Below are 55,379 nucleotides of genomic sequence, written 5' to 3'. Positions count from 1 at the left end.
AAATGAACCGATGCGTTGAGACCTGTCTGTCCTGCTATAGGACCTGTCTCGCCACGGCCATGAACCATTGTCTCGTCACCGGCGGCAAGCACGTCGAGCCGGCACATTTCCGATTGATGATGGCCTGTGCGGAAATGTGCCGGACGGCGGCCCATTTCATGCTGATCAACACCCCGCATCACAAGCATACCTGCCGGGAATGCGCCGAGATCTGCGGTGAATGCGCCGAGGATTGCGATCGCGTCGGCGGCATGGACGAATGCGTGGCGATGTGCCGCGCGTGCGCGGAATCCTGCCGCAAGATGGCGGCCTGACGGCGCGGACTCGCCGTTCGGTCAATCGGAGCTGACGTAGTGGGCGCGCCAGAGCAGCGCCGTGACGATCAGGGCGATGACCCCGGCGGCAATCACGATCCACGGTACATAGTCGGCCATTGGCGCACCTGACGCTCCGCTTCGCGAGCCAGCGCGCGAAGCGGAGCCGTGTAAGTCTAGAGTTGCGCGTGCTGGGTGGTCGGGCGCGAGATCTGGCTGAGCGCCATGCCGGTGCCATCGCTGGCCTGGATCAGGGCGATATCGCCGAGAGCGATGATTCCGACCAGGCGCTTGTCCCGGGTCAGCACCGGCAGGCGCCGAACCTGGATCGCACCCATGTTCTGCGCGATGTCCTCGAGCTCCTGATCCTCGAAACAATACTTCACCTCGGCCGTCATGACGTCGCCGACCCGCGAGTCGGGGCCGCGACCCATTCCGATGCCGCGAAGCGCGATGTCGCGGTCCGTGATCATACCGACCAGGCGCTCGCCATCGGCAACCGGCAGCAGGCCGACACCGAGCGCTGCCATCGCTTCTGCGGCATCGCGCAGCGTATCGTCGGGGGTGCACAGCTGGACGTCCGGTGTCATCGCGTCGCAAACCTTCATGATAGCCTCTCCATATGGCTGGTTGCGTCAACGGCCTAACGATGCGGCCCGGAACGGCGTTCCTAACTTGGTCGCCGCGGCCAGGACGCAGGCGACCGCGGGAACGAAGCGCCAGCGCCGGCAGGCCGGGATGCTACCTTGCCGCTCTCGGTGGTCACCTCGAAGGCCCTGACGATGGATCGGGCGGTGGATCAGCCCTCGCTTTAAGGCTTGGTGATCCCGTTGCGCTCGGCAAGGTCGGCTTCCCAGCCGAACACCGAGCGGCCGTCGAGCGCAGGAGAACGGGCCCGCTCGTTCGCGACAAACGCCTCGAAGGAGGGGCCGGTGGCGGTTCGTTCCAGCCTGCGGGCCTGATCGTCGAGCCGCTTCAAGGCCTGCATCTCCTCGTCGCGGCCGAGACTTGCCTGCTGCACAGCCGATTTCAGCACGCGGATGGTCTCGTCATAGACCTTGATCGGCACCGGGAAGGGGTGACGGTCCTTGCCGCCATGGGCGAGCGAGAAGCGTGCCGGATCGCGGAAGCGGTAGGGCGTCCCGTGAACGACCTCGGCGACCATCGCGAGCGACTGCACCGTGCGGGCGCCGACGCCGGGCGTCAGCAGCAGCTCGGGAAAATCCAGCGGGCCGCGATCGGCAGCCGCGGCCAAGGTGCCGTGCAGGCGGCGGACGAACACGTCGCTCGAGCGCACGTCGTGATGCGCGGGCATGATCAGGTGCAGGAGGTCCGGCTGCGCGGTCGCGCTCTGCGTCAGCTCGGCATATTCGCGCGTGATGCCGTCCGGCCCAAGCGCGGCGAGCAGATCGAGCTGCGCCTGGCGTGAGCTTTCGGCGCGGTGATCGGTGAGATTGACGATCTCGCCCTGCGTCGGGCCGTCGATCGCGCTGTGCGGCTCGTCGACGAAGCTGCGCAGACCGTCGGAGTGCCAGTGATAGCGGCGGGCCTGCCGCTTGTCGCCGTTCATGCCTTGCTGGACGACGGTCCATTTGCCGTCGTCGGTGACGAAGAAGCCATGCAGGTAGAGCTCGAATCCGTCCTGCACCGCGGCGCTGTCGACCTTGGCCACCAGCCGGCTCGCGCGGGTCAGGGCGGCACCGTCGAATCCGACGCGGTCGCCAAGGGCGGACAGTTCATCGGGCGTGCGGCGCGAATGCTTGCCGCGGCCACCGCAGACGTGGATTCCGAGCTCGCCTTGCAGCGGCGCCAGACCTCGCTTCAGCGCACCGATGACGCTGGTGGTGATGCCGGACGAGTGCCAGTCCATGCCCATCACGGCGCCGAACGACTGGAACCAGAATGGATGCGACAGTCGCTGCAAAAAGGCATCGCGGCCGTGATGGTGGACGATGGCCTGGGCGATGATGCCGCCCAGCGTCGCCATGCGCGCCGCCAGCCATGGCGGCACGCGGCCGCCATGGAGCGGAAGATCGGCGCTGCCGGTGCGTCGGGCCATCGGGCTCCCGGATGCTGAATCGGCGTCCAATCTACCAGCAAATGCGAGCGTGTGTACAAAGCGGACGTCGCTTCATCGCGCGTCTCGTCAGGCGGCTTCGGCGTTGATGCCGCTGACGGCGAGCTTGGTGAGCGCTTCATCCGTCTTCTTTTCCTCAGCCAGGGTCTGGTCGATGAGCTTGACCGCATCCTTCATGCTGAGGCGGTTGGCCCACGCCTTCAACGTGCCGTAGCGGGCGATCTCGTAATGCTCGACCGCCTGGGCTGCCGAGAGCAGGCCCGCGTCGAGCGCCGGCGTGTCGGCATACTCCTCCATGATCTCCTTGCCCTCGTCGATGATCCCCTCGATGGCGTCGCACTTCTTGCCGCGCGCCGGCTTGCCCATCAGGTCGAAGATCAGCTCGAGCCGCTCGATTTGTCCTTCGGTCTCGTCATGATGCTTCTCGAAGGCCGCGCGCAGGTCGTCGGACTCGGCGGCCTTGGCCATCCGCGGCAACGCCTTCAGGATCTGCTTTTCCGCGTAGTAAATGTCCTTGAGGGTATCGAGGAAGAGGGCGCTGAGATCCTTGTCCGGCATTGGTCGCTCCGTGTGTTGGGTGAATAGTCCGGAGTGCCAACACGAGTGCGAAAAGCAAGTTCCTATCCTTGATCGATGCGCGGCAAAGCGCCTTCTCGGCTGTCACGCATTCAAGCGCGCTACGATGGAGCTTGGTCGGATTGCGCAGTTTGGATTGCGAAGTCTTGCCGCAACGTGGCTTCGGAACGAAGCCTCGGCCGGCCCGTTGGTCGGTCTCATCGTTCAAGGAGAACCGCAATGGATTGGAATCGTGTCGAAGGCAACTGGAAGCAGGTCAAGGGTAAGGTCAAGGAGCAGTGGGGCAAGCTCACCGATGACGATCTCGATGTGATCGCCGGCAAGCAGGATCAACTCGAGGGCCGTCTTCAGCAGCGCTACGGCTACGCCAAGGATCAAGCCGCCAAGGAAGTGAACGACTGGTATGGCCGCCAGAAATGGTGAACCGGACCACGTCAGGGGCCCCGCTTCGGCGGGGCCTTTTGCGGCCTGGGCGGCTGACCCTGCGTGTGACGGCATGCGGTCGGCGCGCGCAGGAGTGAGCGATGGGACAGCTTCTCAGCCCGCCGGGTCCGCGCGCGGCGCACCTTTGCATCGACATGCAGCGACTGTTCGAGCCGGGGGCGCCCTGGGCGACGCCCTGGATGAACCGCGTGCTGCCATGCATCGTCGAGCTGGCGCAGCATGCGCCTGAACGTACCGTATTCACCCGCTTTATCCCGCCGCGCTCGAAGCACGACGCGCGAGGGATTTGGCGGGCCTATTACGAGAAATGGGAATGCGTGACCCGTGAGCGGCTCGATCCGGAGTTGATCGAGCTCGTGCCGGCGCTCGCCGCCTGTGTGCCGCCAGCCGCCATCGTCGACCGGCCGATCTACAACGCGTTCGGCAACGGGCGCCTGCAAGCTCATCTGGACGCGCATGGGATCGATACGACCATCGTGTCGGGCGGCGAGACCGACGTGTGCGTGCTCGCCACCGTGCTGGCCGCGATCGATATCGGCTATCGGGTGATCGTGGCCGAGGACGCGCTGTGCAGCTCTTCCGATCAAAGTCATGACGCGCTGCTGCAGCTTTATGCCGAACGCTTCAGCATCCAGATCGAGGTGGCATCCACGGCCGATATCCTCCGGATGTGGACCCTCGACGACTGAAGCGACAACGCGCCGATGCGAGGTACTGCTCGGAGCAGGGGTGGCAATATCTGCTTCCTGGTGCCGAGCTGACGCTGGCGATGCGTAGCTGCGAGGCAGCCGGTCAGGGGTACCGCGGTCGGCAATTGCGCGCTTGGACGCAGCACGATCGCGGCTTGGTCCAGCTGCGACCCGCTGATGCCTCCGCGGACGGCCGACGCAATCATGGTGATGCCGAGCAAACCAAGCGCGCGCGCCAATCTTGCGAGCCCGGAGCGTGCCTGGCTGATACGGCTCATCGCTCGACGGCTGGAAGGTAGGACTTGGGCCGTCAATCTGCGAGACGGTAACAAGGTTCCTGATTCTGGGCCTTGCGGCGAAGGTGAGCGGAGCAATGGGATAGCTGCCGGTGATCGTAGCCACGCCCATATCCATAATTCGCATAAGGTATATTATGGAATATTTATATCTACAATTAGATCAGATATTTAGTGGGAAATCTTCGCACTGGTCCGCAAGTTGGCGTGTGTGCTGATGTACCCAAGCCGGTCGTCCGGCCCGTGCCGATGCCGCAGCGATCTACGCGCGCGCATCTCGTCTGAAAGCCGATATTGCCGCCGCGTACGGACGCTGCAATAAGCCCCAGCTGTGCAGAGATCGCTGGTGACCCCGCGGCATCAGGTCCGTATAGGATGGCATCTCAGAACAACAACAAGCCTCTTGAGGGAGCAACCAATGAGCTTTTCACGACGCACGCTGCTGAAGGTTTCCGCCGCTTCCGCCGTCCTTGGCGGGATTGGCGCGCCCTATGTCGCGCGCGCCCAGTCGGCCGAGTTCTCTTACAAGTTCGCCAACAACCTGCCGGAGTCGCATCCGTTCGTGGCGCGCGCCCGGGAGATGGCCGCGGCGATCAAGACCGAGACCAACGGCCGCTTTGACCTGCAGGTGTTTCCGAACAGCCAGCTCGGTTCCGATACCGACATGCTGAGCCAGGTGCGCTCCGGCGGCGTCGAATTCTTCACGCTGTCCGGCCTGATCCTCGCGACCCTGGTGCCGGCCGCCTCGATCAACGGCATCGGCTTCGCATTCCCGGACTATCCCACGGTCTGGAAGGCCATGGACGGCGAGCTCGGCGCCTATGTGCGCGGCGAGATCAACAAGGCCGGCCTCGAGGTCATGGAAAAGATCTGGGACAACGGCTTCCGCCAGACCACGTCGTCGACCAAGCCGATCACCGGTCCCGACGATCTCAAGGGCTTCAAGATCCGCGTGCCGGTGTCGCCGCTGTGGACCTCGATGTTCAAGGCGTTCGATGCGTCGCCCGCCTCGATCAATTTCAGCGAGGTCTATTCGGCGCTGCAGACCAAGATCGTCGAGGGCCAGGAAAACCCGCTGGCGCTGATCTCGGCGGCGAAGCTTTACGAGGTGCAGAAATACTGCTCGATGACCAACCACATGTGGGACGGCTTCTGGTTCCTGATGAACCGCAGAGCCTGGGCGGCGCTGCCGGACGATATCAAGACCATCGTCGCCAAGAACGTCAACGCGGCGGCCGTCAAGGAGCGTGAGGATACCGAGAAGCTGAATGCCACCGTGAAGCAGGAGCTCACGGGCAAGGGGCTCGTGTTCAACCAGCCCGAGGTCGGGCCGTTCCGTGATAAGCTCCGCACCGCCGGCTTCTACGCCGAGTGGAAGGGCAAGTACGGCGAAAAGGCCTGGGATCTGCTCGAGAAGTCCGTCGGCAAACTGTCCTGATCGATCAAGCAGGAGGCTTGCCATGGCTCATGTCGAGATGACGCCGGCCGTGGCCGGCGAGGCGGCGTCGCAGCCCCCTCGCCGCCGCTCCGTTCTCGGTTCCATCGACGCGGCGCTCGGGATGCTGGTCGAAATCCCCGCGGCGATCCTTGTCGTCGCCGAGGTCGTGATCCTGTTCGCCGGCGTGGTGTCGCGCTACGTGCTCCATGCGCCGCTGATCTGGTCCGACGAACTGGCGTCGATCCTGTTCCTGTGGCTCGCGATGCTGGGCTCGGCGGTGGCGTTCCGCCGCGGCGAGCATATGCGGATGACGGCGCTGGTCGCAAGCGCGGGACCACGGCTCTGGGCCTATCTCGACGTCGTCGCGACCTGCGCCGCGCTGGCGTTCCTGATCCTGATCGTGCGGCCGGCCTATGAATACGCCTACGAGGAAAGCTTCATCACGACGCCGGCGCTGCAGATATCCAACACCTGGCGCGCGGCGGCGCTGCCGGTCGGCACCTGCCTGATGGCGCTGTTCGCGCTGCTGCGGCTGGCCCGGGTCGGCGATTTCAGGACTTTCCTGCTGGCCGCGCTGACCGTGGCCGCGCTGATCGGCGCGTTCTGGCTGGCGCAGCCGATGCTGCGGCCGCTCGGCAATCTCAATCTGATCATCTTCTTCGTCGGCGTGGTCGGCTTCTGCGTGTTCGCCGGCGTGCCGATCGGCTTTGCCTTCGGCATGGCGATCTTCGGTTATCTGGCGCTGACCACCCGAACGCCGCTGATGGTGCTGGTCGGCCGGATGGACGAGGGCATGAGCCATCTGATCCTGCTGTCGGTGCCGCTGTTCGTCTTCCTCGGTCTTCTGATCGAGATGACCGGCATGGCGCGCGCCATGGTGGCGTTCCTGGCGAGCCTGCTCGGCCATGTCCGCGGCGGCCTGCATTACGTGCTGGTCGGCGCCATGTATCTGGTTTCCGGCATCTCCGGATCGAAGGCCGCCGACATGGCCGCCGTCGCGCCCGTGCTATTCCCGGAAATGAAGCAGCGCGGCGCCAAGCCGGGCGATCTCGTCGCCCTGCTCGCCGCCACCGGCGCGCAGACCGAGACCATTCCGCCGAGCCTCGTGCTGATCACGATCGGCTCGGTGACCGGCGTCTCGATCTCGGCGCTGTTCACCGGCGGCCTGCTGCCGGGCGTGGTGCTGGCGATCACGCTATCGGGGCTGGTGTGGTGGCGCTACCGCGGCGAAGACCGCAGCCACGTCCAGCGCGCCACCGGCAGCGAGATCGGCAAGGCGTTCGTGTTCGCCCTGCCCGCGTTGGCCCTGCCCTTCGTGATCCGCTACGCCGTGGTCGAAGGCATCGCCACCGCCACCGAAGTGTCGACCATCGGCATCGTCTACGCCTTCGTCATCGGCCTCTTGATCTACCGCAAGTTCAACTGGCGGCGGCTGTTACCGATGCTGATCGACACGGCGTGCCTGTCGGGGGCGATCCTGTTCATCATCGGCACCGCGACCGGCATGGCCTGGGGCCTGACCCAGTCCGGCTTCTCGCGGGCGCTGGCGGCGGCGATGACCGGGCTGCCCGGCGGGTCGGCGACCTTCATCGCGGTCTCGATCCTGGCCTTCGTGATCCTCGGCAGCGTGCTCGAGGGCATCCCGGCGATCGTGCTGTTCGGGCCGCTGCTGTTTCCGATCGCGCACCAGGTCGGCGTCCACGAGGTGCACTACGCCATGATCATCATCCTGGCGATGGGCATCGGGCTGTTCGCGCCACCGTTCGGAGTCGGCTATTATGCCGCCTGCGCCATCGGGCGCGTCGATCCGGCCGAGGGTATCCGGCCGATCTGGGGGTACATGCTGGCGCTGTTGATCGGCCTGATCATCGTCGCCATCTTCCCCTGGATATCGATCGGTTTCCTGTAAAGCACCTTGCGGATGGGATAGAGCCATGAGTGCAGCTCAAAACCAGTACTCGATCGGGTTGGACAAGACGCCGGCCAACTACGTGCCGCTCTCGCCGTTGAGCTTCCTGGCGCGCTCGGCCGCCGTCTATCCCGACCATATCAGCGCGGTCTATGAGGGCCGCAGCTTCACCTGGAAACAGACCTACGAACGCTGCAGGCGCTTTGCGTCCTATCTCGCGGGCCGTGGCATCGGCCATGGCGACACGGTCGCGGCGATGCTGCCTAACATCCCGGCGATGAACGAATTGCACTTCGCGGTGCCGATGACCGGCGCGGTGCTCAATGCGCTCAACATCCGCCTCGATGCGGCGTCGATTGCGTTCCAGCTCGATCATGGCGGCGCGAAGATCATCCTGGTCGATCCCGAATTCTCCGGCGTGATCGCGGAAGCCCTGACCCTGATGACGGGCGCAAAGCCGTTCGTGATCGACGTCGATGACGCGGCCTTCAGCGGCGGCAAGCGGATCGGCGAGATCGAGTATGAGGCGGCGGTCGCGGCAGGCGATCCCGGCTTCGTGGAACGGCGGCCGGCCGATGAATGGGACGCGATCGCGCTGAGCTATACGTCGGGCACGACGGGCAATCCCAAGGGCGTCGTGACCCATCACCGCGGCGCCTATCTCAACGCCGTCAGCAACATCCTCGCCGGCAATCTCGGCCAGCATCCGGTGTATCTCTGGACGCTGCCGATGTTTCATTGCAACGGCTGGTGCTTCCCCTGGACCATCGCGGCGTCCGCCGGCGTCAATGTCTGCCTGCGCAAGGTCGATCCGGCCAAGATCTTCGAACTGATCCCGAGGCACGGCGTCACCCACATGTGCGGTGCGCCGATCGTCTACAACACGCTGATCAACGCGCCCGATGCGCCGAAGGGCGGCAAGGCAAAGCCCGTCGTCGGCCTGATCGCCGGCGCGGCGCCGCCGGTTGCGGTGCTCGAGGGCGGCGAGCGCATCGGCATCAAGCTGACCCATGTCTACGGGCTGACCGAGGTCTATGGTCCCGCCTCGGTCTGCGCCGAGCAGCCGGGCTGGGACGAACTGTCGGCTGATGCGCGCGCGCAGCTGAAGCGGCGCCAGGGCGTGTCCTATCCGCTGCAGGAAGGCGTCACGGTGCTCGATCCCGAGACCATGCGCGAGGTGCCGCGCGACGGCGAGACCATCGGCGAGGTCATGTTCCGCGGCAACATCGTGATGAAGGGCTATCTGAAGAACGCGACGGCGACGCAGGAGGCCTTTGCCGGCGGCTGGTTTCACACCGGCGATCTCGGCGTGCTCGACGAGCACGGCTACGTCATCATCAAGGACCGCTCCAAGGACATCATCATCTCCGGCGGCGAGAACGTCTCTTCCGTCGAGGTCGAGGACATCCTCTACAAGCACCCGGCCGTGCTGTTTGCGGCCGTCGTGGCAAAGCCCGACCCGAAATGGGGTGAAGTGCCCTGCGCCTTCATCGAACTGAAGGACGGCGCCAAGGCGACCGAGGCCGAGATCATCGCCTATTGCCGCGAGCACATGTCGGGGTTCAAGACGCCGAAAGCCGTGGTGTTCGGCGTGATCCCGAAGACCTCGACCGGCAAGATCCAGAAATTCCTGCTGCGCAACCAGGTCGGATCGGCCAAGGCGATCTCGGCCTGAGCCGTCAGCCTGCCCGGTCGAGTGTCAGCCGCATGCCGTCATAGGCCGGGATGACGCCGGCCGGCAGGCTCTGCCGCAGCACCTCGTAGTCGAGATCGGAATGCATGTTGGTGATGACCGCGCGCTTCGGCTTGAAGCGCTCGATCCACGACAGCGCGTCCGCAACGCTGAAATGGCTGGGATGCTGCGCATAGCGCAAACCATCGACGATCCAGAGATCGAGACCTTCGAGCGCCGGCCAACTCTCCTGGGGGATGTCGTGCAGATCGGGCGTATAGGCGGCGCCGCCAACGCGGTAGCCGAGCGCCGGGATCTTGCCATGCTGCACCAGGAAGGCCCCAAGCTTCAGCGGGCCGCCCTTCCCCTGGACCGTATGGCTCTCGCCGGCCTCGATCGAATGCCGCGTCAGGATCGGCGGATAGTCGCTGCCTTCCGGCGCGATGAAGCAATAGGAGAACCGCGCCATCATGTCCTTGGCGGTCGACTGGTTGAAGTAGACCGGGATGCGGCGGCGCTGATGCAGCACGACCGAGCGCAAATCGTCGATGCCGTGGGTCTGGTCGGCATGCTCATGGGTCAGGAATACCGCGTCGATGTGCTCGACATTGCTGTCGATCAGCTGCTCACGCAGATCGGGCGAAGTGTCGATCACGACCCGCGTGGTGCCGTGCTCCATGGTGCGCTCGGCCATGATCGAGCAGCGGCGGCGACGGTTCTTGGGATTGCCGGGATCGCAGGCGCCCCAGCCGAGTGCCGGGCGCGGCACGCCGGCGGACGAGCCGCAGCCCAGAATGGTCAGTGTCAGCGTCATGCAGCAACCTTCGGCGCCGGCACCTTGGAGAACAGCCGGAAGAAGTTTTCGGTGGTCTGCCGCGAGATCTCCTCCAGGGAGACGCCGCGCGTTTCCGCGAGCACTTTGGCGACCTCGACGACATAGGACGGCTCGTTGCGCTTGCCGCGGAATTTGCCGGGCGCAAGGTACGGCGCGTCGGTCTCGACCATGATGCGGTCGGCTGGCAGTTCGGCCGCCAGCGCGCGCAGCGCGTCCGACTTCTTGAAGGTCAGGATGCCCGTGAACGAGATCGACAGCCCGAGCGCGATCGCCTTCATCGCGAGCTCGCGGCCGCCGGTGTAGCAGTGCAGGACGGCCTTGAACGGACCCTTCGCGACTTCATCCTCCAGGATGCGACCGCAATCCTCGTCGGCTTCCCGGGTGTGGATGACCAGCGGCAGGCCGGTTTCACGAGCCGCGGCGATGTGCGCGCGAAAGCCACGCTCCTGGGCTTCGCGCGAACCGTGCTCGTAGAAATAGTCGAGCCCCGCCTCGCCGAGCGCCACGACCTTCGGATGCTTGGTCAGCTCGATCAGTTCGCTGGCCGGGATGCCATCCTCTTCATCGGCATGATGCGGATGGGTGCCGACCGAGCAGTAGACGTCGGGGAAGCGCTCGGTGATCGCGAGCAGGCCGCCGAGCCGCCTCACCCGGGTCGAGATCGTGACCATGCGGCCGATGCCGGCCGCCTCGGCGCGCCCGACGATCCCGTCGAGATCGTCGGCAAAGTCGGGAAAATCCAGATGGCAATGACTGTCGACCAGCATGAATTTCGAACCGCTCACTCGGTCTTCGGTTCCACATAGCGCGGGAACACGCCAACAGGCGCCGGCAGGAGGGTCCCCGGCTTGATGCGCTCGGCGACCGCGGCAAAGCCGCGGGCGTCAGCAGCGATACCGAGGCTGTCGAGCATCTTGGCGCAGGACTCCGGCATCACGGCCTGCGCCATGATCGCGATCTGGCGCACGACCTCGGCGGTGACATACAGCACCGTCTTCTGGCGCGCGGGATCAGTCTTCGCCAGCGCCCACGGCGCCTCGCCGGCAAAGTAGCGGTTGGCCTCGGCGACCACGGCCCAGACCGTGTTGAGCCATTGATGTATCTGCTGCGTCGCCATCGCGGTGCGCGAGGTCTCCAGCATGGCGTCGGCCTGCGCCAGGATCGCCTTGTCGTTGTCGCTGAATTCGCCCGGCTCCGGCAGCACGCCGCCGAGTTGCTTGGCGATCATCGACAATGAACGCTGCGCCAGATTGCCGAAATCATTGGCGAGGTCGGCGTTGATACGCGCGACGATGGCCTCGTGATTGTAGTTGCCGTCCTGGCCGAACGGCACTTCGCGCAGGAAGAAGTAGCGCATCTGGTCGACGCCGTACTGCTCGGCGAGATTGAAGGGGTCGACCACGTTGCCGACCGACTTCGACATCTTCTCGCCCCTGTTGAACAGGAAGCCGTGCGCATAGACCCGCTTCTGCACGGGAATGCCTGCCGACATCAGGAAGGCCGGCCAGTACACGGCGTGGAAGCGGATGATGTCCTTGCCGATGATGTGCACGTCGGCCGGCCAGTAGCGCCAATGCCTGTCGTTCTCATCGGGATAGCCGACGCCGGTGATGTAGTTGGTCAGCGCGTCGACCCAGACATACATCACGTGCTCGGGATCCTCCGGGACCTTGACGCCCCAGTCGAACGTCGTGCGCGAGATCGAGAGGTCCTTGAGCCCGCCGCGCACGAAGCTCATCACCTCGTTGCGACGCGAATCCGGGCCGATGAAATCGGGCTGACTCTCATAGAGGTGCAACAGCTTGTCCTGGTAGGCCGACAGCTTGAAGAAATAGCTGTTTTCCTCGACCCACTCGACCGGCGTGCCCTGCGGGCCGCGGCGGACATTGTCCTCGCCGACGACGGTCTCCTCCTCGGCGTAGTAAGCCTCGTCGCGCACCGAATACCAGCCGGCATAGGTGTCGATATAGATGTCGCCATTGTCCTGCATACGGCGCCAGATCGCCTGCACCGACTCGTGATGCGCAGGCTCCGAGGTGCGGATGAAGCGGTCGAACGAGACGTTGAGCCGCTCGTCCATCTCTTTGAACCGCGCGGCATTGCGGGTCGCGAGATCGTAGGGCGTCATTCCCTCGCCGGCCGCGGTCTGGATCATCTTCTGTCCGTGCTCGTCGGTGCCGGTCAGAAAGAACACGTCCTTGCCGTCGAGACGCTGGAAGCGCGCCAATGCGTCGGTCGCGATCGCCTCATAGGCGTGGCCGATATGCGGCTGACCGTTCGGATAAGCGATTGCGGTCGTGATGTAGAACATGTTGCCGCGGTCCGCGGCGGGCACCGGGATGGATGCGGCCGCAGGAGCCGCCGCTGCGGGTTTGGGCTGCTTCGGCGCGCGAGGCTTTGCCGGTCTCGGCGCCTTCTCGGTAACGGGAGCCATCGGCAGAGCGGGCTTCGTTGCGGCCGGTGCGACGGCTGCTTTCTTCGGACGAGCCTTGGTGGCCTTCGCAGCAGTCTTCTTGGCCGTGCTCTTGGCCGTCTTCTTCGCGGCTTTCTTGACGGCCTTTTTCACGACCTTCTTCGCCGCCGATTTCCTGGCGCCCTTGGCTCCCGTTTTGGCCTTGGCGGACTTCTTCGCTTTCTTGGCGACGCGCCCAGCCTTCTTGGCGGCGCGCGATTTCGCCGTGGCCTTGCCGGTCGCGCGAGCGGGCGATGCCTTCTTCGTCTTCTTGGCCTTTTTCGACGATTTCTTCTTAGCGGTCGCCACCACGGAATCCTTTGCAGATCGAAACGAGATTGTCGGGAGTTTAGTCAGACAGATATGTGTTCAGGCAGATGCGTTTTCAGCCGGATTGTTTGCAGATTTGGCGTCTATCGAGTCGCGTCCGCGAGCATCGAAAACACCGAGAAAACCAGCGGCTTGCGCTCCAGATTGTAGGCTTCGGTATCGCGCGCGGCGCGGACGATCTTTTCCCATACCTCCGCCAGCCGTGCAAGGCGCGGCAGATTGGCATTGGCGTCGCCCGTGCGCATGCGCTCGCTCATCCAGCGATCGATGCCGTCGATGAAAGCGGCGAGCGCGACGCGGTCACTGGTGCCGAGCGCTTCGCCCAGCGCATGCAGCTCGCGCGGATCGACACTCGGAAGCGTCGCGAGCAACGCGGCCGTGCGTTGCTGCAGCTTGAGCGCATCGCCGCCGAGCAGCGACAGCGCCCGCCCGACGCTGCCTTCGGATGCTGCGGCGGCTTCCAGTAGCGCCGGATCGTCGGCTTCGATATCGGTTGCGGCCGCGGCCGCGCGCACCACATCGCTCGTCTCCAGCGGCCGCAGCAGCAACTTGCGGCAACGGGACAGGATGGTCGGCAGCACCCGTGACGGTGCGTGGCTGACCAGGAGGAACAGCGATTGCTGCGGCGGCTCCTCGAGGATCTTCAGCAGCGCGTTCGCGGCGTTCGGATTGAGCTCGTCGACGGTGTCGACGATGCAGACGCGCCAGCCGTCGACCGCAGCGGTCGAGCCGAAGAACGAGATGGTCTCGCGCGTCTCGTCGACGGTGATGACGGTCCGCATCACGCCGCGATCGTTGAGGCCGCGCTCCAGCACCAGCAGCCCGCCATGAGCGCCTGCCGCGACCTGCCGCGCCACCGGATCGGACGGATCGACCCGCAGCGTCGGCGCCGCCTGAACCTGGGACGATTTCGGATTGCGAAACGCCAGCACGAACCGCGCCATGCGGTAGGCCAGCGTCGCCTTGCCGACGCCCTGCGCGCCGCCGATCAGCCAGGCGTGCGGAATTCGCCCGCTGCGATAGGCATCGAGCAAGGCGGTCTCCGCCTCGCGATGTCCGAACAAATCCGGCGTTTCACGCGGATGGCGGGCGGCGCTCTCCTGTTCGACCTTGCGCGCGCTCATGCAGGATTGTCCGCCGTGAGCGCTGCGCGCAGATGCTCGCGCAGCGCGGCCCATATCCTGGCCGTGACCGTGTCCGGATCGGCCGTGGCGTCGATCAGCACGCAGCGCTCCGGATCTTCGGCCGCGATCCGGCGGTACGCGTCACGCAAATCCTGATGGAACTTGATACCTTCGGCTTCGAAGCGATCGGCGGTGGCGTTGCCGCGTCGCGCAGCGGCGCGCTGCAATCCGACCTCGACGGGCACATCGAGGATGAAGGTCAGATCGGGCTTGAGATCGCCGATGGTCACGCGCTGCATGGCGTTGACGAGTTCGGGCGACACCTGCCCGAGCTGACCCTGATAGGCCCGCGTGGAGTCGAAGAAGCGGTCGCACAGCACCCAGATGCCCTGATTGAGCGCCGGCAGGATCACGGTGCGAACATGGTCGTCGCGCGCAGCGGCAAACAGCAGCGTCTCGGCCTCCGGCCCCAGCAGCTTGCCCATCCCCGACAGCACGAGGTGACGGATGATCTCCGCCCCTGGCGAGCCGCCCGGCTCGCGGGTCACGATCGCGCGCAGCTTGGCGGCATCGAGCCGTTCGGCAAGCTTGCGGATCTGGGTCGATTTCCCCGACCCCTCGCCGCCCTCAAAGGTGATGAAGCGACCGCGCAAGCTCGGCCGTTGGACTGCTGCTTCCGCCATGTCAGAGCTTCTCGACCCCTGCGCGGAACATGCCGATGACCAGCTCCTGGGCGCCGTCGAGCGCACGGCGCATCGTCGATCCGGTGCCGACGGCGTCCGCCGCGAAAACCGGAGTTTCCATTGCGACATTGGCGCCGCGCCACACCCGCACCACGCCGATCTTCTGGCCGGCGGTGATCGGCGCCTTGACCGGGCCGCTATAGATGACGCGCGCCAGCAGCTTGTCGTTGCCGTTCTTCGACACCATCACCTTGATCGGATCGGGGCTGACGAGCTTGACCGAACGGCTCTCGCCGCCGAACACCCGCGCATAGCCGACCGGCTGATTGGCCGCGATCAGGGTCCGGGTCTCGAAACTGCGGAACCCCCATTCCAGCATCTTCTTGGCTTCGGTCGCGCGGTCCTCGGAATCCTCGAGGCCGTTGACCACGACGATCAGCCGCGTGTCGTTCTGAACGGCCGAGCCGACCATGCCGTAGCCGCCTTCCTTGGTGTAGCCGGTCTTCAGGCCGTCGGCACCGGGCAGAGCGTTCAGCAGCGGGTTGCGGTTCTGCTGGCGGATCTTGTTCCAGGTGAATTCCTTTTCGCCGAACAGCTTGTAGCGGTCCGGGTAAGTCAGGATGATGTGGCGCGCCAGCACCGCGAGTTCCCGTACCGTCATCTTGTTGGTCGGATCGGGCAGTCCGTTGGAATTGCCGAAGGTCGACTTGGTCATGCCGAGCTCGCGGGCGCGCTTGGTCATGAAGTCGGTCGCAAACGTATGCTCGTTGCCGGCGATGCCCTCGGCCAGCGCGATGCAGGCGTCGTTGCCGCTCGGGATGATCGCACCGTGCAGGAGATCGTCGACCGAGACCTTGCTGTTGATCGCCGCGAACATCGTCGAGGTTCCGGACGGCGCCCCGCCCCGCCGCCAGGCGTTCTCGCTGATCCGGTACTCGTCGGTCAGCTTGATGTCGCCCTTCTTGATCGCGTCGAACACCACCTCGGCCGTCATCAGCTTCATCATGCTGGAGGGCGCGCGCAGCTCGTCGGCGTTCTTCTCGAACAGCACGCTACCCGAGGAGGCCTCGACCAGGATCGCGGTCGGCGCATCGCCGTCGAACCCGCCCTCTTCCTTCTTGGCGCCCTGGACGCTGTTGTTGGCGGCATAGACCACCCCACCGCAGCCGATCGCCAGCGCGACCGCGGCCGCGACCAGGCCACGCCAGCAACGCCCGGCGCGAGCGAATGACGTGCGGGAAATTGCGGTCTGGGCTGCCATCGGCGACGATGTCCTGAAAGACTGCGTTCTAACAGCTGGAAGTATCGCAAACAACTGAGGTTTCTGCGCTTGTGCACGGCAAGCCGGATTGCCGCCTGCGTTGAACGTCCGTATCCTTGGAACGAGCTAACGTCAGCAGAACCGGCAAACAAGGCGGAAACGCGAATGTCATCCTCCCGCACCATTTCCGCCAACGGCATCGACATGTTCGTGCGCGAGGCCGGGCAAGGCCCGCTGGTCGTGCTCTGTCATGGCTGGCCGGAACTGTCTTATTCATGGCGGCACCAGATCACGGCGCTGGCTGCGGCAGGCTTTCGGGTCGTCGCGCCGGACATGCGCGGCTTCGGCCGCACCAGCGCGCCGGCCGAGGTCGGTGCCTACACGATCTTCGATACGGTCGGAGACATGGTGGCGTTGGTTGCCGCCCTCGGCGAGACCCGCGCGATGATCGTCGGCCATGACTGGGGCGCGCCGGTGGCCTGGCACGCGGCCTTGTTCCGTCCCGACATCTTCACGAAAGTCGCCGGCCTCAGCGTGCCGCCGCCGTTCCGCGGCCGTGGTCGCCCGCTCGAGACCCTGCGCGACAGCGGCATCACCAATTTCTACTGGCAGTACTTTCAGCCGCCCGGCGTGGCCGAGGCCGAGTTCGAGCGCGACATCGCCCACACCATGCGGCTGGTGCTGGGGCGTGGCGTCTCCGATCCAAGCTCGATGTTCGTCGACGAGGCCAAGGGCTTCCTCGGCAAGCTGCCGGCCGGAATGCCGTTGCCGGCCTGGCTGACCGAGGCCGACATTGCCGAATTCGCCGAAGGCTATAGGCACTCCGGCTTCCGCGGCGGCCTGAATTGGTACCGCAATCTCGACCGCAACTGGGAGCTGACCGCGCCCTGGCAGGACGCACAAATCCATCAGCCGTCGCTGTTCATCGCCGGCTCGAATGATTCGGTGATCACCGGGCTGATCGGCGCCAAGCGGGTCGCGGACATGGAGCGCGTGCTGCCGAACCTCAGGCAGAAGCTGATCATCGAAGGCGCCGGCCACTGGATCCAGCAGGAGCGCCCCGACGAGGTCAACAAGACGCTGATCGCGTTTCTGAAATGATCAGGCCAAGAGCCTGATCTGTAAGCGCATGGCTCTCAGTAGAGCCCGCGCCCGCTCAGGACTTCGGCCGGTCCCCGCGCGTCGATCGGGACATAGGCGGCCGCCGAGCTCGGGCTTGCGGCATAGCGCGCGTCACCCTCATAGGAGACTTCGCGCGGATTATTCAGGGCGCGCCGGTGCGACCGGCTCGAGGCCGACATTTCGGAGGTGGCGCTCACCGAGGCGTAGTCGGCCTGGGTGTTGCCGAGGCTGTAGGGCCGTCCCTCCGGCAACGGAACGTCGCCGCGAATCCGGCCCGAGGAGGACGACATCTCAGGCACGAACGGCCGTGCGGAGGCGACCCGGACCATCGACGGGGACGGCGCTGGAGTACCGGTGCGCAAGGTCGCCATCAGCTGGCGGTCGTCGGACCCTTCGAGCGGCGCCCGGCCGACATATTCGACGCGGACACGAGCCACGCCATTTCCTTTGAATTCAAGCAGTTCTGCGGCTTTGTTCGAGACGTCTATGAGGCGATTGCCGTGGTACGGGCCGCGGTCATTGACCCGAACGACGAGCGATCTGCCATTGCTCAGATTCGTGACGCGGGCGTAGCTCGGCATCGGCAGGGTCGGATGGGCGGCCGTGAGCGAACCCATGTCGAACACCTCGCCATTGGCGGTCAGGCGGCCATGGAAGTCGTCGCCGTACCAGGACGCCATGCCCTCGGCGCGGTAGTTCTCGTTCTCCTCCGGCACGTAGGTGCGGCCGGCGACAACATAAGGCTTGCCGATGCGATAGGTGCCGCCGCCTTTCGGCACGGGGTCACCCAGCGCCACCACGCGCGGACTCGACGATACCCCGTATTTGGGGTCGACCCGGCTGGCGAACTTGTTCGAGGAGGCACAATTGGCGAGGACGAGGCACGTCGCCACCGCAACGGCGCCGCGCGCCGTCCGGATCATCGAATCTGGCCGTCTAATCCCCATCTGCCCCAAGTACCATTCTGCCGGACCTGCGCCTACTCCGAGGCGTCGAAGTCCCTTGCCGTCGCTGTGCGGCCCACCTCCGCACCAGAGCGTGACGATATCGCAACCGGAACACGGCGGAAATGGGGAGAGCCGGCGGGCGGTGGCGTCTTGGTGAATGGTCTGTTGCGCCTCCTCCGTCGTTCTACTGACCTTCGTCTCCGCCAAACGGCCTCGCCTGTCCCGCGATCAGACACACTGTTGCAGCAAATCATCAGTCGGGGGGCATCTTGGATTCCAACAATTGAATCTTTTTGACTGTGCAAGGCTGCAATCGTTTTCTCGTCCGCGTGGGGCGCAAAGGAAGTTTGCGATGATCGAGACGGTTACAGCGGTGATGGGCCTGGTGAGTGCGGCGATCTTCTTGGCGCACGCCGTGGAAGGCTATCGATACCGGGCCTGACAGTCCGTTGAAGGTGGAAAGACGCGTCACCTCTTTCCAGGAGTGAATGTTCGGAAAGCTTTAATCAATTCGGATGAGCATCGATTGAAGGCAGGTGTGTCATGCGTAATCACGATTTGGTCTCCGACGGATTTCTGACCCTGACCGCAGCGAGCCTGGTGCTGCTGTGCTCGAGCCTGCTGGCGTTCGCGTTCGGCTGAACGTTTTTGAGACCTCGGGCGCCATCGGCGCCCGTGCGACAGGCATCGGTTACCCCCTATCTCATTCCCCGCCGATCGGGTTTCGGCAGGCGCGCGGTCTTCTCCCCGCCCCACTCGTGACGCATCCTCACCTTTTCCAGAAGAGGATGTCCGGATGACCGGCAGGGTCAGGGAGGGAACGTCCGCGCTTCTCGTCAGCACAGATGACCGGCTGCTGATGCAACTGCGCGACGACCTCCCACATGTTACCGATCGCGGAAAGGTCAGCCTGTTTGGCGGACGGCGGGAAGGCGCCGAGACCTTCCTCGAATGCGTGGTGCGCGAGATCCACGAGGAGATTGGCTACTACCTGCCGCCCGAGCGTTTCGAGTTGATCGGCCGCTATTCCGGTCCCGATCATGCAACGCCAAACGGCACGCTTCGCGGCGAGGTGTTCCTCGCGCGGGACGTGCCCATCGACCAATTGACGGTGACCGAAGGCCGCCTCGAGATCGTCGCCATCGACGACCTCGAACGCATCAGCGGCATGCTCGCGCGCCCGGCTATGTTTGCGCTGGAGATCTTCCTGAAGCGCGAACCGATGACCTGAGCGCTGAAACCAGCGCGCGGATGTGATCGTCGATCATGGCCAATGCGACTGACGGATGCGCAAAGTCGATATCGTCCACGTGCCAGTAAGTCACCCTGTCGGCGACCTCGGGGAACCGGCGCTCGATCAGCGGACGGTGCTCGGCCTCCTTGAGCGCAATCACGAGGTCGGCGTCGTCGAAGTCCGCCAATGAACAGGGCTGCGGAAAGCGCGCTGCGCCTTCCGGCACGATACCGCTGGCGCGAAGGCGATCATCGGTGAAGACTGACATGGGCCCGACATTGTCGGGCGATCCCCGCTCGGCCGCGCCTCTGGAGGACGCGCGCCACGCCAGTTGTTCGGCCCTAGCAAGATGATTGAACAGCTCCTCTGCGTATCGACTGCGATAATAGTTGCCGGTGCAGAGAAAGAGGACACGCTTCATGGGCGTCATGATGGCCAACGTCGGCCCTCGCGGTCAACGGCGTTGCGAGCATGAGCCTCTTTCAGCTCACCGACCGGGCGAATGACGGGCCGGCCCGGGGTCTCTTGAAACGACGGAACCGACCAGTCCTCAATCATCCCTGCCTGTCCCGTTGAGTTGGGTGCCAATTGCGGTGCCAATTTTGAGCAGCGGGCCGCAACGGAAAACGGCCCCAGCGTGGGTTGCTGAGGCCGTCATTCCGTCTGCTGGGGGCGCGGGCGCCAGTGAGCAGGCCGCCTCGGTTCAGCAGAGCGCCGGTACATCCGCGGCTGTCTGAATTGTACTCGATGTCGCAGCGTGCCTGGCGAGGTCTCAGGGGGTACCCCACAGGGCGCATCCGGAAATGAGACCCGTTAGCAAATCAGCAACGTGATCGGCGCAGGCTTCTCTGAGGGACGGGACCGTTGGGGACGCAGCACGGTCACGTTTCGGAGGAGCTGGCGCGCCGGCCCTGAGCGTCGGCTGCTCTTTTGGACCTTGTGTGAGTTAGGCAACAGCCGTCACTCCGGGTACCTGCTAAGCAAGTGACGTTGGGAATTTCAGGGCCCTAGCGCTGGGAATGACAGGGCGCCGCCGGGACAAACCATTTCGGGCCCGGCGGCGTAGTTTTGAGATTTGCCGCGCTGACGCATGAGAGGCGTCTCGAGATGTCCGGCGACAAGATTGCTACAAAGACCGTGCTGTTAGCGCTGGCCATAGGCATTGCGGTATGGGCAACTATGGGGGCGCCCGAGCCAGGCACAAATTCGCCGATGCACGTCGCCAGCAGGCGATGAGGCCCTGCCGGCACGACCCATGCAGTTAAATTGACGCTGGGGATTTCAGTGTCCCAGTTCAGGAAGGAAACGCCGCCGGGCGTGTATTTTTGAGACCGGCGGCGTCTTTTCCTCGCACAGCAAGCTGGCGCGATTGCCCTGCCTGCCCGTCTGCGGTTTAGTCTCCTCCTTGGGAGATTGGGCGCTGTCGCCTTAGGTCGGCGTCATTCGAGCGGTAGAGAAAGCGCGGGCAGCGGCCTGTTGCCCTGCTCGCAACCTGTTCGCCCCTTGAGCGGTAGAACCGGCGTTAAGGCATCCGGGGCAGTCCGGCCCATGAAATGGGTCAGATTAACGCCCGACGACCACTCCACATAACCAACAGCCGAATAGGCAGCCGCTCCCACGATGACAATACTGAGCACTGAAGCGGCGGCTGCCGACGGCAAGCTTTGGCTGCTGAAAAACGGCATCACGATTCTCCGACACCGAGCTGCCACCCGCTCATGCGTTAGGCCAACTCGCGATGATCGAGTGTGAACCGCCTCACATTTCACGGGCAGTTGATGCCGAGGCCGGGCCCGCCGACGCCGGTTCACGGCCGGCGGGCCATTTTTGCCAATTCAGATCCAGGCCGCTGCCCAGCCAGGCTGATCCGTTCTTTGATCTTCGGCCGCAATTGAAGCGTTTCCGGCCGCCTCAATTGGCGGCCTCTTTCAACCCGCAATTCATCGAATGGCGCTCAATTGCCTGGCGTTTTCGAACCTTGCTTGGGCCTCTGAGAGGGCACTGTCGATGGCGAGTCCCAGTCAATCATTTTCAGGCAAACGAGGAGTTCGACATAGCTTTGTACTTGCCCTGACCCCGCCAAGAGTTCGCAACTTTCACGCGGTCCTGCCGGGACAGTTAGCCAGATCGAGTTTAGCTGCTGCCGCGCAACCGTCTCGTCACTCACGCACTTACTCGCGTCCTTGGGAAGTCCCGACGCTCTATCGTCAACGGAAACGTCCGCGCAAAGCGCCTTGATGTCGAAGTTGGGAACACTGTCTGAAATTTGTACGGGCGGCTGACCAACGAGCGACAATGCCAAGAGCGCTGCCTTCATGAGATCTCCCTCCCCGTCCGGTGCGCCCAGATGGAAGGCGGATTGAGCTGGGACTGACACGGCTTCGGAGGCTGTAGCGGCCACCCTCCGCCCACGACGTTACATTGCGCCTTTTTCCCAATTTCCATCCACCACGAACCGCAATGCTGCGGCGCGCTACTACTTTTGCGCACGCGATTTGCCTGCCAGTCTGTTGGTTAGGACTAGTTCGGAATGGCAATTGCCGCGGCTGCCCCGCGGGTTTCGAAGCATGTTCAGCAGACGCGATCGACAATAATAGTGCGGTCCAGATCACCCCGACAGTAACAGCGGGGTTGGCGGTGTATCCGCAAATCCAGGGTTCGCCACCTTAACGTTAAGCCGAAAACCGATGCCCGCACCGACGTGGCGTCGTGTAGTGTCTGAGATATTTCATTTTTTCTTCGTCAAGGCCAATTGCCAAAGTTCAGCGATTTAAATCAATGATCGTGGAGTTCGGTATCGCGAGCACGATCGTGGGATCGGTGCTCGCCGTTTATGCAAGGCGGCATCGTTCAGTCATCTTGGAAGCGTGCGCAGGCGCGCTGCTGATTGTCGGCCTCGCCTGCATTGGCGCGGGGCTGCCGCATGTGTGACCTGCCCCTTCAGCAGGGACCGGGCGAATGACCGGCCGGCCCGGGTTTCGCTGCCAAGTTCGCGTTGCGTTCGGCGCTGCCCTACGCTAAGGGCCTGATCCTTGATCCGGAAGGGTGGCCGAGTGGTTTAAGGCACCGGTCTTGAAAACCGGCGTGCCCGCAAGGGTACCGTGGGTTCGAATCCCACCCCTTCCGCCACAAAATCAATGACTTAGCTCGTCTATCTCCCCTTAGATCTGTGATCGCAGAAGAGCACGAAACGCTCTCAAACGGCACGAAGGGGCACGATGACTCCCCACACTACTCCCCACACTCGAGAAGACGCGCGTTTCTCCACCCGAGAAGGCGCGAGAAAATCGAGCACCGAGCTGAAACTTTTGCGCCTCGAGTCGACCTATCAATTACGAAGGTCACGCGCTGGAGAAGACGCGAATGTACGTGAGGGCCGCGCATCATGTTGGTTCTGGGTTCAATGGTGTTAGATTAAAGTAATTTTGACCTTGGCCGTGAGGATCTGGAGAGGCTGCGGTCAGCGCGTGACATCGGCGCCAGCGTGAGCCCCTCGTTCAGCACCAACGGACCCTTCATTGCAGTCGCGGTGGCATCAACGATGCGGCACCTGAGGTCCTACACGCCGCCAGTTCTCGTGCAGGCGGCGACCGCTGTGCAATGACGGAAGAGGCTCTTGTCGTTGAAGGACGACACGCCAACCGAGAAGGCGATCGTGTCCGTCCCCTCCTCGGCGTCGGGAGATGTTAAGAAGTGAATCCTCGCAATTTCTCCCCACATCGCTTTTTCTCGCAGTGGCGCTCCGCTTCAGCGGCATCTTCGTAGTTGTGAAGTCGGGCGGGGTCTCGCAGCCGGCGTACGTGCCGTCGGCAGAAATATCATCCCGTACAATCAAGAAAGGCTCCGAGCATGGTCGATAAACCCCAAAATGGCATCAAGCGTCGCGATCTGATCAAGGCATCCATTGCTACGGTCGGGGTGGCAACGGCGCTTGCCGCCAATGCCATCCCAGCGGCTGCGCAAACCTCGTCCTCCACCGACGCCGCGACTGGAAAGGGAACAGTTTATACCGGAGAAACAATCCAGGGAAAGAAAGTCGTCAGCGCACTCGACGTCAACGACCTGGAGCCCGGCCAGAGGCACCATCTGTTCTTTCAGGGCGTGCAGATGCGTACCGGAGAGCACTGGTACGTGTCCGTAATCGTCGCCAGAGGCGCAAAGCCAGGTAAACGCGTCGTTCTGACCAGCGGCGTACACGGCGACGAGATGAGTTCGGTGCATACGGTCATGACCGTGATGAACCAACTCGATCCGGCACAGATGTCGGGGACGGTGATGGCGGTCACGGACATAGCGCGCCCGGCCATGTTGGCCATCCAGCGCAAATGGCCCAACTCGAGCAGGAGCATCGACCTGATCGATATGAACAGGGTATGGCCGGGGAACGAGAACGGCACCGCGCCCGACCGGCATGCCGCGCTGGTGTTCAAGCGGCTACTGCGGCCGAACGCGGACGCCGCGATCGACTTCCATACCGGGACGACCGGCTTCGAGGTCAGCGCATTCAATATTGCCAGCATGGATGTGCCGGAGGTCAAGGCGATGGCCGATCTCTATCCGGTCGGCCAGATCCTCGACATGCCGCAACATGCCTTTCCCACAACGCTGCATAATGCGCTTCTCGCTGCAGGCGTCCCAGCGATCTGTCCGGAGGTCGGCGCCGCGCGCGTCTTGGACCTCCCGATGATCGCGCAGTTCGTAGAGGGTACAATGAACGTGCTCAAGCAGCACGGGATCCTCGTCGGCCCGATGGGGCGTACCGGCAAGGATGTGCGTGTCTTTGTCGGCCGTGGCGCAATCCCGATTGCCGCAACCCAGGGAGGGTTCGTCGAGCATCTGGTTAAGCTCAACGACAAGGTCGAAGCCGGGCAGAAGATCGCCATCCAGCGCAACAGCTTTGGTGAAGTGGTCGCGGAGTATGCGAGCAGCGTGACCGGCGAGATGTCGGGCCTGCGCACCGATGTGATCTCCGAACCCGGAGACAACCTGGCGTTTATTCTGTTCGAGAAGCCGGTCCCGGACGGCAAGGAGGCCTATCAGGAGTAGTTGGTGCCTACAGGCAAGAACCCACAAGCCGCTATGATTTCAGCGGCTTGCGGCGCGCCGGACCCTGGCTTCTCTTGCCAACGCCCCAATTTGGAGTTCTAAGATGTTGAGAAATCTATCGATCGCGGCGATTGGCGCCCTGTTGCTTGCAAGCTCCGGGCATGCCGAGTCCGGCACGTCGATTGGCGCGGGCAACCCTAACCCCGTCAGCGACTACACATGCCAGGACGGTACGCATTTGGCAGTGCGTCTGTTCGGCGACCGCCCTTCGGTATCCGTCAACGGCGCGCCCGCGGTTGATCTGCCGGCCATGGGACAGAAGGAACGACCTATTCGAACGGCCGGTGGACGCTGACCATCGTGCAGGGACGACTGTCGTCGGGGCGTCGGCCGCGCCGCGCCGTCTCCATGCACCGGCGGTTGAGCGTCTCGCCGCAAGAAAATCGGTATCGCGATTCGAGCACGCCATCGCCGGCATGCCGCACACGCAGAGCTACGGGAGGGCTATGGCGAAAACATATTGCGCGTCATCATCGTTCACGGTCCGCCACAATTTATTGAATTCACTTTGTTATTTGTCCACGACGATTTCGTACGCCCAATAGATCCGGCCAACGCGGCGAGAACGCACAGCCGCATTGATACCGGCGTCGATGCGGCCGTTACGACAATCCCACTATGGTTATGGGCATCGCGAACCAGCTGAAATTACGCCGCCGGGACAAACCATTTCGAACCCGGCGGCGTAATTTTCGCGTACTGCTCACTCAAAGTTCAATCTCGATCGCCATGTTCGCGCGCACGAGGGTGGTCAAGCCCGCTTTCAATCTTTTCGCTTGCCAAGTGTGGAAGGCTGGATCGGCGTTGAGTTTGTCAACCGCCGCGCCGTAAGCCGAAAACGTTTCGAAATTCACTGAGAAAACGAAATTGCCGGCTTCACCGACGGCGACAGACCAGAACCTTGGTTTGCCACCGTGCTTGCGCCAAAGCCCGGCGCTCTCCTTTGCCAATTCGAGTATTCCTGCGAGGTCGCCGCCTGGATTCGGCTTGACCACATACTGCACGACGACTGCCATGCTACCCTCCAATTGAAATGACAGGGGGCTTGGATGTGACGCTGTTTTCGATAGATGGGGCTTGATCTAGGTCAAGGAATCCAGCGATGCGGCATGCGTACTTTGCCGTCCTGCGTGAACCGCGATGGCATAGTCGCTGCACTTTTGACGGTGCTGGGGATTTCAGTGTCCCAGTCCAGGAAGAAAACGCCGCCGGGCGTGTATTTGTGAGACCGGCGGCGTCTTTTCGGGACAATGCCTCCCTCGATCCGGCGGCGTCACAGCGTCGATACCGAGCACCGCGCGAGCTCGGCCGGGCTCAGAGCTGAGACTGAAGCGGCTGCGCGATAGCCGACCACCAGATTGCCGCAACGATGGTAACGGGTTGCGCGCCGCCGTATCCAGCAACCTCCCGCAGGACGTGATCCGCATAAAGTGATCGCTCCGGCGTTGTGCGGTTGTTTCTGAATATTGCTCGGGCTGGAGCCGCGATGGTAGCTCTGACGAGCAATGCGTCGCGCACTACCTTGGGTTTTGGCCGTTACTTTTCTGATTGGTTTTGTCGCTTCCTTTGCGGAGCTGCAGAGGATGCGCAACCGCTTCGGTGAAGTGTCTCAGCACGCCTTTCACGATCATGCCGCGGTGCGCGAATTCATGATACGCGCCGCGCTCGCCGACGCGCCGGTGCCGATCGTTGTGCTTGGCGATAGCATCACCGAAATGGCTCCGCTGCCCCGGCTGCTCTGCGGACGCCCGCTCATCAATGCCGGCGTTGGCGGTCAGACCATCCTGGAGGCAAAGCAGCTCGCCGGGCGCGTGCTGCAGGACCAGGGCGCATTCTTGCTCGTCCTCGCGGTGGGCGCGAACGACGCCGGATCGCCAACGGCGCAACGCGACTTCACCGACCTCATCGAGACCGTCAAGCCGCTGTCGACGCGGCCATTGGTGGTCATTGCCGTCGCAGCTGACGAACGGACCAACCGCGCGATCGAAGCTGCCGCAGTTGCGCGCGGTGTTCGGTTTATCGACCCGCATTTGCCGCCCGGCGCGAAGATGGCCGACGGCATTCACTTCACCACGGCCGCCTACAAGGCCTGGGTGCCGGCACTTGAGGCGGCGATCTCGGCGGAATGCACGATGTGACGCGCGACGGCCGGACCGGCTGGCACGGCCCCACAATACAGGAGCGTTGCACGGTCCGTGCTGCCTGCCCGCGGCACGCGATCAGACGCGCAGTCACGTCTGCCGGATGAACTCCGCGATCAGGCCCGGGATTTCCTCAGGCGCATCCTCGAAACAATAATGCCCGACACCGGCAAGGCGCCTCACCGGTGCCGTCGGGAAGATTGCAAAAAACAGCGGCAGGAAATGCTCTGCACGCAGCGTGCGGTCCGCCTCGCCCCAGATCGCGAGCGCAGGCTTGCTGCGAATCAAACGGTCGGCGGCGGGATCGGGCGTCTGGAATTGATGCGCGCCAGTCGCAAAGCCCTTGGCCCAGCCGATCGCGCCGAGGCAGTCCGCCGGACGCGCGAAGTGCGCTCCGTAGGCGGCGAGCCAGGCGTCGGTGATGACGGCGTTGTTCTCGAATCCGTTGAGCTTCAGCGTGCTCAGGATGTTGAAGCCGAGCTGTCCGAGAACCGGCTCGAGGTCGCCGCTCGCCTCGGCCTTTGCGATCCATTGAAACCACGGCGAGACCTGCGCGTTAGCGGCGACGCGATCGAACAGATCGCTCTGCCCGAACGGCGTTGGCCCATTGGCGGAAACGATGCGGCGGATCCGCTCCGGATGCCGGGCCGCTAATCCCATGCCAACCGGGCCGCCGAAATCATGCATGACGAGCGTGATGTTGGTGAGATCGAGCGCGCGGACCAGCGCTTCGAGATTGTCGACATGGTCCTGCAGCCAATAGCTGCGATGCGCCGGCGTCGCGCTCTTACCAAAGCCCATGTGATCCGGAACGACCACCCGGTGCGTCGCACTGAGGCCCGGCACCAGGTGGCGGAACAGATAGCCCCAGCTTGGTTCGCCGTGCAGGCAAAGCACCACCTCGCCGTCCCGCGGACCTTCGTCGACATAATGCATCTGAAAGCCCGGCGCCGCGCTGAAATGCGGCGAGAACGAAAAAGTGCCGTCGAACGTGGCGTCGGATTGGATCACGGCTCTGACCTCGTATGGTTTCAAATTGAAACCGACGTGTAACGCTTGAGGTTTTACTTTGCAACCAATATATCCAACCAACGATCCGGGTGGTTTTCCGGCCGCGCCATTGAGCGCCGATCACCCCCAGGGAATGAGTGTTGAGGATCACGATGGCCAAGCGAGTGAGCCACAGGGACTCGATGTGCGGCGTCGCCCGGCCGCTGGATGCGATCGGCGACTGGTGGTCGTTGCTGATTGTCCGCGATGCCTTCGACGGGCTGCGCCGCTTCGGCGAGTTTCAGAAGAGCCTCGGGCTTGCCAAGAACATCCTCTCGGCCCGGCTCCGCAATCTTCTGGCGCACGGCATCATGGAGACGGTGCCCGCAAGCGACGGCAGCCCCTACCAGGAATATGTGCTGACCGAAAAGGGACGCGGGCTCTTCCCTCTTCTCGTCGCGCTCCGGCAGTGGGGTGAGGACTTCTTCTTTGAACCCGACGAGGCGCATGTGCTCCTGGTCGACCGCAAGAAGGGGCTGCCGGTGCGGCGGCTCGAATTGCGCGCGCAAGACGGACGCGTCGTTGGCGCGGAGGACACGATGGTGCGGCTGCCGCCGGCCTCACCCGAGTGAGAAGTGCACGTGTCGCGCGCCATCAACTGCAACCGGATGTTAACGCTCCGTGCCGCAGCATCCGCGCGTGGAGGTTCGACCAATGCAAACATTCCGGATTTCGCTGAGCGATGGGACGCGGCAATTCCACACGGCGATTCAGGCGCCGGACCCCGCTTCCGCGCGCATCAAGGCCGCCTACTTCTTCGATATCTCGAAGTGGCGGATTCTGAGCGTGTCGCTGAGTGGAGCCAGCGCCGCGGCGGCGTAATCGCTGCGCGCTCTACGCCATCCGGTCGAGCTCGGCGGCCGCAAGTTGTGCGATGGTAAGGTCGATTTCGGCGAGTGGATCGCCGTCCCCCAGAAACCAGGCTGCCGACAAGCCGGTCCAGGCCACGATCCATGACAGCAGGCGCCGGCGATCCAGCCGCGCGGCTTCAACGACGATGTCGAGCCGCCGGGCAAAGCGTCCGGGTTCGGTCGCGACCGGCCGTGTCGGATCCGCAAGATCCGGATTGGTGAAGATGTTGGCGAAGTCGAACCCGCGCTCGCCGACAAGATGCTTCGGATCGATCGCAAGCCAGCCGCGCGCGCCGAAGTCGAGCACGTTGTCATGGTGCAGGTCGCCATGCAGGACCACGATCTCACGCTGATTGCCCAGCAGAGCTTCGGCAACTTCCGCCGATCGGTTCAGAATGCCGCCATGCGCCCTCGCCGCGGGCCACAACTCACGAAACCAGTGCGTCAGCGGCGTCAGATCCGGCCGCGGCTTCGCTCTCTCGGTGTGAAGCCGATCGGCCGTTGCACAGAGAATCCGGCACGCCTCGTCGTCCCGGCCGGTGCGCGCCATTTCGCTGAGCGAAGCCGAACCCGTCGCCCTCTCGAGCAGAAGGGCGTCGCCGTCACGGGCAAGAACCCGCGCCGCACCTTCGCCGTCCCACCACTCCATCACGACGGCACCGAGGCATTCGTCCGGCTCGTGCGAGAGCTTGAGCATGGCCGGCTCCCCATGCCGGCGCACCGGCAGCAACCGTGCGGCGTGCGTCACGGTCGGGTCGCCGTCGGGGACAAGACTCCAGGCCGAGAGATAGGGAGCGAACATTTGGGTGAACTGACCGGGGACGAAGAAGCGAGCCTGGTGGTTCTAATCATTGCTTCCGCGCGCTGCCACGCCGGTTCCCTGCGGCGCATCGTGGCAGGACCACTGAACCGGTTCCCCGCTGCCCTGCCCATGTTGGCTGATGACAGCCCCCACCCATCTCGCGCTACAATGTCGCAGCCGGTGCTACGGAGGGTGTGGCGATGCCGCGAAAGGGAATTACCGGACACGACGAATGGGTGGTCACGGAGGCCCTGGCCACAGCGCTGGTGGCACTCGAACAGCTGCCGTCAAAGCATCAGCCGCGCGCGCATATGGAGGATGTCCGAAAAATCCTGACCGCCAGATGTGAGGCCGGCGCCGTCACGCTGCATCTTGCGCAGGCCAAGTGCCGGTTGTTTCCCGACACCGATCCCCTGACCATCTACGAGGAGTATGGCCTCAAGGACGGGCTCGGCTAGCGCGCGCCGCCTGGAGCGTTAGTCGCGGCTGACGCGCCAGATCGTGCCGTTGCCGTCTTCGGAGACCAGCAGGGCGCCATCGCGCGCGACCGTCACACCGACCGGACGGCCCCAGACCTCATTGTCGCCGATGACGAAGCCGGTGACGAAATCCTCGTACTCGCCGGTCGGCACGCCGTCCTTCAGCCTGATGCGAATGACCTTGTAGCCGGTGCGCTTCGACCGATTCCACGAGCCGTGTTCGGCGGCAAACGCATCGCCGCGATATTCCGGCGGAAAACTGCTGCCGGTGTAGAAGGTCAGGCCAAGCGACGCCGAGTGGGCCTGCAACAGAACGTCGGGGACCGTCACCTTGTCCTTCAGGTCGGGCCGCGCGCCGGCATGCGAGGGGTCTTCGGTGCCGCCGATGTAGTACCAGGGCCAGCCGTAGAACGCGCCTTCGCGGACCCGTGTCACATAGTCGGGCACAAGATTGTCGCCGCGGCCATCGCGCTCGTTGGTCGAACACCACGGCGTACCGCTTCCGGGCTGGATCGCAAGTCCGACGCAGTTGCGGATCCCCGTGGCAAACAGCTTCTGGTTCTTGCCATCAGGATCGAAGGCGAGCACGGCGGCGCGGTCGGTCTCGTCGCCCCAGGCAGCGCCGAGCGCATGGTCGCGGCTCCAGGCCTCGATCCCTTTCGGCGGGCGGCCCAGCCCCTCGCCTGCGTTGCCGGCGGAGCCGACCGATACCAGCATCCGCTTGTCGTCCGGCGTGAACACGATATCACGCGTGGAATGGCCGTAGCCGGGCGGCAGCCGGGCGACGATCGTCTCGGGCTTTCCCGACGCCTTGAAATCGCCGTTACGGTAGGCAAACCGCACGACGCTGTCGGTGTTGGCGACATAGAGCCATTGCGGATTGTCACCGCTCGGAAAGAACGCGATGCCGAACGGCTGCTTCAAGCCGGTCGCGTAGACTTCATTGGTGGCAGGCTTGGTGGCGCCGTCGGCGCTGCGCAGGATACGAATGCGGCCCGAGCCGGTTTCCACGACGAAGATATCGCCATTGGGCGCGGTCCGGATGATCCGCGGGCCGCTGAGCCCGCTCGCAAACAGTTCGGCCTTGAACCCTGCCGGCACCTGCGGCATGGCCGATGCAGGTCTCGGCATGACGCGCGGAAACTTGCTGCTCGACGCCGTTGCCCCGGGCTTGGGTAAGTCCTGCGGCGTGATCAGGCGCACCGTGCCCGGCTTGTCGCGTTGCCAGTCGCCGAAGGCTTCCGTGCCTTTCAGCACGGGCTCGGCGCCCGATTGCGTGATGCTGATCGCCGCGAGGAAGACAGCCGACAGACCCGCAGCGGCAAGACTCGTCCTGGGCATATGCTCCTCGCGCGATTTCCTTCGGTCACGCCGTTCATAGCGCGGTTCGGCCGCTCCGGCGTTCACAATGTCGTCTGCTTTAATGACCCTTGGGCGGCGCCGTCAGATCGACCGGTTTGATGATCAGCGCCAGCGGGATCATCACGAGGCCGATGATCGAGAGCATCCAGAACACGTCGATATAGGCGAGCAGGTCGACCTGCCGCTGCAAGGTTTGGCCGACCCAGGCGACCGCCTGGGACGCGGCGTCCGATGCGTTCGACCCCTGCGCCTGAAAGAAGCGCGTCATCGTGTCGATGGTCTGCTGATACCCGAGATCGGACGGCGCGGCATGCTCGATCAGCCGGCTCTGGTGGAATTGCTGGCGTTGCGCCAGTGCCGTCTGGGCGAGTGCGACGCCCATCGACCCGCCGATATTGCGCGCGACGTTGATCAGTGCCGAGGCCTGATTGGTCTTGTCCGGCGGCACGCCGTCATAGGACGCCGTCGTGACCGGCAGAAACAGGAACGGAAGCCCGGCGGAGAGGAAGATGCGCGCGAGCGCAGCGTAGCCATAGGTGATGTCGCCGTTCAATCCCGTCAGGTGCCACATCGAGAATGCAACGATGCAGCCGCCGATCGCGATCAGATATTTTGGCTGAACGCGGCTGACGAGGTTGCCGACCACCGGCATCAAGATCAGCGTGACGATGCCGCCGGGCGACAGTGCGAGCCCTGCCAGCAGCGCGGTATAGTTCAGCTCGGTCTGCAACAGCTGCGGCAGGAGCTGCGTCGACGAGATCAGCACCGCGCCGGTGCACATCATCACCAGGAAACACGATCCGAACTGGCGGCGTCCCAGAAGGCGGAGATCGACGATCGGGTCCTTGCGCGTCAGCTCCCAGGGAACCAGCGCGATCAGACAAATCGCCGAGGCCAGCGCGAAGCCGACGATCATGTTGGAGCCGAACCAGTCCTTGCGCTGGCCTTCGTCGAGCACGAATTCGAGCGAACCGAGCCCGATCGCGACCAGCACGAAGCCGATGTAGTCGACGCGCAGGCCGTCCTTGAGGAGCTGCCTGCGCTCCTGCTCGGCGCCGGACGGCTCCTTGACCAGCGTCCCGACCAGGAACAGCGAGAGCAAGCCCATCGGCACGTTGATCAGAAAGATCCAGTGCCAGCTATAGGTATCGGTGATCCAGCCGCCGAGCGTCGGCCCGATCACGGGAGCAACCACCACCGCGACGCCGTAGATCGCGAACGCCTGGCCACGCTTGGACGGCGGAAAGGAGTCGGCGAGGATCGCCTGTTCGCTCGTCGCCATCCCGCCGCCGCCAAGGCCCTGGATGATCCGGAACAAAACCAGCGCCTCCAGGCTCCAGGCAAGCCCGCACAGCAGGGACGCGAATGCAAAGGTGCCGACGCAGATCATGTAGAAGCGCTTGCGGCCGATCACGGTCGAGAGCCAGCCCGAGATCGACAGCACGATCGCGTTGGCGACCAGATAGCTGGTGATGACATAGGTGCTCTCGTCGATGCCGACCGCCAGGCCGCCCGCGATATGGCGCAAGGCCACATTGGCGATCGTGGTGTCCAGCACCTCCATGAACGTCGCGATCGAGACGACGAAGGCAATCAGATAGGGATTATGTCCGCCGGCAGCCGAACGCTCCGGCGACCAGGCCGCGCCGCCGCCTGCCGCAACGTCGGTCATCGCACCCTGGTCCAGGGCACGACCGACATGCCGGGACCGATCGGAACGTCATTCGGCCAATTGTCGATCACGATCTTCACGGGAACGCGCTGCACGACCTTGACGAAATTGCCGGTCGCGTTCTCCGCCGGCAGCAGGCTGAACGCAGTGCCCGAGCCCGGCTGAACCGACGCCACGCGGCCGGTGAGCTTGCGCCCCGGATACGCATCGATCCTGATCTCGACCGGCTGGCCCGGGCGCATGTCCGTCAGCTGCGTTTCCTTGTAATTGGCGGTGATCCACACCTCGTCCGGAACGAACATCATGACGCTCTGGGCCGGCGCCACATAGGTGCCGACCGCGCCGCTCAGCTTGACGACGCGTCCGGATTGCGCCGCGACGATGCTTGTATATTGCAGGTTCAATTTGGCCTGATCGAGCTGTGCCTGCGCCTGCTCCAGCGATGCCTTGCTGCTCTTGAGCTGAGCCTCGAGCGTCTTGACGCCGAGTTCGGCCGCGGTCACTGCCGTCCTGGCGCGGCTGGCATTGGCCTGCTGGGCGTCGAGATCCGAACGGGTCTGCTGCTGCCGCTGCACCGTGCCCGCGCCCTTTTCGACGAGGTTCTGGGCGCGCTCCGCCTCCTCCCGCGCGAACTTCAATTGCGCCTCGGCCTGCTGCTGCTGCGCCTTGGCTTCCTTGATCTGCTCGTGCTGGCTGTCGATCTGGGCCTCGACATTGGCGATGTTGGCCTCTGAGACCGCGACCTGTGCGCTGGCCTGATCGACGGCGATCTTGTAATCGCGCTCGTCGATCCTCGCGAGGAGGTCGCCGGCATTGACGTGCTGGTTGTCGGTAACGGGGACGTCGACGACGTAGCCGCCGACCTTTGCCGCCACCGCAAAGCTGCGTGCGGCCACGAACGCGTCATCGGTCGATTCATAATGACGGACGTCGAGCCAGTAGCTCACGCCACCGATGATCGCGAGCAGGAGCAGACAGGCGCCGACTGTGGCAAGCAGCCAGTGCTCGCGCAGCCGATCACGCATCGATGGCTTGCGCCCGGTCTCCTGCTGCGGCGAGGATTCGCGGTCGGGTCGCGTTTCTTGCTCGGGATTGCGCTCAGGCTGCCGCGGCTTCTCCGCGGACGGCCCGCGCTCACGGGTTTGGGCATCCACGGCAGCACCTCAAGCCACGAACGGAGCGGTCAAGCTTCGTTAACCGCAGCGTCCGGCGCTTGGTTCCTGTTCGGCCGGGAGGCGCTACACGGCTCTGGAACTGACCAGGGGCTTGCGTTCGGCTGCCGACGGTTCGCGGAACGCCGGTGTCTCCCCGACAAGCGACTTGAGCGGAACCGTCAGCCGGCACACCAGGCCCTCGGCGCGCCAATCGAAGTCGGCGCGCCCGCCGAGCTGGGTTTCGATGCTGGCGATCACGCTTCGGGTGCCGAAACCTTTCTGCTTCGGCTTGGTCACGGGAGGTCCGCCGGATTCCACCCAGGCCAGGATCAGCGTGTCGTCGTGCAATTCCCAGGTGATCGCGAGCCGGCCCGACAGCACCGAGAGGCTGCCATATTTGGCGGAGTTGGTGACGAGCTCATGCAACGCCAGGGCCAGCGTCTGCGCGGTCGCGGGCTGCAACTGCACCTCCGCGCCGTCAATCTGGATCTGCCCGGCCTCCGAATACGGCGCGATCTCCTCGGCGACCAGCCGCCGGATTTCGGCACCCTGCCAACTCGACAGCGACAGCACGGTGTGAACGCGCGCCAGCGCCGTGATGCGGCCCTCGACCGCCCGCACATAGGCGGTCACGTTCTGGGCGCGCGTCAGCCGCACGATCGATTGCGCCAGCGCGAGCGCGTTCTTGGCGCGATGATCGACCTCGCGGGTCAACAGGCTCTGCCGCTCCTCGGCTTTCTTGCGATCGGTGATGTCGACGGTGACGCCGCTCACCCGGACCACCTTGCCGTTGCGGTCGCTGGTGGCCGCGGCTGTGCCGACGCACCAGCGCACCTCGCCGTCCGGCCGCATGACGCGGAATTCGGTTTCGTAGGACGTCTGGCCCTTGCCGAAGCCGGTCCAGGCTTGCCGGAGGTGTTCGACATCGTCGGGATGAAACAGCGCCTGTATATTGTCGGAGGTGAGCTTGAAGGATTTCGGGTCGACGCCGAAGATCTTGTATTGCCCCTCGTCCCACATCCAGTCGCCGTTGACCCAATCCCAGTCCCACGAGCCCATCTTGCCGGCGGCAATCGCCATGCTGCGGCGCGCCTCGCTCTCGACCAGCCGCGTGGTCGATTGCTCGAGCTCGGCGGTGCGTGCGCGCACGCGGTCCTCGAGCTCCGCGTTGAGGCGTTCGAGCTCCCGTGTCTTGCGGTAGAGCTCGGCGAACACGCGGATCTTTGCCCGCAGCACCTCGGGCACGACAGGCACCGGCACGTAATCGACCGCACCCATCTCGTAGCCGCGAAGCCGGTCGATATCGCTGACCTGGATTGCCGAGATGAAGATCATCGCGGTCTTCTGGAAGCGCGGATGTTCGCGGATCATCGCCGCGAGCTCGAAGCCGTCGAGCTCGGGCATGCAGACGTCGACCAGGATGACCGCGACTTCGTTCTTGAGCAGGAACTCCAGCGCTTCGCGGCCCGACGACGCGGCGACCAGCGTCTCGCCGAGCTCCTTCAGGATGACCTCATAGGCCAGCAGCTTCGCCGGCTGGTCATCGACCAGAAGGATGTTTACCTTTTCGTGGTCCATCATGTTCGATCGCCGATCAGCGGTGCAGCCACATGCGGATCGCCAGCAGCAGTTGCTCGGTGTTCACGGGTTTCGCCAGATAGTCGGACGCGCCTGCCTCCAGGCATTTCTCTCGATCGCCTTTCATCGCCTTCGCGGTCAGCGCGATGATCGGCAGCCGCGCGAAGGCGGGGTTTTGCCGGATGGCGCCGATGGTCTGGTAACCGTCCATCTGCGGCATCATGATGTCCATCAACACGATCGCAATCTTGGGATTGGATTCGACCAGCGAGATGGCCTCGTGACCGGTCGTCGCAGTCAACACCTTCATACCTCGCCGCTCCAACACGCTCGAGAGCGCGAAGATGTTGCGGGCATCGTCGTCGACCAGCAGCGCGGTCTTGCCAATAAGATCCTCGTCGGAACTATTGAGCTTCTCCAGCATCCTCTGTTTTTCGACGGGCAATTCCGTGATCACACGGTGCAGGAACAGTGACGTTTCGTCGAGCAGACGCTCCGGCGATTCCACGCCCTTGACGACGATGCTGCGCGCCATCGTGTGCAGTTCCGCGTCTTCTTCCGCTGAAAGTTCCCGGCCCGTAAACACGACAACGGGAATATTGGAGAGCGTCTCGTCCTTGCGGATCTGATCCAGCACCTCGAAACCGCTCATGTCGGGCAAGCGCAAGTCGAGCACGACGCAGTCGTACGGGTTTTCGCGCATCGTTGAGAGCGCCCCTGCCCCGGTGCCGGTGGTCACGATCTCGATATCCTCGTGCCCGAGCAATTCGGTAATGCTGAGCTGCTCCGCCGCGTTGTCCTCCACAATCAGCAGGCGCTTGCGGCGCGGTCTGGCGTATTCCTTGATCTGCGACAGCGCCGCGCTGACGCCTTCCGTCGTCGTCGGCTTGTTGACGAAGGAGAAGGCGCCGCGCGCCAGCGCGTGCTGTCGGTCCTCGTCGAGCGTGATGATCTGAACCGGAATGTGACGGGTCAGCGGATTGTGCTTGAGCTGGCTCAGCACCGTCCAGCCCAGCATGTCGGGCAGGAAGACGTCGAGCGACACCGCGCTCGGCTGGAACTGCTTGGCCAGATCCAGCGCTTCGGCGCCGCGGCTTGCGACCAGCACCTTGAAGCCCTTGTCGCGCGCCAGATCGATCAGCACCCGCGCGTAATGCGGATCGTCCTCGACGATCAGCAGGATGGTGTCGCCGGGCTCGAGATTGAGCCGGTCGTCCGGAAGCTGCTCGATCACACGGTCCTGCGCGCCGGACGTCTGCAGCGCCGGCGCCGGCGTGTGCGGCATCGGGAACGGCTGGGCTTGCTGACGCAGCGCCACCGAGGGGCCGGCATATTTCAGCGGCAGATAGAGCGTGAAGGTCGAGCCCTTGCCCGGCGCGCTGCGCAGATGGATCTCGCCGCCGAGCAGACCCGCGAGCTCACGGCTGATCGCCAGTCCAAGACCGGTGCCGCCATATTTGCGGCTGGTGCCGGCGTCGGCTTGCTGGAACGCCTCGAAGATCAGCTTCTGCTTGTCTTGTGGAATGCCGATGCCGGTATCCGACACCTCGAACGCAACGACCGCAGGCGCCGCATTGAGGATCGGATGCTCCACACTCCAGCCGCCGAGCGCGGCCGACACGGTCAGGCTGACGCCGCCTTCCGCGGTGAACTTGAACGCATTCGACAACAGGTTCTTGAGCACCTGCTGCAGCCGCTTGGAGTCGGTCACCATGCTGCGCGCAAGATTGGCGTCGACATCGATGCTGAACGAGAGATGGCGGTTCTCCGCCTCGTGCCGGAACGGTCGTCCGACGGTCTCGAGCAGGCTCGATGTCAGGATTTCCTCGGCGTCGACCGTCACCGTGCCGGACTCGATCTTGGAGAGATCGAGGATGTCGCTGATCAGGTTCAGCAGGTCGGTGCCGGCACCGTGAATGGTGCGGGCAAACTCGACCTGCTTGCCGGTCAGATTGCCGTCGGGATTTTCGGTGAGCTGCTGGCCCAGGATCAGGATCGAGTTCAGCGGCGTCCGCAACTCGTGCGACATGTTGGCAAGGAATTCGGATTTGTACTTCGAGGTCAGCGACAGCTCGGTCGCCTTCTCTTCCAGCGCGCGCCGCGCCTGCTCGATTTCCTGGTTCTTGCGCTCGACGTCGACGTTGCGTTCGGCAAGCTGCTGGGCCTTCTGCTCCAGCTGATCGTTGGTCTGCTGCAACTCCTTCTGCTGGGTCTGCAGCTCGCCGGCGAGCTGTTGCGACTGCTTGAGCAGCGCCTCGGTCTGCATCGTCGCCTCGATGCTGTTGAGCACGATGCCGATGCTGTCGGTCAATTGTTCGAGGAAGGTAATCTGCGAGGTCGTGAACGAGGCGATCGAGGACAGCTCGATCACCGCCTTGACCTGGTTCTCGAATTGCACCGGAAACACGACGAGGTTCTTCGGCATGATCCGCATCAAGGCCGAATTGATCGGCACCGCATCGCCGGGAATCTCGGAGACGAGGCGCTGGCGCTTGTCGAGCGCGCATTGGCCGATCAATCCCTCGCCGAACTGGACGATCTGCGGATGCGGATTGCTGCTGTCGCTGGCATAGGCCGACAACAGGCGCAACTGCGCATTCTCGGGATTGTCGACCTGGTAGATCACGCCCATATGCGCGTTGATCAGAGGCGCAAGCTCGGTCAGCAATAGCCGGCCGACGGTCGCAAGATCGCGCTGGCCCTGCAGCATGTTGGTGAAGCGCGCCAGGTTGGTCTTCAGCCAGTCCTGCTCGGTGTTGCGCTCCGTCGTGAGACGGAGGTTGCCGATCATCGTGTTGATGTTGTCCTTCAGCTCCGCAACTTCGCCGCGGACGTCGACCTGGATCGAGCGCGTCAGGTCGCCCTTGGTCACGGCGGTCGCCACTTCCGCGATCGCGCGCACCTGCGAGGTCAGGTTGGCCGCGAGCAGGTTGACGTTGCCGGTGAGATCCTTCCAGGTGCCGGCCGTGCCGGGCACGTTGGCCTGACCGCCGAGCCGTCCCTCGACGCCGACCTCGCGCGCCACGCTGGTGACCTGTTCGGCGAAGGTCGCAAGCGTCTCGGTCATGTTGTTGATGGTGTCGGCGAGCGCGGCCACCTCGCCTTTCGACTTCACCGTCAGGTTCTGCTTCAGGTCGCCGTTGGCGACCGCGGTCACCACCTTGACGATGCCGCGCACCTGCTCGGTCAGGTTGACCGCCATGACGTTGACGGTGTCGGTGAGATCCTTCCAGGTGCCGGCGACGCCGCGCACCTCGGCCTGGCCGCCAAGCTTGCCCTCGGTGCCCACCTCGCGCGCCACGCGCGTCACCTCGCCGGCGAACGCGTTGAGCTGGTCGACCATGGTGTTGATGGTGTTCTTGAGCTCGAGGATTTCGCCTTTCACGTCAACCGTGATCTTGCGCGAGAGGTCGCCGCGCGCCACCGCGGTGGTGACTTCGGCGATGTTGCGCACCTGGGTGGTCAGGTTCGCCGCCAGCAGATTGACGTTGTCGGTGAGGTCCTTCCAGGTGCCGCCGACGCCGGGCACCACGGCCTGGCCGCCGAGCCGCCCTTCGGTGCCGACCTCGCGCGCCACACGCGTCACTTCGGCGGCGAACGAGCGCAGCTGCTCGACCATCGTGTTCAGGGTGTCCTTGAGCAGCAGGATCTCGCCGCGCACGTCCACCGTGATCTTCTTCGACAGATCGCCGCCGGCGATCGCGCTCGCGACCTCGGCGATGTTGCGGACCTGCGCGGTCAGGTTCGACGCCATGAAGTTGACGTTGTCGGTCAGGTCCTTCCAGGTGCCGGCGACGCCGGGCACTTCGGCCTGGCCGCCCAGCTTGCCTTCGGTACCGACCTCGCGCGCCACGCGCGTCACCTCGCCCGCAAACGCATTGAGCTGGTCCACCATCGTGTTGATGGTGTTCTTGAGCTCGAGGATTTCGCCCTTCACGTCGACGGTGATCTTGCGCGACAGGTCGCCGCGCGCCACGGCGGTGGTCACCTCGGCGATGTTGCGGACTTGCGCGGTCAGGTTGCCGGCCATCGAGTTGACGTTATCGGTCAGGTCTTTCCAGGTGCCGGCGACGCCGGGCACGTTGGCCTGGCCGCCGAGGCTGCCGTCGGTGCCGACCTCGCGCGCCACGCGCGTCACCTCGCCCGCGAAGCGGTTGAGCTGGTCGACCATCGTGTTCAGCGTTTGCTTCAGCTGGAGGATCTCGCCGCGCACGTCGACCGTGATCTTGCGCGACAGGTCGCCGCCGGCGATCGCGGTCGCGACTTCAGCGATGTTACGGACCTGCGCCGTGAGATTGCCGGCCATCGAGTTGACGCTGTCCGTCAGGTCCTTCCAGGTGCCGGCGACGCCGGGCACCTCGGCCTGGCCGCCCAGCTTGCCGTCGGTGCCGACCTCGCGCGCCACGCGTGTCACCTCGCCGGCGAAGGCGTTGAGCTGGTCCACCATCGTGTTGAGCGTTTCCTTCAGCTGAAGGATTTCGCCCGACACGTTCACCGTGATCTTCTTCGACAGGTCGCCCTTCGCCACCGCGGTCGCGACCTCGGCGATGTTGCGGACCTGCGCGGTCAGGTTCGAGGCCATCGAGTTGACGCTGTCGGTGAGATCCTTCCAGGTGCCGGCGACGCCGCGCACCTCGGCCTGGCCGCCGAGCTTGCCTTCGGTGCCGACCTCGCGCGCCACGCGCGTCACTTCGCCCGCGAAGGCGTTGAGCTGGTCCACCATCGTGTTGATGGTGTCCTTCAGCTCGAGGATTTCGCCGCGCACGTCCACCGTGATCTTCTTGGAGAGGTCGCCGCCCGCGACCGCCGTCGTCACGGCGGCGATGTTGCGGACCTGCGCGGTCAGGTTCGACGCCATGAAGTTGACGTTGTCGGTCAGATCCTTCCAGGTGCCGGCGACGCCGAGCACATTGGCCTGGCCGCCGAGCTTGCCTTCGGTGCCGACCTCGCGCGCCACGCGCGTCACTTCCGACGCGAAGGCGTTGAGCTGATCGACCATCGTGTTGAGCGTTTCCTTCAGCTGAAGGATCTCGCCCGACACGTTGACCGTGATCTTCTTCGAGAGGTCGCCGCCGGCGATGGCGGTCGCGACGTCGGCGATGTTGCGGACCTGCGCGGTCAGGTTCGACGCCATGAAGTTGACGTTGTCGGTCAGGTCCTTCCAGGTGCCGGCAACGCCGGGCACCTGGGCCTGGCCGCCGAGCTTGCCTTCGGTGCCGACCTCGCGCGCCACGCGCGTCACTTCCGACGCGAACGAGTTGAGCTGGTCCACCATCGTGTTGATGGTGTCCTTCAGCTCCAAAATCTCGCCGCTGACGTCGACCGTGATCTTGCGTGACAGGTCGCCGCGCGCCACGGCCGTGGTCACGTTGGCGATGTTGCGCACCTGGGCGGTCAGGTTGCCGCACATCGCGTTCACCGAGTCGGTGAGGTCCTTCCAGGTACCGGCGACGCCGGGCACGATCGCCTGGCCGCCGAGCTTGCCGTCGGTGCCGACCTCGCGCGCCACGCGCGTCACTTCCGACGCGAACGAACGCAGCTGATCGACCATCGTGTTGATGGCTTCCTTCAGCTGCAGGATCTCGCCGCGAACGTCGACCGTGATCTTCTTGGACAAGTCGCCGTTGGCGACCGCGATCGTCACCTCGGCGATGTTGCGGACCTGGCCGGTCAGGTTGTTGGCCATCGAGTTGACGCTCTCGGTCAGGTCCTTCCAGACGCCGGTCACTTCCGGCACCTGGGCCTGGCCGCCGAGCTTGCCCTCGGTGCCGACTTCGCGCGCCACGCGCGTGACCTCCGAGGTGAACACCGAAAGCTGCTTGATCATCGTGTTGACGATGTTCGCCGACTGCAGGAATTCGCCGCGCAGCGGCCGGCCCTCGACGTCGAGCTGCACGGTCTGCAGCAGGTCGCCCTGCGCCACCGCGGCGACCGCGCGGGTGACCTCGCGGGTCGGCCACAGAAGATCGTCGATCAGCGTGTTGACCGAGCTCTCCATATCGGCCCAGGCGCCGCTGGCGAGGCCGAAATTGACGCGCTGGCGGGTCTGTCCCTCGCGGCCGACGACCTGGCCGACGCGCGCCAATTGCTGCGCCATGCGCTCATTGGCGGCTGCGATTTCGTTGAAGGCGTCCGCGATCTTGCCGTCGATGCCGAGATAGTCGCCACGCATCCGGACCGAGAAGTCGCCGGCGCGCATCGCCTGCAGCGATTGCAGCAGGTCATGCGAGGAATCGAGGCTTCCGTTTGATGATTGGCTGCGGCGTGTATCAGCACGGGGACGAGGCGGCGAACCGAGATCGGTCATGTAATTTCCCCTACGCGCTGGCCGCGAATCCAGAGACTCGACAATGCCAGTGTGACCATAAGAATGACTGCCCTTGATCTATTCAAGCGGGAAAACGCCAAAACCGCAATTTGTGACGCAAACCGAGTACCTTAATCGCGACTGGAACCAAAAGTTCCAGCCGTCGGCGGGACTTTTCTGAAGACCGACCTGAGCCGGTCGGATTACCCCGCGATCCTCGTGTTCGCATGGAACATTGGCCTCTCCCGCGCGTTTCGGGCGGGGGCAGGATCGGTGATGGTTAAGAAATCAGAACAGCTCGAACGGGGAATCGTTGCGAGCCCGCGGGATTTTCGGCCGGCGGCTGGCGGCGTGGTCGACTACGCGATTTGCATGCTCGCGCCCGATGGACGGGTGATCAACTGGAACAAGGGCGCTGAGCGCATCACGGGCTATCCGGCCAAGGCGATCCTCGGCAAGCACTTCTCGGTCTTCTATCCTGCCGAAGACCGCGCATCCGGCGTTCCGGCGAAAGCGCTGCAGATGGCGCGGAAGGAAAAGCACTCAGCGGCCGAAGGCTGGTGTCTCCGCAAGGACGGATCGCAATTCTACGCCGCTGTGGTCATCGATCCGATCCATGAGAAGCGCAAGCTCGTCGGCTACGTGATGGTCATCCGCGACATCGCCGAGCGGCATCAGGCGCGCGCGGACCTCGAGGCCAGCGAAAGCCAGTTCCGCCTGCTGGTGAGCAATGTCACCGATTATGCGCTCTACATGCTGACGCCGGCCGGCATCGTCGCCAATTGGAACGCCGGCGGCGAGCGCATCAAGGGCTATTCGCCCGACGAAATCATCGGCCAGAGCTTCTCGCGGTTCTATACGCCGGCCGACCAGGCCGCCGGCAAGCCGGCCCGCGCGCTCAAGATCGCGGAAGAGACCGGGCATTACGTGGAGGAAGGCTGGCGGGTCCGCAAGGACGGTTCGTTCTTCTGGGCGAGCGTCGTGATCGATCCGATCCGCGATACCGACGGCTGCCTGGTCGGCTTCGCCAAGATCACGCGGGATATTTCCGAGCGGCGCGACGCGCATCAGAAGCTCGAACAGGTGCAGCGTCAGCTTGCGGAATCGCAAAAGATGGATGCGATCGGCCAATTGACCGGCGGCGTCGCGCACGACTTCAACAACCTGCTGATGATCATCTCCGGCAATCTGCACCGGATCAAGCGTGAGGTAACGAGCGAACGGGGCAGGCTTGCACTCAGTGCGATCGAAACCGCATCCGAGCGTGCCGCATCCCTGACCAGGCAGCTCCTCACCTTCGCGCGTCGGCAGAGTGTCAATCCGCAGACCATCAATGTCACTGACAGGATCACCGCGGTGCGCGAGGTTTTGACCAGCGCACTCGGCGGCGCGATCAAGCTGAACATGGAGATCAGAGCGGATCTCTGGCCGATCTTCGTCGATCCGACCGAATTCGAGACCGCGCTGATCAACCTCGTGGTCAATGCGCGGGATGCGATGGCCGGCGGCGGCACGCTGACCATCGCGGCGCGCAATGTCCCGGAAGCCGCCCAGGTGGTCGTCAGCGTTACCGACACCGGCGAAGGCATTCCTGACGATGTCATGAACAGGGTCTTTGATCCCTTCTTCACCACCAAGCCGGTCGGCAAAGGGACTGGCCTTGGGTTGTCCCAGGTTCACGGTTTCGCGCACCAGGCGGATGGCCGGGTCGAGATTACGAGCGCGCTCGGCAAGGGCACGACGGTCAGCATCTACCTGCCGCGGGGGACTGCGGCCGCAAAGTGCACGGCTACGGGGCGCAGCGTGCCCGGCTCGGCCACGATCCTGCTGATCGAGGACAATCCCGCCGTCGCCGATGCGAGCACGGGCCTGCTCGAACAGCTCGGTTACACCGTGCACTGGGCGTCGAACGCAGAGGCCGCCTTGTCGGAAATCGACGCAAACGGGATCGACGTGGTGTTCAGCGACATCGTCATGCCCGGCAGGATCGATGGACTGAAGCTGGCGCGCACGATCCGCGACAGGAAGCCCGAACTGCCGATCCTGCTGACGACAGGCTACAGCGAGAGCGCGCGCGACGTGAGGTCCGACTTTCCGGTGCTGCGCAAGCCGTACCACATCCACGACCTCAGCCGCGAACTCGCGAAGTTGACGGGGCACGGGGGTGAGAGCGCGACGAGTAGCCCGTCCGCCGACGCTTTGGGCGAGTTCGATGCCATCGCGCGTGACGTCGCGGCCAGACCAAAGGCGAAAGCCCCCTCCTAGTTCAAAATGGAAAGGCTAGCGTTCCGCCGGCCAGCTCCGCCGCACCAATTGCACCCGCTCGATGCGGCTGCATTGCTCGCAGCGGTACTGAAGAATATCCCTGCCCTCACTGCCCGGATGGCTGCTCTCGAGCCGCATCGTCCTGATGCAGCTGATGCAGGAGATCAGCGTCAGCAACGGACTGCGATCGTCATTCATCGATGCCCGCGGTGGCGCGGTCGGATCGGCGATCATGGCGCTGGGCGATGCTATGGTGTTGGCTCTCACCACAAGAAAATGCAGATCCTCCGGCTCGGGTTCCCGCCTTGAAACCTGATTTGGGCCTGAGCCGCTGTTCGAGGCTCCCTTCTTTGGTCGAACGGCCCGATCACACCCGAGCGTTGCTGTGACTGGGCCCGGGCTTCTTCGCCTTGTCCTGCTTGACCTTCGCACCGGTACGGTCCTCGAAGCTCCGGCTGAGCCGCTCCCGCACCGTGGGGAGACGCTCGCCGCCGCCAGCGGCCTTCCACCGGCCGACCAGCTCGGCCACTTCGGCTCGCATCGCCATCAGCCGGTACGACGCTTCACTGCAATCGAGGTCGCGGTTGACCTGATCCCGGATCGACGCCTCGATCAGGGTCATCTCAGCTCGCAACGTGCTGATCTTGCGCCGAATTTCATTGATTTTGTTGTCCATGGCTTGTTAGAACAAAAATAGAACATATTGTCAAGTCACGATCCAGCAAGCGAGGCAAGCAATGAGCGTGGCAGCGGTAAGATATGGTGAGGTTGCGGAGCGCCTTGGCGGGCTGATGACCCGCGCCCAGGCGCTGCGGTTGAGGAGCCTTGCCGAGGAGGCCTATCAGCCGAACCAGTACGCGCGCGATCTGACGTCCGAGGAAGCCGAACGGCGCATCGTTGCGCTGAAGGCGGAGATCGCGCTGGCGGATTCTTTCTGAACCGTCCGCTCCAACTGGGCCGGACGTCCCCTTAAGGCTTTGATATAGCGGCGCAGCTAGGTCTGTTCCTGTTATTGCTGCTTTGTCCTATTGCTGCTTGGTCCTGGGGGAGCCTGACGTGCTGGAGCTGGAGAAGCGGTCGCCGCTTGCGTTCCCGATTACGCTGAAGGACGGGCGAACACTCGCGACGGTCGGCGACGCCGCGGACTACCTGTCCGCGCTGAACCTGGATCAGCGTGAGCGCGGCTACTGGAAGACGGCGATCATGATGTTCAACAACGCCATGCGCGAGCCGGGCTATCTGAAGATCGCAACCATGAACCTCCGGTCAGCGCTCGTGTATGACCGCCTGGTCGACGACGTTGGCTCCTGATTGTGGTGCGGCGGCTACAGCCGAATCGGCGGTGGTTGCGTAAGGCCCTGTTCGTTATGGCCGCAAACAAGGTAACGGCGGTACACGCGACGGCCGGGCGCACAATGCGCTTCAGCCGTACTCTCGGGCCGCCTTGGAGGGCCAAGGAACACCAGGGCGGCTCATTTTCTTTTCAAAGCAATTTCGCGCGGACGAACAGCATCCGCAACGCGTTGGTCGCTTGCACCGTCAGCATGGCGTTCCCGGCCGCTCTCTCGAGCGCAACCAGCGCCTCGTCATGCAGCGAGCGGAACTCCATCCATTCGACGGCGCTGAGATTGCTGATGAAGCGATAGGCCTGGCCGACGGTCGCGAGCGTCACCGTCTCGCCGTTCAGCCGCACCTTGAACGTCGCCTTCAGCGGCGTGTCGGATTTGGATACGTCACCCATGGCGGGGTTGTGCGCCGCGCCACGTTAATGTCAATCTAATTTCTCTGCGTCCGCCTCGGTGCGTCGGCCCCAATGAATCGCAATGTCTGTTAGCGTTTCGTGGGGGTGATTCGTGACTGATCTTGTCAACACAGCCTATCTTGATGCGCTCAATGCCGAGCAGCGCCGCGCTGTCGAGCACGGGGTCGGCAAGGATTGCATCGTCGGCGCGCCGCTGTTGGTGATCGCGGGCGCGGGGTCCGGCAAGACCAACACGCTCGCCCATCGCGTCGCGCATCTGATCGTCGCTGGCGCCGATCCGCGCCGCATCCTGTTGATGACCTTTTCGCGGCGCGCCGCCGCCGAGATGGCCGGCCGCGTCGAGCGCATTGCGCGCCGCGTGCTCGGCGATCGCGCCTCGGTCATGACCGACGCACTGGGCTGGGCCGGCACGTTCCACGGCATCGGCGCGCGGCTGCTCAGCGAATTCGCCGAGCGTATCGGCCTCGACCCGGCCTTCACGATCCATGACCGTGAGGATTCCGCGGACCTGATCAATCTGGTCCGCCACGATCTCGGTTTTTCCCGCACCGAAAGCCGGTTCCCCACCAAGGGCACCTGCCTTGCGATTTATTCGCGCTGCGTGAACGCGGAGATGCCGATCGAGGCCGTGCTCGGCCAGTTCTTCCCGTGGTGCTCCGGCTGGGCCAGTGAATTGAAACAGCTGTTCGGGGCCTATGTCGAAGCCAAGCAGCGGCAGAACGTGCTCGATTACGACGACCTCCTGCTCTACTGGGCGCAGATGGTGACGGACACCGCGCTGGCCGAGGAGATCGGCGGCCGCTTCGATCATGTGATGGTCGACGAATATCAGGACACCAACCGCCTGCAGTCCTCGATCCTGCTCGCACTCAAGCCCGCGGGACGCGGGCTCACCGTGGTCGGCGACGACGCGCAGTCGATCTATTCGTTCCGCGCCGCCACCGTGCGCAACATCCTCGACTTCCCGGCCCAGTTCAGCCCGGCCGCCGAGATCGTCACGCTCGACCGCAACTATCGCTCGACGCAGCCGATCCTGTCGGCCGCCAATGGCGTGATCTCGCTCGCCAAGGAACGCTTCACCAAGAACCTGTGGACCGACCGGACCTCGACGCGCAAGCCGCTACTCGTCACGATCCGCGACGAGGCCGATCAGGCCCGTTACATCGTCGAGCAGGTGCTGGCCAATCGCGAGGAAGGCACCCTGCTGAAGCACCAGGCGGTGCTGTTCCGCACCTCCTCGCACAGCGGACCGCTGGAGGTCGAACTGACCCGTCGCAACATTCCGTTCGTGAAATTCGGCGGCCTCAAATTCCTCGACGCCGCGCATGTCAAGGACATGCTGGCGCTGCTGCGTTTCGCCGCCAATCCACGCGACCGCGTCGCAGGTTTTCGCATCCTGCATCTGTTGCCCGGCGTCGGACCGGCCTCGGCACAGCGGGTGCTCGACCGCATGACCGAGGCCGCCGATCCGATTGCTGCGCTCGTTGCACTGCCCGCTCCGCCCCGCGCCGGTGCGGACTGGCGGCTGTTCGTGGAGGCCATCGAGAACCTCCGCTACTCGGAATGGCCCGTCGACATCGAACGCGCCCGCCTCTGGTACGAGCCGCATCTCGATCGCATCCACGAGGACAGCGAGGTGCGCCGCGCCGATCTCATCCAACTCGAGCAGATCGCCGCCGGCTACCCGTCACGCGAACGTTTCCTCACCGAACTCACGCTCGATCCACCCGATGCGACCAGCGACCAGGCTGGCGTGCCGCTGCTCGATGAGGATTATCTGATCCTGTCGACGATCCATTCCGCCAAGGGGCAGGAATGGAAATCCGTCCATGTGCTCAATGTCGTCGACGGCTGCATGCCCTCCGACCTCGGCGCCGGCACATCGGCCGAGCTCGAGGAGGAGCGCCGCCTGCTCTATGTCGCGATGACCCGCGCCAAGGACGACCTGCATCTGCTGGTGCCGCAGCGCTTCTTCGTCCACGGCCAGGCCGCCAAGGGCGACCGCCACATGTACGCCTCGCGCACCCGCTTCATCCCGGAACGATTGCTGCCGATGTTCGAGCGCACCACCTGGCCGCGCGCCGCGACCGCGCAGGCGTCCTCGGCCAACCGCGCGCCGCCGATCGACATCGGCGCCCGGATGCGCGGCATGTGGCGCTGACGCCGGTTCGAAGACTTTCATCGGGCTGGAACAGAGCCGCCGACCGCGCGTTGAGGCGGCGTTCGTAATCGGCAAACGACCATCCCCGACGGCTTCGGCGCGCAGTTGCACGCTGGAGCCGTCTTTTTTGCGCCGCGTCAATTCACGCGAAAGCCAATTCAGGCAGGAAACAAGGTGACGGGTTCGCCGAAGCCCTTCAGGGTGTAGTCGGCACCGGCTGCCGTGATCATGTCGCGGGTTCGATCCCGCACCGCCGTCGTCACTAGAATCTCGCCTGACTTGGCGGCCGCCTGCGCGCGTGCCGCGCGATTGACCACCGTGCCGACTGCCGTCAGGTCGCGGTGCGCCTGGCCGAACTCACCGAAGTTGGTGTCACCGCTATCCATCCCGATTCCGATGCCGATCTCGATGTCGCCGGCGCCGATCGCCCGCACCAGCGCGTCGTGCCTGTCGCGAAAACTACGCTGGATCTGGCGCGCCGCGAGCAAGGCCTGCACGGCATGATCGCCGCGCCGCACCGGGAAATTGAAGATCGCGAACACGGCGTCGCCGATGGTCTTGTTGAGGATGCCGTCATAGCGCCAGATCGCGGCGGCGCAGTCGTCGTAGAACGCATCGAGCAGCGAGGTCAGCCCGTCCTGCGCGATGGTCTGCGTCAGCGTGGTGTAGCCGCGCAGATCGGCGAACAGGATGGTGGCGTCGATCGTCACGGCGCGCGCTTTCATGATCTTCGAGAAGGCCATCTCGCAGATCGTGCACACATTCGGGTTCATCCGGCTCGGACGGACGCCGAACAGACGGAACGGCGCCGACAAGGGACCGCGCAACGGGATCGGCATATGCAGGTTTTGCCAGCAGCCAAGGCAGATCGTTGCAGGTTCCGGAGTCATCGGCAGATCACCTGATGTTCCAGCAACGAAACCCGACCGCCTTGGCACGCTGGTTCATGGGCGTCCCCAATCGAGATTGCCGCGCTCAGGCGGTCGCCACGAAACTCACTCCAATTCGCGTCTTCTTGCTCCAGATCACCTGGCACTCATAAACGACAGAGGCGTCGCGGGCCATCACCAGGCGGAATCTGTGCGGGACGAAGGCCGGATTCTCGACCTCAATGGCTGCCCCTTCCGGCGAGATGTTCACGATCGTGCAATGCATGACCGAACCGCCCGACGAGACATAGCCGGGTTCATTGACCTCGGTTCGCGGATGCTTGCGCTTTTCGTCCACCCAACCTGCTCCCCGCCTTCTTCACGTAAACGTGGGCGATCGGCATTGCAGGAGTCAACGGCTCCGGCAGCCCCCATCGGGCTTTCGCACCACCATTTGTGCGCAGCAGTAAGCCGAACCGCTTATCGCGCCAGTGCAGATGAGCCCCGCGTCGGCGCGGCTTGTCGTTCGTGCAGGCGCGAGGATAGCCTCATCCTATGGGCGATGCGCTGGCGCGACGCACGCTCGAGAAATAATGAACAGGCGCCATGGGGAAACGCGCCATGTTCGAGATTCTCGATCGCCGGACGACTCTGACCGGCAACCAGATCAAGATCCTTGCGGCGGCCATCATCGGCGATGCGCTGGAATTCTTCGACTACTTCCTGATCGGCTTCGTGCTCGCGTTCCTGATCGGACCGTGGAAACTCACCTTTGGCCAGTCGGCCACCGTGCTGATGAGTTCCGGCATCGGCGCCATCATCGGCGCCTATCTCTGGGGCTGGCTCGCCGACCGGATCGGGCGACGCATCGTCTTCATCGGCACCGTGCTGAACTTCTCGATCGCGACCGGCCTGCTCTATTTCACACCCGATAACGGCTGGGTCTATCTGGCGATCCTGCGCTTCTTCGTCGGCACCGGCGTCGGCGGTCTTTATTGTGTCGACCTGCCGCTGGTGCAGGAGTTCATGCCCTCGCACAAGCGCGGCTGGGTCGGCGGCCTCGTCACCTGCGTGATCCCGCTGGGCGTCGGCCTCGGCGCGGTGCTGGGAGCCGTCATGGGAACCGATCAGTGGCGGCTGTTGTTTGCGATCGGCGTGCTGCCGTCGGTCCTGGTGCTGCTGGTTCGGATCTGGGTCCCGGAGTCGCCGCGCTGGCTGTGCCGGCAAGGACGCTATGACGAAGCCCGCAAGTCGCTGGCCTGGGCGCTGCAGGTTCAGCCCTCCGAACTGCCATTGCCGAGCGCAGCCGACGCCGGTCCTATCGTCACGACGAGCTGGTTCGACCTCTTCAAATATCCGCGCAGCCTAATCGTCTCCTGGCTCGGCAATGCCGGCGCGCAGACCGGCGTCTACGGCATCACGCTATGGGCCCCCGCGCTGTTCGTGCTGCTGCTGAAGGTGACGCCGCAGGAAGCCGCCAAGATGATGATCCTGCTCAGCATCACCGGCTTCCTCGGCCGCATCTCGTTCTCCTGGTTCTCGGAGCTGCTCGGACGGCGTGTTGCCGGCGGCCTGCTCGGCTTCGGCGCCGGCGCGCTGACCATCATTGCCGGCTACCATTACGACGCGACTTTGTTCGGCATGTCGGCGTTCTGGCTGCTGCTGGCCGCCGCCTTCTTCTTCGCCGATGGCGGCTTTGCGATCGTCGGGCCCTACGCGGCGGAGGTCTGGCCGTCGCATCTGCGCACCACCGGCATGGGCTCGGCCTATGGCTTCGGCGGCATCGGCAAGATCATCGGGCCGGTCGGGCTGGCGCTGATCGTCGGTTCGAGCAACTACCTCAAGCCTGACGTGCCACTGACCCAGATCCCGACCGCCTTTGTCTATCTCGGCTGCTGGTTCCTGATGGCGGGGGCTGTCTATTTGTTCTTCGGGCTCGAGACCAGAGGCAAGTCGATCGAGCAGATCGACAAGGAGCTCAACGCGACGGCTGACGTCGCGGCCTCCGCAACGATCCGGCGCGCCTGAGGGAGGCGAACATGAATGTGACTGCTGCGGACCTTATCGGTGATCGCGACGTGATCGCCCGCGCCGAGGCGATCAGGGACGCGGTGGCGGCCGCCTCCAACGATATCGAAACGACGCGCCGCCTGCCGCCCGACCTGCTCGACCGGCTGCATGAGGCGCGGCTGTTCCGCCTGTTGCTGCCGCGTTCAAGCAACGGGATCGAGACCGATCCCGTCACCTTCTTCCATGCCATCGAGACCATCGCCAAGGCGGATGCCTCGACGGCGTGGTGCCTGAGCCAGGCCGGCGGCTGCGCGATGTCGGCGGCCTATCTCGACCTGCCGGTCGCGCAGGAGGTGTTTGCCGACCCGCGTGCCGTGCTCGCCTGGGGCCCCGGCCCGAAGGTCAAGGCGATCGAGTGCGAGGGCGGCTATCGCGTCACCGGGGTCTGGTCGTTTGCCTCGGGCGGGCGGCACGCCACCTGGCTCGGCGCGCACTGCCCGGTCTATGCTGCGGACGGCTCGCCGCGCCGGGATGCCAATGGCGAGCAGGTCGAGCGCACCATGCTGGTGCGGACCCAGGACGTCGCGTGGACCGACATCTGGAACACGGTCGGATTGCGCGGCACCGCCAGCGACCAGTTCGCGCTCGACGACTTCTTCGTCCGCGCGGACCATTCGATCACCCGCGAATTCGACCGCGAGTGCCGCGAGCACGGCCCGCTGTACCGGATGAGCAACCACACCTGCTACCAGATCGGCTTTGCCGGGGTCGCCTGCGGCATTGCCCGCAGCGCGCTCGACAATTTCGTCGACGTCGCCCGCAACAAGGTGCCGCGCGGCATGAAGAAGACGCTGCGGGACAATGCCGTGGTGCAGTCCGGCCTCGCCCAGGCCGAGGTCAATCTGCGCGCCGCCCGCGCCTTCCTGCTGCAGTCGATGGCCGACATCTGGAAGGATCTGGTTGCCGGCCACAGCATCACGGTCGCCCAGCGCATGACAATCCGGATGGCGGCCACGCACGCCATCCACAAGGCGCGGGAGGCCGTCGATTTCGCCTACAACGCCGCCGGCGCCACCGCGATCTTCGACGGCCATCCGCTGGAGCGGCGCTTCCGCGACATCCACACCGTGACCCAGCAATTGCAGGGCCGCTTCAGTCATTTCGAGACCGTCGGCGCCTGGATGCTGGGCGTCGAGGCCGACCTCAGCTTCGTTTAACCCGATTTCTCAAGGAGAAGAACCATGCCATTGGGTGGACTACAGCATTACACCATCGAGCCGCAGGATCTGGAGAGGACCAAGGCGTTCTATTGCGATGTGCTCGGGCTCGAGAACGGCGAACGGCCGCCGCTCGATTTCCCCGGCTACTGGCTCTATTCCGGCGGCCAGGCCACAGTCCATCTGATGGGCACCCGCAAGCCGCGCGACGGCATCGTGGTGCGCGGCACCGAGAAGAAATATGAGGACACCGGCCGCCTCGACCATATCGCCTTTGCCGCCAGCGACGTCGAGGCCGTGCGCAAGCGCCTGCAGTCGAAGAACGTCACCTTCCGCGAACAGATCGTGCCGCGCACCGGCGACACCCAGATCTTCCTCTACGATCCGGACGGCGTCGGTGTGGAGCTGAACTTCCCGAAGGGCTAAGCGCCGGCGTTTTGCGGATCGCTGATTGCCGGGCAAAGTCGTCCGAAGGACATCGCCGCTTTTGCGCGCCGATGTCCCGGTCATTGACGGCTCAATCCACGCTGGCCTCAGGCGCTGTGGATGGTTCCCGACAAGGCCCTGACTCGGCCATCACTCGGGCGTGATCCGGTCCGCTTTTCTTCAACATTGAATGACGAATTAACCGGGCCGCGCCGCTGCGGCAGAATAGCCGGGTGCTGCGCCTTTAACCTACCCCAGGGCTTGGTGGCCCGGCTATTCGTCCCCACTTGGCCGGCGAGATTTCCTCAGTCAAGCCCGCGTTCGTGGCTCAGGCGGACCATTTCGTTGATGAAGATTTGTTTCTGCTTGTCGTCGAGGCTGGCAAACAGCGGCTCGGCGGCGTCGGCAACGCCGCGCTGATCGACCGCCCGGTCATTGAGGAACTGAGCCTCGTTGCGCATCTGCTCGATGATGTCATCCGGTGGATCGCGCTGCGCCCGCGCGATGCGCAGGTTGAGGCGGTCGGCTCCGTTGTGGCCGAGATAGTGCATCGCACTGTTGAAGCCGGCCCAATTCTTCTCCTGCTCCGGCGTCAGGTTGAGCTCCTTCTTGATCCGTTCGATGTTGGCGTCGCTGTTGGCGACGATCTGTTCGGCCGTCAGCTGCGGCGCGCCGGCCTGGGTCAGCACGGTCGGCGCTTGCTTTGCGCCTTTGTCCTTGGCGGCGGCCTTGGCCGACTTGGAGGCCTTGGCGCCGGCCGCCGGGGCCTGTGCGTTCTTGCCGCTGCCGGTGGCGTTATTGCCATTGTTGCCGGTCAACACCCCGGTTACGCCGGTCACCACTCCGACAACGCCGCCGATCGCTCCGCCGAGAACGCCGCCGACCGGCCCGGCGGCCTTGTTGCCCTCGCGCGCGCCCTTTTCGACGCCCTGCACGATCTGCGCATCGACCATATGAGGCACTGCGAGCAACGTGACGGTGGCGGCCCCAACCGCGGCGCACAATCTCCATTGCGCTCGCAGCTTCGCTACCGGGATGAGCATGATCGGGTCTCCGTGATCGGTGGTGGATTGCGGAATTGATGCGGGGGTAGGTTCGACGAATCCGGACCTTAACGTCTCCGGCTTCGGCAAGTCTATCGGCCGCGCCGGGCATCACCATGGCGGAACAGAGTTCGCCGAGGCTTGACCGGAAAGCTGCGGCTCAACCGCGCACCGTCTGCGACCTTGTCTGCGTCATCCTCCGCGTGCATCGCAGCATGATCGCAAGACGCGCGGCAAACCGCCGGCAACTGCAATGATGCGAACGACACTGCCTGCTATTTGACCACAACGTTAGTTCTACGTGGCATCAGCATCTCGTTTCTCGACAGATGCCGGCAATTCTGTTCTGATCGGTGTCAACGCAATCCCGCGACGTCGCGCAAACGCGACGCACAAAAACAACAACGGGATTCAAAAAAGTCTTTTGTCCGTTGGCTACCAGGGAGGGAATGCCATGTCACGGAAGAAGCTCTCGCGCCGAGAATTCGTCGCAGCGACAGCGCTGTCATCGGCCGCGCTGGTTACAGCCCCCTACGTGCGTGGCGCCTACGCAGCCGGAAAGCTCTCGATGGGCTTCTGGGATCACTGGGTGCCCGGCGCGAACAGTGCGTCCACCGAGCTGGTCAATGAATGGGCTGCCAAGGAGAAAGTCGAGGTCCAGATCGACTACATCACCAGCCAGGGCAACAAGAACATCGTCACCATCGCCGCCGAGGCGCAGGCGAAATCCGGTCACGATATTTTCCAGATGCCGACATGGTGGCCGCAGGCCAACGCCGAGCTGCTCGAGCCGGTCAACGACATCATGGATCCGCTCCTCAAGCTGAACGGCGACGTCAATGGCACGGTGAAATATCTCGGCCAGGCCGGCGGCAAATGGCTCGGCGTTCCCGCCAGCGTCGGCAGCCAGATCAAGGGTCCCTGCTCGCGCATCGACCTGATGAAGAAACACGCCAACATCGACGTGCAGGAGATGTATCCGGTCGGAAGCGAGCCGAAAGCCGATAACTGGACCCTCGATACGTTCCTCAAGGCGGCTGAAGCCTGCCACAAGGCCGGATTCCCGTTCGGTATCGGCCTCGGCGAAACCAGCGACAGCGTCGACACCGCCGGCGCGATCTTCCAGTCGTTCGGCGCGCAGCTGGTCGATGCGAAGGGCAACCTCACCGTCAAGACCGACGCGGTGCGCCAGGCCCTCGATTACTACAAGAAGCTGCTCGCCTTCCTGCCGCCTGATGTGGCGGCATGGGACGACGCCTCCAACAACAAGTGGCTGGTCGCCGGCAAGGGCGCGATGATCCTGAATCCGCCGAGCGCGTGGGCGGTCGCCAAGCGCGACGCTCCGCAAGTCGCGGAGCAGTGCTGGACGCACGGGTTCCCGGCCGGGCCGAAGGGACGCTTCGCGCCCTATCTGCCTTTCTTCTGGTCGATCTGGTCGTTCTCGAAGAACAAGGAGGCGGCCAAGAGCCTGCTGTCCCACCTGTCGCAACCCGCATCGATCGAGAAGATGGTGGTCGCAAGCGGTGGCTATGACCTGCCGGCCTACGAAAAGCTCACGACCTTGAAGGTCTGGGCGGAGCAAGCGCCGCCAAAGGGGACGCTCTACCACTATCCGAACCCCTACAAGCACCAGACGCTGTCGATTGCAGCCTCGCCCGCGCCGCCCAAGATCGCGCAGCAGATCTACTTCCAGGCCACGCTGACCAAGATGTGCCTGCGGT

Annotated in this window: 50 protein-coding genes and 1 tRNA gene (2 of these 51 only partly in view); 25 read left to right on the top strand and 26 right to left on the bottom strand. The window is 64.2% G+C overall.

Annotation, left to right across the window (positions count from 1 at the left end; all coding sequences use genetic code 11):
- Window positions 1-314, top strand: partial view of a four-helix bundle copper-binding protein gene (locus AC1VNY_RS12090; RefSeq protein WP_028344046.1) — the 3' portion only. The gene continues 16 nt to the left of window position 1, outside the view; only the last 314 of its 330 coding nucleotides appear in the window; its start codon lies beyond the left edge, outside the window; the stop codon is at window positions 312-314.
- 176 nt (window positions 315-490) lie between these two features.
- Here AC1VNY_RS12090 and AC1VNY_RS12085 read toward each other — a convergent pair whose 3' ends face one another.
- The 3 genes from AC1VNY_RS12085 to AC1VNY_RS12075 form a co-directional block, all read right to left on the bottom strand.
- Window positions 491-922, bottom strand: coding sequence for a CBS domain-containing protein (locus AC1VNY_RS12085; protein WP_482405311.1), 432 nt, complete (start codon window positions 920-922; stop codon window positions 491-493).
- Window positions 923-1,125: 203 nt separating this feature from the next.
- The gene (locus tag AC1VNY_RS12080; protein ID WP_482405310.1) at window positions 1,126-2,373 is read right to left on the bottom strand and encodes a DUF763 domain-containing protein; all 1,248 of its coding nucleotides are present in this window, start codon (window positions 2,371-2,373) and stop codon (window positions 1,126-1,128) included.
- A gap of 87 nt (window positions 2,374-2,460) precedes the next feature.
- Window positions 2,461-2,949 carry a YciE/YciF ferroxidase family protein gene (locus AC1VNY_RS12075; RefSeq protein ID WP_482405309.1) on the bottom strand — a complete coding sequence of 163 codons (489 nt, stop codon included), beginning with the start codon at window positions 2,947-2,949 and terminating at the stop codon, window positions 2,461-2,463.
- Between the two features lie 237 nt (window positions 2,950-3,186).
- Between AC1VNY_RS12075 and AC1VNY_RS12070 the strand changes: the two genes are divergently transcribed.
- From AC1VNY_RS12070 to AC1VNY_RS12050, 5 genes are all read left to right on the top strand, one after another.
- On the top strand, window positions 3,187-3,390 hold the full coding sequence (locus AC1VNY_RS12070) for a CsbD family protein (RefSeq protein WP_016845939.1): 204 nt from the start codon (window positions 3,187-3,189) through the stop codon (window positions 3,388-3,390).
- A gap of 101 nt (window positions 3,391-3,491) precedes the next feature.
- A complete protein-coding gene (locus tag AC1VNY_RS12065; protein WP_482405308.1) occupies window positions 3,492-4,100 on the top strand; it encodes a cysteine hydrolase family protein in 609 nt (202 codons plus the stop codon).
- Window positions 4,101-4,814: 714 nt separating this feature from the next.
- A complete protein-coding gene (locus tag AC1VNY_RS12060) occupies window positions 4,815-5,834 on the top strand; it encodes a TRAP transporter substrate-binding protein (RefSeq protein WP_028344051.1) in 1,020 nt (339 codons plus the stop codon).
- 22 nt (window positions 5,835-5,856) lie between these two features.
- Window positions 5,857-7,743: a TRAP transporter large permease gene (locus tag AC1VNY_RS12055; RefSeq protein ID WP_253608599.1), complete on the top strand. Its 1,887-nt coding sequence runs from the start codon at window positions 5,857-5,859 to the stop codon at window positions 7,741-7,743.
- 25 nt (window positions 7,744-7,768) lie between these two features.
- Complete coding sequence (locus AC1VNY_RS12050) at window positions 7,769-9,418, top strand: acyl-CoA synthetase (protein ID WP_482405307.1); 1,650 nt, start codon at window positions 7,769-7,771, stop codon at window positions 9,416-9,418.
- Window positions 9,419-9,422: 4 nt separating this feature from the next.
- Here the strand turns inward: AC1VNY_RS12050 and AC1VNY_RS12045 are convergent, their stop codons facing one another.
- From AC1VNY_RS12045 to AC1VNY_RS12020, 6 genes are all read right to left on the bottom strand, one after another.
- On the bottom strand, window positions 9,423-10,229 hold the full coding sequence (locus AC1VNY_RS12045) for an MBL fold metallo-hydrolase (RefSeq protein ID WP_304495410.1): 807 nt from the start codon (window positions 10,227-10,229) through the stop codon (window positions 9,423-9,425).
- Entirely contained in the window at window positions 10,226-11,017 is a 792-nt protein-coding gene (locus tag AC1VNY_RS12040) for a TatD family hydrolase (RefSeq protein WP_018271680.1), read from the bottom strand. The genes AC1VNY_RS12045 and AC1VNY_RS12040 overlap by 4 nt, the downstream gene beginning before the upstream one ends.
- 14 nt (window positions 11,018-11,031) lie before the next feature.
- Complete coding sequence (gene metG / locus AC1VNY_RS12035) at window positions 11,032-13,011, bottom strand: methionine--tRNA ligase (RefSeq protein WP_482405306.1); 1,980 nt, start codon at window positions 13,009-13,011, stop codon at window positions 11,032-11,034.
- Window positions 13,012-13,115: 104 nt separating this feature from the next.
- The gene (locus tag AC1VNY_RS12030; protein WP_482405305.1) at window positions 13,116-14,156 is read right to left on the bottom strand and encodes a DNA polymerase III subunit delta'; all 1,041 of its coding nucleotides are present in this window, start codon (window positions 14,154-14,156) and stop codon (window positions 13,116-13,118) included.
- Window positions 14,153-14,839: a dTMP kinase gene (tmk, locus tag AC1VNY_RS12025; RefSeq protein WP_038386365.1), complete on the bottom strand. Its 687-nt coding sequence runs from the start codon at window positions 14,837-14,839 to the stop codon at window positions 14,153-14,155. Before tmk ends, AC1VNY_RS12030 begins: the two co-directional genes overlap by 4 nt.
- Window position 14,840: 1 nt before the next feature.
- Window positions 14,841-16,100 (bottom strand): D-alanyl-D-alanine carboxypeptidase family protein, encoded by a 1,260-nt coding sequence (locus AC1VNY_RS12020; protein WP_482405304.1) that lies wholly within the window; start codon window positions 16,098-16,100, stop codon window positions 14,841-14,843.
- A gap of 165 nt (window positions 16,101-16,265) precedes the next feature.
- Here AC1VNY_RS12020 and AC1VNY_RS12015 point away from each other — a divergent pair, with 165 nt between their 5' ends.
- Window positions 16,266-17,201 (top strand): alpha/beta fold hydrolase, encoded by a 936-nt coding sequence (locus AC1VNY_RS12015; RefSeq protein WP_482405303.1) that lies wholly within the window; start codon window positions 16,266-16,268, stop codon window positions 17,199-17,201.
- A 35-nt stretch (window positions 17,202-17,236) separates the two neighbouring features.
- On the opposite strand, the gene AC1VNY_RS12010 is transcribed toward AC1VNY_RS12015, so the two are convergent.
- The gene (locus tag AC1VNY_RS12010; RefSeq protein ID WP_482405302.1) at window positions 17,237-18,169 is read right to left on the bottom strand and encodes a septal ring lytic transglycosylase RlpA family protein; all 933 of its coding nucleotides are present in this window, start codon (window positions 18,167-18,169) and stop codon (window positions 17,237-17,239) included.
- Between the two features lie 796 nt (window positions 18,170-18,965).
- Here AC1VNY_RS12010 and AC1VNY_RS12005 point away from each other — a divergent pair.
- On the top strand, window positions 18,966-19,400 hold the full coding sequence (locus AC1VNY_RS12005) for an NUDIX domain-containing protein (RefSeq protein ID WP_482405301.1): 435 nt from the start codon (window positions 18,966-18,968) through the stop codon (window positions 19,398-19,400).
- Here AC1VNY_RS12005 and AC1VNY_RS12000 read toward each other — a convergent pair.
- From AC1VNY_RS12000 to AC1VNY_RS11990, 3 genes are all read right to left on the bottom strand, one after another.
- Complete coding sequence (locus AC1VNY_RS12000; RefSeq protein ID WP_304500305.1) at window positions 19,354-19,833, bottom strand: arsenate-mycothiol transferase ArsC; 480 nt, start codon at window positions 19,831-19,833, stop codon at window positions 19,354-19,356. The genes AC1VNY_RS12005 and AC1VNY_RS12000 overlap by 47 nt on opposite strands.
- A 1,009-nt stretch (window positions 19,834-20,842) precedes the next feature.
- The gene (locus AC1VNY_RS11995; RefSeq protein WP_482405300.1) at window positions 20,843-21,088 is read right to left on the bottom strand and encodes a hypothetical protein; all 246 of its coding nucleotides are present in this window, start codon (window positions 21,086-21,088) and stop codon (window positions 20,843-20,845) included.
- A gap of 269 nt (window positions 21,089-21,357) precedes the next feature.
- On the bottom strand, window positions 21,358-21,720 hold the full coding sequence (locus tag AC1VNY_RS11990; RefSeq protein ID WP_482405299.1) for a hypothetical protein: 363 nt from the start codon (window positions 21,718-21,720) through the stop codon (window positions 21,358-21,360).
- Between the two features lie 461 nt (window positions 21,721-22,181).
- Here AC1VNY_RS11990 and AC1VNY_RS11985 point away from each other — a divergent pair, with 461 nt between their 5' ends.
- The 4 genes from AC1VNY_RS11985 (at window position 22,182) to AC1VNY_RS11970 (ending at window position 24,804) form a co-directional block, all read left to right on the top strand.
- A complete protein-coding gene (locus AC1VNY_RS11985; RefSeq protein ID WP_461191965.1) occupies window positions 22,182-22,334 on the top strand; it encodes a hypothetical protein in 153 nt (50 codons plus the stop codon).
- A gap of 108 nt (window positions 22,335-22,442) precedes the next feature.
- Window positions 22,443-22,532, top strand: a tRNA-Ser gene (locus tag AC1VNY_RS11980).
- Between the two features lie 720 nt (window positions 22,533-23,252).
- Window positions 23,253-24,449 carry a succinylglutamate desuccinylase/aspartoacylase family protein gene (locus AC1VNY_RS11975; protein WP_482405298.1) on the top strand — a complete coding sequence of 399 codons (1,197 nt, stop codon included), beginning with the start codon at window positions 23,253-23,255 and terminating at the stop codon, window positions 24,447-24,449.
- A gap of 103 nt (window positions 24,450-24,552) precedes the next feature.
- A complete protein-coding gene (locus AC1VNY_RS11970; RefSeq protein ID WP_482405297.1) occupies window positions 24,553-24,804 on the top strand; it encodes a hypothetical protein in 252 nt (83 codons plus the stop codon).
- 412 nt (window positions 24,805-25,216) lie between these two features.
- Here AC1VNY_RS11970 and AC1VNY_RS11965 read toward each other — a convergent pair whose 3' ends face one another.
- Window positions 25,217-25,525: a hypothetical protein gene (locus AC1VNY_RS11965; protein ID WP_100213607.1), complete on the bottom strand. Its 309-nt coding sequence runs from the start codon at window positions 25,523-25,525 to the stop codon at window positions 25,217-25,219.
- A 567-nt stretch (window positions 25,526-26,092) separates the two neighbouring features.
- Between AC1VNY_RS11965 and AC1VNY_RS11960 the strand changes: the two genes are divergently transcribed.
- Entirely contained in the window at window positions 26,093-26,647 is a 555-nt protein-coding gene (locus AC1VNY_RS11960) for an SGNH/GDSL hydrolase family protein (protein WP_482405296.1), read from the top strand.
- Window positions 26,648-26,740: 93 nt separating this feature from the next.
- Here the strand turns inward: AC1VNY_RS11960 and AC1VNY_RS11955 are convergent, their stop codons facing one another.
- Window positions 26,741-27,661 carry an alpha/beta fold hydrolase gene (locus AC1VNY_RS11955; protein WP_482405295.1) on the bottom strand — a complete coding sequence of 307 codons (921 nt, stop codon included), beginning with the start codon at window positions 27,659-27,661 and terminating at the stop codon, window positions 26,741-26,743.
- Between the two features lie 152 nt (window positions 27,662-27,813).
- Here AC1VNY_RS11955 and AC1VNY_RS11950 point away from each other — a divergent pair, with 152 nt between their 5' ends.
- Window positions 27,814-28,272 (top strand): winged helix-turn-helix transcriptional regulator, encoded by a 459-nt coding sequence (locus tag AC1VNY_RS11950; RefSeq protein WP_482405294.1) that lies wholly within the window; start codon window positions 27,814-27,816, stop codon window positions 28,270-28,272.
- A gap of 82 nt (window positions 28,273-28,354) precedes the next feature.
- Window positions 28,355-28,522: a hypothetical protein gene (locus AC1VNY_RS11945; RefSeq protein WP_016847764.1), complete on the top strand. Its 168-nt coding sequence runs from the start codon at window positions 28,355-28,357 to the stop codon at window positions 28,520-28,522.
- 12 nt (window positions 28,523-28,534) lie between these two features.
- Here AC1VNY_RS11945 and AC1VNY_RS11940 read toward each other — a convergent pair whose 3' ends face one another.
- A complete protein-coding gene (locus AC1VNY_RS11940; RefSeq protein WP_482405293.1) occupies window positions 28,535-29,353 on the bottom strand; it encodes an aminoglycoside phosphotransferase family protein in 819 nt (272 codons plus the stop codon).
- Window positions 29,354-29,553: 200 nt separating this feature from the next.
- Between AC1VNY_RS11940 and AC1VNY_RS11935 the strand changes: the two genes are divergently transcribed.
- Complete coding sequence (locus AC1VNY_RS11935; protein ID WP_028340659.1) at window positions 29,554-29,811, top strand: hypothetical protein; 258 nt, start codon at window positions 29,554-29,556, stop codon at window positions 29,809-29,811.
- Window positions 29,812-29,829: 18 nt separating this feature from the next.
- On the opposite strand, the gene AC1VNY_RS11930 is transcribed toward AC1VNY_RS11935, so the two are convergent.
- The 5 genes from AC1VNY_RS11930 to AC1VNY_RS11910 form a co-directional block, all read right to left on the bottom strand.
- Window positions 29,830-31,173: a PQQ-dependent sugar dehydrogenase gene (locus AC1VNY_RS11930; protein WP_482405292.1), complete on the bottom strand. Its 1,344-nt coding sequence runs from the start codon at window positions 31,171-31,173 to the stop codon at window positions 29,830-29,832.
- A gap of 79 nt (window positions 31,174-31,252) precedes the next feature.
- Window positions 31,253-32,866: a DHA2 family efflux MFS transporter permease subunit gene (locus tag AC1VNY_RS11925; RefSeq protein ID WP_482405291.1), complete on the bottom strand. Its 1,614-nt coding sequence runs from the start codon at window positions 32,864-32,866 to the stop codon at window positions 31,253-31,255.
- Window positions 32,863-34,020, bottom strand: a complete 1,158-nt coding sequence (locus tag AC1VNY_RS11920; RefSeq protein WP_482405290.1) for an HlyD family secretion protein — start codon at window positions 34,018-34,020, stop codon at window positions 32,863-32,865. Before AC1VNY_RS11920 ends, AC1VNY_RS11925 begins: the two co-directional genes overlap by 4 nt.
- Window positions 34,021-34,104: 84 nt before the next feature.
- Window positions 34,105-35,598 carry a sensor histidine kinase gene (locus AC1VNY_RS11915; RefSeq protein ID WP_482405326.1) on the bottom strand — a complete coding sequence of 498 codons (1,494 nt, stop codon included), beginning with the start codon at window positions 35,596-35,598 and terminating at the stop codon, window positions 34,105-34,107.
- Window positions 35,599-35,614: 16 nt separating this feature from the next.
- Complete coding sequence (locus tag AC1VNY_RS11910) at window positions 35,615-41,905, bottom strand: HAMP domain-containing protein (protein ID WP_482405289.1); 6,291 nt, start codon at window positions 41,903-41,905, stop codon at window positions 35,615-35,617.
- A 276-nt stretch (window positions 41,906-42,181) separates the two neighbouring features.
- Here AC1VNY_RS11910 and AC1VNY_RS11905 point away from each other — a divergent pair, with 276 nt between their 5' ends.
- Both AC1VNY_RS11905 and AC1VNY_RS11900 read left to right on the top strand, forming a co-directional pair.
- On the top strand, window positions 42,182-44,170 hold the full coding sequence (locus AC1VNY_RS11905) for a hybrid sensor histidine kinase/response regulator (protein ID WP_482405288.1): 1,989 nt from the start codon (window positions 42,182-42,184) through the stop codon (window positions 44,168-44,170).
- Window positions 44,171-44,315: 145 nt separating this feature from the next.
- Window positions 44,316-44,486, top strand: coding sequence for a hypothetical protein (locus AC1VNY_RS11900; protein WP_482405287.1), 171 nt, complete (start codon window positions 44,316-44,318; stop codon window positions 44,484-44,486).
- A gap of 51 nt (window positions 44,487-44,537) precedes the next feature.
- Here AC1VNY_RS11900 and AC1VNY_RS11895 read toward each other — a convergent pair whose 3' ends face one another.
- Window positions 44,538-44,846, bottom strand: a complete 309-nt coding sequence (locus AC1VNY_RS11895) for a hypothetical protein (protein ID WP_482405286.1) — start codon at window positions 44,844-44,846, stop codon at window positions 44,538-44,540.
- A gap of 61 nt (window positions 44,847-44,907) precedes the next feature.
- Between AC1VNY_RS11895 and AC1VNY_RS11890 the strand changes: the two genes are divergently transcribed.
- Window positions 44,908-45,108, top strand: a complete 201-nt coding sequence (locus AC1VNY_RS11890) for a DUF3072 domain-containing protein (protein ID WP_482405285.1) — start codon at window positions 44,908-44,910, stop codon at window positions 45,106-45,108.
- Between the two features lie 118 nt (window positions 45,109-45,226).
- On the top strand, window positions 45,227-45,481 hold the full coding sequence (locus tag AC1VNY_RS11885) for a hypothetical protein (RefSeq protein ID WP_016845793.1): 255 nt from the start codon (window positions 45,227-45,229) through the stop codon (window positions 45,479-45,481).
- A 172-nt stretch (window positions 45,482-45,653) separates the two neighbouring features.
- Here the strand turns inward: AC1VNY_RS11885 and AC1VNY_RS11880 are convergent, their stop codons facing one another.
- Entirely contained in the window at window positions 45,654-45,911 is a 258-nt protein-coding gene (locus AC1VNY_RS11880; RefSeq protein ID WP_018271640.1) for a hypothetical protein, read from the bottom strand.
- Between the two features lie 112 nt (window positions 45,912-46,023).
- Here AC1VNY_RS11880 and AC1VNY_RS11875 point away from each other — a divergent pair, with 112 nt between their 5' ends.
- Window positions 46,024-48,093 (top strand): ATP-dependent helicase, encoded by a 2,070-nt coding sequence (locus AC1VNY_RS11875; RefSeq protein ID WP_482405284.1) that lies wholly within the window; start codon window positions 46,024-46,026, stop codon window positions 48,091-48,093.
- Between the two features lie 158 nt (window positions 48,094-48,251).
- On the opposite strand, the gene AC1VNY_RS11870 is transcribed toward AC1VNY_RS11875, so the two are convergent.
- Together AC1VNY_RS11870 and AC1VNY_RS11865 are read right to left on the bottom strand one after the other, a co-directional pair.
- Complete coding sequence (locus tag AC1VNY_RS11870) at window positions 48,252-48,983, bottom strand: adenylate/guanylate cyclase domain-containing protein (protein WP_482405283.1); 732 nt, start codon at window positions 48,981-48,983, stop codon at window positions 48,252-48,254.
- Between the two features lie 85 nt (window positions 48,984-49,068).
- Window positions 49,069-49,320, bottom strand: coding sequence for a PilZ domain-containing protein (locus tag AC1VNY_RS11865; RefSeq protein ID WP_016845781.1), 252 nt, complete (start codon window positions 49,318-49,320; stop codon window positions 49,069-49,071).
- Window positions 49,321-49,583: 263 nt separating this feature from the next.
- Here AC1VNY_RS11865 and AC1VNY_RS11860 point away from each other — a divergent pair, with 263 nt between their 5' ends.
- The 3 genes from AC1VNY_RS11860 to AC1VNY_RS11850 are packed head-to-tail and all read left to right on the top strand — an operon-like array spanning window position 49,584 to window position 52,615.
- Window positions 49,584-50,990, top strand: coding sequence for an MFS transporter (locus tag AC1VNY_RS11860; protein ID WP_482405282.1), 1,407 nt, complete (start codon window positions 49,584-49,586; stop codon window positions 50,988-50,990).
- Between the two features lie 11 nt (window positions 50,991-51,001).
- Window positions 51,002-52,189, top strand: coding sequence for an acyl-CoA dehydrogenase family protein (locus AC1VNY_RS11855; RefSeq protein ID WP_482405281.1), 1,188 nt, complete (start codon window positions 51,002-51,004; stop codon window positions 52,187-52,189).
- 24 nt (window positions 52,190-52,213) lie between these two features.
- On the top strand, window positions 52,214-52,615 hold the full coding sequence (locus AC1VNY_RS11850) for a VOC family protein (protein WP_482405280.1): 402 nt from the start codon (window positions 52,214-52,216) through the stop codon (window positions 52,613-52,615).
- Window positions 52,616-52,920: 305 nt separating this feature from the next.
- Here the strand turns inward: AC1VNY_RS11850 and AC1VNY_RS11845 are convergent, their stop codons facing one another.
- Window positions 52,921-53,658 (bottom strand): Spy/CpxP family protein refolding chaperone, encoded by a 738-nt coding sequence (locus AC1VNY_RS11845; RefSeq protein ID WP_422109863.1) that lies wholly within the window; start codon window positions 53,656-53,658, stop codon window positions 52,921-52,923.
- 454 nt (window positions 53,659-54,112) lie between these two features.
- Here AC1VNY_RS11845 and AC1VNY_RS11840 point away from each other — a divergent pair, with 454 nt between their 5' ends.
- Window positions 54,113-55,379 carry the 5' portion of an ABC transporter substrate-binding protein gene (locus tag AC1VNY_RS11840; protein ID WP_482405279.1) on the top strand. Its footprint extends 74 nt past the window's final position, so the window shows 1,267 of its 1,341 coding nt (coding positions 1-1,267); it begins with the start codon at window positions 54,113-54,115; its stop codon lies off the right edge, out of view.

It is taken from the genome of Bradyrhizobium ferriligni, assembly GCF_056837965.1.
This window is presented reverse-complemented; position numbering and strand designations above follow the sequence as displayed.

What these genes read in the sequence shown, in the direction of transcription:
- AC1VNY_RS12085 (WP_482405311.1), bottom strand. Translation starts at nt 922, where the DNA reads ATGAAGGTTTGCGACGCGATGACACCGGACGTCCAGCTGTGCACCCCC.
- AC1VNY_RS12080 (WP_482405310.1), bottom strand. Translation starts at nt 2,373, where the DNA reads ATGGCCCGACGCACCGGCAGCGCCGATCTTCCGCTCCATGGCGGCCGC.
- AC1VNY_RS12075 (WP_482405309.1), bottom strand. Translation starts at nt 2,949, where the DNA reads ATGCCGGACAAGGATCTCAGCGCCCTCTTCCTCGATACCCTCAAGGAC.
- AC1VNY_RS12070 (WP_016845939.1), top strand. Translation starts at nt 3,187, where the DNA reads ATGGATTGGAATCGTGTCGAAGGCAACTGGAAGCAGGTCAAGGGTAAG.
- AC1VNY_RS12065 (WP_482405308.1), top strand. Translation starts at nt 3,492, where the DNA reads ATGGGACAGCTTCTCAGCCCGCCGGGTCCGCGCGCGGCGCACCTTTGC.
- AC1VNY_RS12060 (WP_028344051.1), top strand. Translation starts at nt 4,815, where the DNA reads ATGAGCTTTTCACGACGCACGCTGCTGAAGGTTTCCGCCGCTTCCGCC.
- AC1VNY_RS12055 (WP_253608599.1), top strand. Translation starts at nt 5,857, where the DNA reads ATGGCTCATGTCGAGATGACGCCGGCCGTGGCCGGCGAGGCGGCGTCG.
- AC1VNY_RS12050 (WP_482405307.1), top strand. Translation starts at nt 7,769, where the DNA reads ATGAGTGCAGCTCAAAACCAGTACTCGATCGGGTTGGACAAGACGCCG.
- AC1VNY_RS12045 (WP_304495410.1), bottom strand. Translation starts at nt 10,229, where the DNA reads ATGACGCTGACACTGACCATTCTGGGCTGCGGCTCGTCCGCCGGCGTG.
- AC1VNY_RS12040 (WP_018271680.1), bottom strand. Translation starts at nt 11,017, where the DNA reads ATGCTGGTCGACAGTCATTGCCATCTGGATTTTCCCGACTTTGCCGAC.
- AC1VNY_RS12030 (WP_482405305.1), bottom strand. Translation starts at nt 14,156, where the DNA reads ATGAGCGCGCGCAAGGTCGAACAGGAGAGCGCCGCCCGCCATCCGCGT.
- tmk (WP_038386365.1), bottom strand. Translation starts at nt 14,839, where the DNA reads ATGGCGGAAGCAGCAGTCCAACGGCCGAGCTTGCGCGGTCGCTTCATC.
- AC1VNY_RS12020 (WP_482405304.1), bottom strand. Translation starts at nt 16,100, where the DNA reads ATGGCAGCCCAGACCGCAATTTCCCGCACGTCATTCGCTCGCGCCGGG.
- AC1VNY_RS12015 (WP_482405303.1), top strand. Translation starts at nt 16,266, where the DNA reads ATGTCATCCTCCCGCACCATTTCCGCCAACGGCATCGACATGTTCGTG.
- AC1VNY_RS12010 (WP_482405302.1), bottom strand. Translation starts at nt 18,169, where the DNA reads ATGGGGATTAGACGGCCAGATTCGATGATCCGGACGGCGCGCGGCGCC.
- AC1VNY_RS12005 (WP_482405301.1), top strand. Translation starts at nt 18,966, where the DNA reads ATGACCGGCAGGGTCAGGGAGGGAACGTCCGCGCTTCTCGTCAGCACA.
- AC1VNY_RS12000 (WP_304500305.1), bottom strand. Translation starts at nt 19,833, where the DNA reads ATGACGCCCATGAAGCGTGTCCTCTTTCTCTGCACCGGCAACTATTAT.
- AC1VNY_RS11995 (WP_482405300.1), bottom strand. Translation starts at nt 21,088, where the DNA reads ATGCCGTTTTTCAGCAGCCAAAGCTTGCCGTCGGCAGCCGCCGCTTCA.
- AC1VNY_RS11990 (WP_482405299.1), bottom strand. Translation starts at nt 21,720, where the DNA reads ATGAAGGCAGCGCTCTTGGCATTGTCGCTCGTTGGTCAGCCGCCCGTA.
- AC1VNY_RS11985 (WP_461191965.1), top strand. Translation starts at nt 22,182, where the DNA reads ATGATCGTGGAGTTCGGTATCGCGAGCACGATCGTGGGATCGGTGCTC.
- AC1VNY_RS11975 (WP_482405298.1), top strand. Translation starts at nt 23,253, where the DNA reads ATGGTCGATAAACCCCAAAATGGCATCAAGCGTCGCGATCTGATCAAG.
- AC1VNY_RS11970 (WP_482405297.1), top strand. Translation starts at nt 24,553, where the DNA reads ATGTTGAGAAATCTATCGATCGCGGCGATTGGCGCCCTGTTGCTTGCA.
- AC1VNY_RS11965 (WP_100213607.1), bottom strand. Translation starts at nt 25,525, where the DNA reads ATGGCAGTCGTCGTGCAGTATGTGGTCAAGCCGAATCCAGGCGGCGAC.
- AC1VNY_RS11960 (WP_482405296.1), top strand. Translation starts at nt 26,093, where the DNA reads ATGCGCAACCGCTTCGGTGAAGTGTCTCAGCACGCCTTTCACGATCAT.
- AC1VNY_RS11950 (WP_482405294.1), top strand. Translation starts at nt 27,814, where the DNA reads ATGGCCAAGCGAGTGAGCCACAGGGACTCGATGTGCGGCGTCGCCCGG.
- AC1VNY_RS11945 (WP_016847764.1), top strand. Translation starts at nt 28,355, where the DNA reads ATGCAAACATTCCGGATTTCGCTGAGCGATGGGACGCGGCAATTCCAC.
- AC1VNY_RS11940 (WP_482405293.1), bottom strand. Translation starts at nt 29,353, where the DNA reads ATGTTCGCTCCCTATCTCTCGGCCTGGAGTCTTGTCCCCGACGGCGAC.
- AC1VNY_RS11935 (WP_028340659.1), top strand. Translation starts at nt 29,554, where the DNA reads ATGCCGCGAAAGGGAATTACCGGACACGACGAATGGGTGGTCACGGAG.
- AC1VNY_RS11930 (WP_482405292.1), bottom strand. Translation starts at nt 31,173, where the DNA reads ATGCCCAGGACGAGTCTTGCCGCTGCGGGTCTGTCGGCTGTCTTCCTC.
- AC1VNY_RS11925 (WP_482405291.1), bottom strand. Translation starts at nt 32,866, where the DNA reads ATGACCGACGTTGCGGCAGGCGGCGGCGCGGCCTGGTCGCCGGAGCGT.
- AC1VNY_RS11915 (WP_482405326.1), bottom strand. Translation starts at nt 35,598, where the DNA reads ATGGACCACGAAAAGGTAAACATCCTTCTGGTCGATGACCAGCCGGCG.
- AC1VNY_RS11910 (WP_482405289.1), bottom strand. Translation starts at nt 41,905, where the DNA reads ATGACCGATCTCGGTTCGCCGCCTCGTCCCCGTGCTGATACACGCCGC.
- AC1VNY_RS11905 (WP_482405288.1), top strand. Translation starts at nt 42,182, where the DNA reads ATGGTTAAGAAATCAGAACAGCTCGAACGGGGAATCGTTGCGAGCCCG.
- AC1VNY_RS11900 (WP_482405287.1), top strand. Translation starts at nt 44,316, where the DNA reads ATGCAGCTGATGCAGGAGATCAGCGTCAGCAACGGACTGCGATCGTCA.
- AC1VNY_RS11895 (WP_482405286.1), bottom strand. Translation starts at nt 44,846, where the DNA reads ATGGACAACAAAATCAATGAAATTCGGCGCAAGATCAGCACGTTGCGA.
- AC1VNY_RS11890 (WP_482405285.1), top strand. Translation starts at nt 44,908, where the DNA reads ATGAGCGTGGCAGCGGTAAGATATGGTGAGGTTGCGGAGCGCCTTGGC.
- AC1VNY_RS11880 (WP_018271640.1), bottom strand. Translation starts at nt 45,911, where the DNA reads ATGGGTGACGTATCCAAATCCGACACGCCGCTGAAGGCGACGTTCAAG.
- AC1VNY_RS11870 (WP_482405283.1), bottom strand. Translation starts at nt 48,983, where the DNA reads ATGACTCCGGAACCTGCAACGATCTGCCTTGGCTGCTGGCAAAACCTG.
- AC1VNY_RS11860 (WP_482405282.1), top strand. Translation starts at nt 49,584, where the DNA reads ATGTTCGAGATTCTCGATCGCCGGACGACTCTGACCGGCAACCAGATC.
- AC1VNY_RS11855 (WP_482405281.1), top strand. Translation starts at nt 51,002, where the DNA reads ATGAATGTGACTGCTGCGGACCTTATCGGTGATCGCGACGTGATCGCC.
- AC1VNY_RS11850 (WP_482405280.1), top strand. Translation starts at nt 52,214, where the DNA reads ATGCCATTGGGTGGACTACAGCATTACACCATCGAGCCGCAGGATCTG.
- AC1VNY_RS11845 (WP_422109863.1), bottom strand. Translation starts at nt 53,658, where the DNA reads ATGCTCATCCCGGTAGCGAAGCTGCGAGCGCAATGGAGATTGTGCGCC.